48 protein-coding genes and 3 pseudogenes (1 of these 51 cut by a window edge) are annotated in these 56713 nt (G+C 67.1%); 22 read left to right on the forward strand and 29 right to left on the reverse strand.

Annotated features, from left to right (window positions below; genetic code table 11):
- Positions 1-259: 259 nt before the first annotated feature.
- The 3 genes from U5771_RS19550 to U5771_RS19560 all read right to left on the reverse strand — a co-directional run bounded on the left by U5771_RS19550 (position 260) and on the right by U5771_RS19560 (position 4094).
- The gene (locus tag U5771_RS19550; RefSeq protein ID WP_322025505.1) at positions 260-1273 is read right to left on the reverse strand and encodes a hypothetical protein; all 1014 of its coding nucleotides are present in this window, start codon (positions 1271-1273) and stop codon (positions 260-262) included.
- An 82-nt stretch (positions 1274-1355) separates the two neighbouring features.
- Entirely contained in the window at positions 1356-2165 is an 810-nt protein-coding gene (locus tag U5771_RS19555; RefSeq protein ID WP_322025506.1) for a prohibitin family protein, read from the reverse strand.
- 327 nt (positions 2166-2492) lie between these two features.
- Positions 2493-4094, reverse strand: a complete 1602-nt coding sequence (locus U5771_RS19560) for a GMC oxidoreductase (protein WP_322025507.1) — start codon at positions 4092-4094, stop codon at positions 2493-2495.
- A 368-nt stretch (positions 4095-4462) separates the two neighbouring features.
- On the opposite strand from U5771_RS19560, the gene U5771_RS19565 reads away from it, so the two are divergent.
- Together U5771_RS19565 and U5771_RS19570 are read left to right on the forward strand one after the other, a co-directional pair.
- Positions 4463-4723 (forward strand): hypothetical protein, encoded by a 261-nt coding sequence (locus U5771_RS19565; RefSeq protein ID WP_322025508.1) that lies wholly within the window; start codon positions 4463-4465, stop codon positions 4721-4723.
- 863 nt (positions 4724-5586) lie between these two features.
- Positions 5587-5847, forward strand: coding sequence for a hypothetical protein (locus U5771_RS19570; protein WP_322025509.1), 261 nt, complete (start codon positions 5587-5589; stop codon positions 5845-5847).
- A 163-nt stretch (positions 5848-6010) separates the two neighbouring features.
- Here the strand turns inward: U5771_RS19570 and U5771_RS19575 are convergent, their stop codons facing one another.
- Both U5771_RS19575 and U5771_RS19580 read right to left on the reverse strand, forming a co-directional pair.
- A complete protein-coding gene (locus U5771_RS19575) occupies positions 6011-6988 on the reverse strand; it encodes an NAD(P)/FAD-dependent oxidoreductase (RefSeq protein ID WP_322025510.1) in 978 nt (325 codons plus the stop codon).
- Positions 6989-6997: 9 nt separating this feature from the next.
- Complete coding sequence (locus U5771_RS19580) at positions 6998-9352, reverse strand: hypothetical protein (RefSeq protein ID WP_322025511.1); 2355 nt, start codon at positions 9350-9352, stop codon at positions 6998-7000.
- Positions 9353-9633: 281 nt separating this feature from the next.
- Here U5771_RS19580 and U5771_RS19585 point away from each other — a divergent pair, with 281 nt between their 5' ends.
- A complete protein-coding gene (locus U5771_RS19585; RefSeq protein WP_322025512.1) occupies positions 9634-12018 on the forward strand; it encodes a xanthine dehydrogenase family protein molybdopterin-binding subunit in 2385 nt (794 codons plus the stop codon).
- Positions 11946-12404, forward strand: a complete 459-nt coding sequence (locus U5771_RS19590) for a (2Fe-2S)-binding protein (RefSeq protein ID WP_322025513.1) — start codon at positions 11946-11948, stop codon at positions 12402-12404. Before U5771_RS19585 ends, U5771_RS19590 begins: the two co-directional genes overlap by 73 nt.
- Positions 12405-12422: 18 nt before the next feature.
- Here U5771_RS19590 and U5771_RS19595 read toward each other — a convergent pair whose 3' ends face one another.
- Positions 12423-14519 (reverse strand): serine/threonine protein kinase, encoded by a 2097-nt coding sequence (locus tag U5771_RS19595; protein WP_322025514.1) that lies wholly within the window; start codon positions 14517-14519, stop codon positions 12423-12425.
- Between the two features lie 446 nt (positions 14520-14965).
- On the opposite strand from U5771_RS19595, the gene U5771_RS19600 reads away from it, so the two are divergent.
- Positions 14966-15184, forward strand: a complete 219-nt coding sequence (locus U5771_RS19600) for a hypothetical protein (RefSeq protein ID WP_322025515.1) — start codon at positions 14966-14968, stop codon at positions 15182-15184.
- Between the two features lie 30 nt (positions 15185-15214).
- Here U5771_RS19600 and U5771_RS19605 read toward each other — a convergent pair whose 3' ends face one another.
- On the reverse strand, positions 15215-15457 hold the full coding sequence (locus tag U5771_RS19605; RefSeq protein WP_322025516.1) for a hypothetical protein: 243 nt from the start codon (positions 15455-15457) through the stop codon (positions 15215-15217).
- A 42-nt stretch (positions 15458-15499) separates the two neighbouring features.
- Positions 15500-16045, reverse strand: a complete 546-nt coding sequence (locus U5771_RS19610; RefSeq protein WP_322025517.1) for a lecithin retinol acyltransferase family protein — start codon at positions 16043-16045, stop codon at positions 15500-15502.
- Between the two features lie 481 nt (positions 16046-16526).
- On the opposite strand from U5771_RS19610, the gene U5771_RS19615 reads away from it, so the two are divergent.
- Positions 16527-16811 carry a hypothetical protein gene (locus U5771_RS19615; RefSeq protein WP_044846565.1) on the forward strand — a complete coding sequence of 95 codons (285 nt, stop codon included), beginning with the start codon at positions 16527-16529 and terminating at the stop codon, positions 16809-16811.
- 83 nt (positions 16812-16894) lie between these two features.
- Complete coding sequence (locus tag U5771_RS19620) at positions 16895-17665, forward strand: PP2C family protein-serine/threonine phosphatase (protein ID WP_322025518.1); 771 nt, start codon at positions 16895-16897, stop codon at positions 17663-17665.
- Positions 17666-17690: 25 nt separating this feature from the next.
- Here U5771_RS19620 and U5771_RS19625 read toward each other — a convergent pair whose 3' ends face one another.
- The 8 genes from U5771_RS19625 to U5771_RS19660 all read right to left on the reverse strand — a co-directional run bounded on the left by U5771_RS19625 (position 17691) and on the right by U5771_RS19660 (position 29133).
- The gene (locus U5771_RS19625) at positions 17691-19010 is read right to left on the reverse strand and encodes a sigma-54 dependent transcriptional regulator (protein WP_322025519.1); all 1320 of its coding nucleotides are present in this window, start codon (positions 19008-19010) and stop codon (positions 17691-17693) included.
- On the reverse strand, positions 19007-22078 hold the full coding sequence (locus U5771_RS19630; protein WP_322025520.1) for a peptidase domain-containing ABC transporter: 3072 nt from the start codon (positions 22076-22078) through the stop codon (positions 19007-19009). The genes U5771_RS19625 and U5771_RS19630 overlap by 4 nt, the downstream gene beginning before the upstream one ends.
- Before the next feature lie 18 nt (positions 22079-22096).
- Entirely contained in the window at positions 22097-22849 is a 753-nt protein-coding gene (locus U5771_RS19635; RefSeq protein WP_322025601.1) for a peptidylprolyl isomerase, read from the reverse strand.
- A gap of 101 nt (positions 22850-22950) precedes the next feature.
- The gene (locus U5771_RS19640; protein WP_322025521.1) at positions 22951-24360 is read right to left on the reverse strand and encodes an HlyD family efflux transporter periplasmic adaptor subunit; all 1410 of its coding nucleotides are present in this window, start codon (positions 24358-24360) and stop codon (positions 22951-22953) included.
- A complete protein-coding gene (locus U5771_RS19645) occupies positions 24347-26206 on the reverse strand; it encodes an FHA domain-containing protein (protein WP_322025522.1) in 1860 nt (619 codons plus the stop codon). The genes U5771_RS19640 and U5771_RS19645 overlap by 14 nt, the downstream gene beginning before the upstream one ends.
- A 191-nt stretch (positions 26207-26397) precedes the next feature.
- Positions 26398-27825 (reverse strand): efflux transporter outer membrane subunit, encoded by a 1428-nt coding sequence (locus U5771_RS19650; protein ID WP_322025602.1) that lies wholly within the window; start codon positions 27823-27825, stop codon positions 26398-26400.
- 411 nt (positions 27826-28236) lie between these two features.
- Positions 28237-28662 (reverse strand): DUF4399 domain-containing protein, encoded by a 426-nt coding sequence (locus U5771_RS19655; protein WP_322025523.1) that lies wholly within the window; start codon positions 28660-28662, stop codon positions 28237-28239.
- A gap of 42 nt (positions 28663-28704) precedes the next feature.
- Positions 28705-29133, reverse strand: a complete 429-nt coding sequence (locus U5771_RS19660; RefSeq protein WP_322025524.1) for a DUF4399 domain-containing protein — start codon at positions 29131-29133, stop codon at positions 28705-28707.
- 326 nt (positions 29134-29459) lie between these two features.
- Here U5771_RS19660 and U5771_RS35615 point away from each other — a divergent pair.
- Both U5771_RS35615 and U5771_RS35620 read left to right on the forward strand, forming a co-directional pair.
- Positions 29460-30161, forward strand: a pseudogene (locus tag U5771_RS35615) (caspase family protein); the annotation flags it as partial.
- A gap of 30 nt (positions 30162-30191) precedes the next feature.
- Positions 30192-31445, forward strand: a complete 1254-nt coding sequence (locus tag U5771_RS35620; RefSeq protein WP_415859419.1) for a formylglycine-generating enzyme family protein — start codon at positions 30192-30194, stop codon at positions 31443-31445.
- A 188-nt stretch (positions 31446-31633) separates the two neighbouring features.
- Here the strand turns inward: U5771_RS35620 and U5771_RS19670 are convergent, their stop codons facing one another.
- The 4 genes from U5771_RS19670 to U5771_RS19685 form a co-directional block, all read right to left on the reverse strand.
- Positions 31634-32383: an amino acid ABC transporter ATP-binding protein gene (locus tag U5771_RS19670; RefSeq protein WP_322025526.1), complete on the reverse strand. Its 750-nt coding sequence runs from the start codon at positions 32381-32383 to the stop codon at positions 31634-31636.
- Positions 32370-33020 carry an amino acid ABC transporter permease gene (locus tag U5771_RS19675; protein ID WP_322025527.1) on the reverse strand — a complete coding sequence of 217 codons (651 nt, stop codon included), beginning with the start codon at positions 33018-33020 and terminating at the stop codon, positions 32370-32372. The genes U5771_RS19670 and U5771_RS19675 overlap by 14 nt, the downstream gene beginning before the upstream one ends.
- A complete protein-coding gene (locus U5771_RS19680) occupies positions 33017-33703 on the reverse strand; it encodes an amino acid ABC transporter permease (RefSeq protein ID WP_322025528.1) in 687 nt (228 codons plus the stop codon). The genes U5771_RS19675 and U5771_RS19680 overlap by 4 nt, the downstream gene beginning before the upstream one ends.
- 89 nt (positions 33704-33792) lie before the next feature.
- Positions 33793-34599 carry a transporter substrate-binding domain-containing protein gene (locus U5771_RS19685; protein ID WP_322025529.1) on the reverse strand — a complete coding sequence of 269 codons (807 nt, stop codon included), beginning with the start codon at positions 34597-34599 and terminating at the stop codon, positions 33793-33795.
- A gap of 858 nt (positions 34600-35457) precedes the next feature.
- Between U5771_RS19685 and U5771_RS19690 the strand changes: the two genes are divergently transcribed.
- A complete protein-coding gene (locus U5771_RS19690) occupies positions 35458-36861 on the forward strand; it encodes an MBL fold metallo-hydrolase (RefSeq protein ID WP_322025530.1) in 1404 nt (467 codons plus the stop codon).
- Positions 36862-36955: 94 nt separating this feature from the next.
- Here U5771_RS19690 and U5771_RS19695 read toward each other — a convergent pair whose 3' ends face one another.
- The 3 genes from U5771_RS19695 to U5771_RS19705 are packed head-to-tail and all read right to left on the reverse strand — an operon-like array spanning position 36956 to position 39533.
- The gene (locus tag U5771_RS19695) at positions 36956-37996 is read right to left on the reverse strand and encodes a zinc-dependent alcohol dehydrogenase family protein (protein WP_322025531.1); all 1041 of its coding nucleotides are present in this window, start codon (positions 37994-37996) and stop codon (positions 36956-36958) included.
- Complete coding sequence (locus tag U5771_RS19700) at positions 37993-39024, reverse strand: bifunctional enoyl-CoA hydratase/phosphate acetyltransferase (RefSeq protein ID WP_322025532.1); 1032 nt, start codon at positions 39022-39024, stop codon at positions 37993-37995. Before U5771_RS19700 ends, U5771_RS19695 begins: the two co-directional genes overlap by 4 nt.
- Complete coding sequence (locus tag U5771_RS19705; RefSeq protein WP_322025533.1) at positions 39021-39533, reverse strand: hypothetical protein; 513 nt, start codon at positions 39531-39533, stop codon at positions 39021-39023. Before U5771_RS19705 ends, U5771_RS19700 begins: the two co-directional genes overlap by 4 nt.
- 190 nt (positions 39534-39723) lie before the next feature.
- Between U5771_RS19705 and U5771_RS19710 the strand changes: the two genes are divergently transcribed.
- The 4 genes from U5771_RS19710 (at position 39724) to U5771_RS19725 (ending at position 43177) form a co-directional block, all read left to right on the forward strand.
- Positions 39724-40563 (forward strand): universal stress protein, encoded by an 840-nt coding sequence (locus U5771_RS19710; protein WP_322025534.1) that lies wholly within the window; start codon positions 39724-39726, stop codon positions 40561-40563.
- Between the two features lie 8 nt (positions 40564-40571).
- Positions 40572-41771, forward strand: a complete 1200-nt coding sequence (locus tag U5771_RS19715; protein WP_322025535.1) for an acetate/propionate family kinase — start codon at positions 40572-40574, stop codon at positions 41769-41771.
- 69 nt (positions 41772-41840) lie between these two features.
- A complete protein-coding gene (locus U5771_RS19720; RefSeq protein WP_322025536.1) occupies positions 41841-42344 on the forward strand; it encodes a universal stress protein in 504 nt (167 codons plus the stop codon).
- Complete coding sequence (locus U5771_RS19725) at positions 42341-43177, forward strand: universal stress protein (RefSeq protein ID WP_322025537.1); 837 nt, start codon at positions 42341-42343, stop codon at positions 43175-43177. The genes U5771_RS19720 and U5771_RS19725 overlap by 4 nt, the downstream gene beginning before the upstream one ends.
- Positions 43178-43219: 42 nt before the next feature.
- Here U5771_RS19725 and U5771_RS19730 read toward each other — a convergent pair.
- Positions 43220-43390, reverse strand: a pseudogene (locus U5771_RS19730) (universal stress protein); the annotation flags it as partial.
- Positions 43391-43672: 282 nt separating this feature from the next.
- On the opposite strand from U5771_RS19730, the gene fnr reads away from it, so the two are divergent.
- Complete coding sequence (gene fnr / locus U5771_RS19735; protein WP_322025538.1) at positions 43673-44473, forward strand: fumarate/nitrate reduction transcriptional regulator Fnr; 801 nt, start codon at positions 43673-43675, stop codon at positions 44471-44473.
- A gap of 25 nt (positions 44474-44498) precedes the next feature.
- Here fnr and U5771_RS19740 read toward each other — a convergent pair whose 3' ends face one another.
- Positions 44499-45488, reverse strand: a complete 990-nt coding sequence (locus tag U5771_RS19740) for a zinc-dependent alcohol dehydrogenase family protein (RefSeq protein WP_322025539.1) — start codon at positions 45486-45488, stop codon at positions 44499-44501.
- Between the two features lie 507 nt (positions 45489-45995).
- On the opposite strand from U5771_RS19740, the gene U5771_RS19745 reads away from it, so the two are divergent.
- From U5771_RS19745 to U5771_RS19760, 4 genes and pseudogenes are all read left to right on the forward strand, one after another.
- On the forward strand, positions 45996-46211 hold the full coding sequence (locus U5771_RS19745) for a hypothetical protein (protein ID WP_322025540.1): 216 nt from the start codon (positions 45996-45998) through the stop codon (positions 46209-46211).
- 189 nt (positions 46212-46400) lie between these two features.
- Positions 46401-48158: a SulP family inorganic anion transporter gene (locus U5771_RS19750; protein WP_322025541.1), complete on the forward strand. Its 1758-nt coding sequence runs from the start codon at positions 46401-46403 to the stop codon at positions 48156-48158.
- A gap of 61 nt (positions 48159-48219) precedes the next feature.
- Positions 48220-48634, forward strand: a pseudogene (locus U5771_RS19755) (membrane-bound PQQ-dependent dehydrogenase, glucose/quinate/shikimate family); the annotation flags it as partial.
- Positions 48635-48738: 104 nt separating this feature from the next.
- Positions 48739-49860 carry a porin gene (locus U5771_RS19760; RefSeq protein ID WP_322025542.1) on the forward strand — a complete coding sequence of 374 codons (1122 nt, stop codon included), beginning with the start codon at positions 48739-48741 and terminating at the stop codon, positions 49858-49860.
- Between the two features lie 47 nt (positions 49861-49907).
- Here U5771_RS19760 and U5771_RS19765 read toward each other — a convergent pair whose 3' ends face one another.
- Both U5771_RS19765 and U5771_RS19770 read right to left on the reverse strand, forming a co-directional pair.
- Positions 49908-50681, reverse strand: coding sequence for a class I SAM-dependent methyltransferase (locus U5771_RS19765; RefSeq protein ID WP_322025543.1), 774 nt, complete (start codon positions 50679-50681; stop codon positions 49908-49910).
- On the reverse strand, positions 50678-52516 hold the full coding sequence (locus U5771_RS19770; RefSeq protein WP_322025544.1) for a tetratricopeptide repeat protein: 1839 nt from the start codon (positions 52514-52516) through the stop codon (positions 50678-50680). Before U5771_RS19770 ends, U5771_RS19765 begins: the two co-directional genes overlap by 4 nt.
- Positions 52517-52770: 254 nt before the next feature.
- Between U5771_RS19770 and U5771_RS19775 the strand changes: the two genes are divergently transcribed.
- Positions 52771-53229 (forward strand): hypothetical protein, encoded by a 459-nt coding sequence (locus U5771_RS19775; protein ID WP_322025545.1) that lies wholly within the window; start codon positions 52771-52773, stop codon positions 53227-53229.
- 256 nt (positions 53230-53485) lie between these two features.
- Here U5771_RS19775 and U5771_RS19780 read toward each other — a convergent pair whose 3' ends face one another.
- Together U5771_RS19780 and U5771_RS19785 are read right to left on the reverse strand one after the other, a co-directional pair.
- Positions 53486-54484 (reverse strand): ABC transporter substrate-binding protein, encoded by a 999-nt coding sequence (locus tag U5771_RS19780; RefSeq protein ID WP_322025546.1) that lies wholly within the window; start codon positions 54482-54484, stop codon positions 53486-53488.
- A gap of 66 nt (positions 54485-54550) precedes the next feature.
- Positions 54551-54895, reverse strand: coding sequence for a DUF3088 domain-containing protein (locus tag U5771_RS19785; protein WP_322025547.1), 345 nt, complete (start codon positions 54893-54895; stop codon positions 54551-54553).
- A 484-nt stretch (positions 54896-55379) separates the two neighbouring features.
- Between U5771_RS19785 and U5771_RS19790 the strand changes: the two genes are divergently transcribed.
- Both U5771_RS19790 and U5771_RS19795 read left to right on the forward strand, forming a co-directional pair.
- The gene (locus U5771_RS19790; RefSeq protein ID WP_322025548.1) at positions 55380-56564 is read left to right on the forward strand and encodes a porin; all 1185 of its coding nucleotides are present in this window, start codon (positions 55380-55382) and stop codon (positions 56562-56564) included.
- Between the two features lie 75 nt (positions 56565-56639).
- Positions 56640-56713, forward strand: partial view of a hypothetical protein gene (locus U5771_RS19795; RefSeq protein ID WP_322025549.1) — the beginning only. Its footprint extends 223 nt past the window's final position; 74 of the gene's 297 nt are visible here — the first part of the coding sequence; its start codon is at positions 56640-56642; its stop codon lies beyond the right edge, outside the window.

A 56713-nucleotide genomic window follows, 5' to 3' on the forward strand; every position in this document is an offset into this window, starting at 1 on the left:
TTAAAAATGTTGATTATACGTATTATGTCAACTCAAATGGCAACGTAGCGCGCCTGCATTCACAATTCTGACTCCAGCCTCACCAGCGCGAGCACGTTGCGGAACCAACCGTGCTCAAGCGTCTTGTCGCGATTACCAATCGCGGACCGCCGGTTCCTTTGTCCTGTCAATCAAGGTGCATGGATGAAACCACGCCAATCAATCGTGCCGCAGGCTATTGCACAAAAAAATGGAATGGCCTGCGCGTGAGAATAAGCCCCTAGAAATTGCGCGCCAGGCCGACCATGAACATGTCCTGATCCTTGTTGTTGCCGGTTGCGACACGATTGAAGCGCAAGCTCGCCGCCCAATCGTTCGTGACCTGATAGGTCACCTGCGCGCTGAGCAAGGCATTGAGTCTCGTTTTGCTCGAGACCTCGTCCCGATCATGCGAGAGATACGGACCTGCACCTGCCGAAAGCGTCCATTTGCTCTGGATCGGCGCGACGTACCAGAATTGCGCCGCCACACCTCTTCGGCCGGCGACGCCATTGTTGCCTTCGTAGACGAAGCTCGCCGAATAGGCCCACGCATTCCCGAGCGGCCGCTTGACTTCGACCATATACCCTTTTTCGATCGGCACTTGGGGCCGGTTCGTCTGCGACGTCCCCGCCCAGACGCTGACCTGGGTCTTGCCGTCCGACAATGCCGGACCAGGACCGCCGCCAAAATCCGAGCCGATGCCGAAGAGCACCGTGTCGGAATTGAATCCGTCGATCATCTGGACGTGGTTGTACTGCAGCTTGAGGAAGAAGCGGTTGGGAACGAGGTAATACCGCACCGCTGCCGAGGCACGCACGCCCCATCGCTTTTCATTGCGCACCTCGTTGTTGACATGGGTCGTGTCCATGCTGAAATACGGCCCCGCCGACAATTCGAGCGCCAGGCGATTGCCGACGGGCCAACGAAACGAACCCAGGGCGGCGAAGCCGTCACGGTGGTGATCCGAGGGATGCCCCTCGTTCACATACGCGAGGTAGACCGACAGGTAGTCGTTCAGGACGTCGCCGAAGCCGACTTCGTAGGCGCGCCAATGCATGTCGCCCCCCTCGGTCGCGCGTCCGTCGCCATACACCGCATAGACGTTGATCGTTCTTTCCGATGGCTTGGACGCGGTCGGCAAGCTCGATGGACTGTCCTCGGCGTGCGCGTGGCCTGGGCCTGCCAGGATTGCCAGACCGGCGATCGATCCCGTGAGGACGAAGCGCGAATAGATGCGACGGCACTGCCCCATTTGGATAGCTCCTTACCGTGGTAACCGCGATTTCCCGGACAAGTTGATAGCGATCATCGGTGGCCTCGCGCACGATCCCTTGCTATCGATCCGCTTTCAGGACACCGAGGTTGCCCAGCATCGGCAGGACACCGCTGCTCGAGGTCACCTCGGGCAAATGACCATCCCATTTGGCGACTGCCTGCTGCTGAATGATCTCGGGTGTGATCGTCTGCTGAAGCAGTTTTTGTGCTTCTGCCTGCGCGCGTGCTTCGACAATCTTTTGATCGGCAAGGACCTTGGCTTTCTGCAATTCATATTGCGCCTGCTGAGCGCGCTGCTGAGCGACCTGCTTCTGCTCGATTGCCTGCACGAACTGCGTGCTGAAATGGAAATCGGTGATGTTCACGGAGTCGACGACAAGTCGGTATGGCTTGAGCTCGCCCGTGATCTGTGTCTCGATTTCTCCCCGCACGTGATCGCGGTGTGTAATCAAATCTTCGGCGTTGTAATGAGCGGTCACCGCTTTCACGGAATTGCTGATCGCTGGCTTGATTATCTTGTCGATCAGGGCGGCCTCGTTTCCGATGTGCTGGTATACCCACTCTGCATCGGCCGGCAGAATGTGCCAGTTCGTCGCCACCGTCGTTGCTACATCCTGTAGATCGAGACTCGCGGCAGTCTCTGCAGCCTGCGAATTTTGAACCTGGACGTCCATTTTGGCGACCGACTGCGCGAACGGGATTTTCAGATGGAAATCAGGATCCAGCACCCCGGGCGCCACCGCCCCCCATGTCATGAGCACGCCACGCTGTCCAGGACCGACGATCACGAAGCCACCGGTGACGAGCGCCAGGGCGATGACGACCCCGACAGCGATGCCAGTTGCACGTGGGTAAGCAGGAGTAGCCATTTTTGTTATCGCATCAGGTTTTGGAGGCGTTGGTGTGGACGGCTCATGTCGAAGCAATATCTCGCTGTCTTGCGACGAACAATAGGTGTTTGCCTCCTGCAATGCTTGCCCCTTCGCGGAAGCAGAGCCGCCCCACGGTATGCGCAGGTGTCCGGTCCGATCTTGATGCGTTCGGCGCTCGTTTCAAGTTTGACCCGCGCAAGGTCTCGCATCGTCAGAAAAGCGGCGCGGTCCGGCGCCCGCGGCCTGCCGTTGCGTTCCCACGCACTATGCGGATCCCGCGCTTTCCTTGTAACCGCAAGTTCGACCGTCGCCAGTCCGGAACATCTATGCTGAACCCTGGCCAAGCAACACGGCGACATTGCGCTCGGCCAGCGCGGCGATCGTGCGCGACGGATTCAGCCCGAGCGCACGCGGGATCGTCGCACCGTCCATCACGTAGAGCCCGTCGTAACCGAATACTTGTCCGTCAGCATTCACCACGCCATCCGCGCGCGTGAGCCCCATGTTGCAACCACCGAGCGGATGCGGCGTGATCAGCCGGTGGAAGTCGCTCCATGTCGGCGGGACGAAAGGTTCGCCGCCCGTGGCAGCCGACAGGCGGCGGTGCGTGTCGACCATCGCATCGACCACGGCCCGGGATCGGGTGTACGACCAGTCGAGCCGCAACACGCGTCGCCATGGCGCAAACCAGCAGCGACCGAGACGCATGCGCCCGTCCCCCGGATCGATCGCCTGGCCGAACCAGGGCATCATGTTCTCGACCGGGTCATCGCAATCGAAATGGCGCGCGAAGGCTCGCCAGAACGCGCGCATCACCCTGCGGTGCGAGCGCTGCAGATGGCGGCGCACGAAATCATGCGCAAGATTGGGCACACCGCCATCCTCCACGAACAACGACTGACCATTGTCGGCAGTCCCGTCGAGCAGGTCGATCGCGGCGGAAATGGTGACGCCGTGCGACGGCGAGATCTTCCGGTGGCCATAGAAGGCCGGCGTCACGAAGTCGCCGTTGAAGGCCCAGCCCCAGCCGAGCCGCGGCGATAGATCGGGCAGCGTGCGATGCTCGTCGCGGCAGCGGAGCAGCAACTCGGTGCTGCCGATCGATCCGGCGCTGACGATCACCCGGGTCGCCGTGACGGTTCCGGGCATGAAACTGCCCGCGGCGGGATCGATGACGTTGAAATGCACGCGCCATCCCTGGCCGAGGGGCTCGAGCTTTTGCACGACGTGCAGCGCAAGGATGGTTGCGCCATGGCGCTCGGCCACGGCCAGATAGTTGAGATCGAGGGTGTTCTTCGCCGACACCTGGCATCCGATGTCGCAATTGCCGCAGTGTACGCACGTGCCTTGCGATACCCCATGCACGTTGACGTGCCGGACAGAATGCCGGTCGTCGCGCGCACCCGGCAAGGACGGATCGTAGGTCGACGAGAACGACACGGCGAGCGGCAACTTGCGATACCGATCGCCCCAACCGCAGGCGTCGGCCGCGTCGCGCAACAAGCGGGTGCGTTCGCTGATCTGGTTGTCGGGCACCTCCTGGACCGACAGCATCCAACCCACGCGCTGGTAATACGGTTTGAGCGCCTCGTACGTGATCTCCGGCGGCCAGCCATGCGCAAAGGCGTCGGGTTTGGCCTCGACCGAGACGTTGGCGTAGATCAGCGACCCGCCGCCCACGCCTGCGGCCGCCACCACCGACATATTGGAAAAAACCCGCAGGTCGGCCCAGCCATGGAATCGTTGCGGGTTCTGCTGGTTCCAAAGCCACGGGTCAGCCTCGTCGCGCGGATACGTCCCCGGGGTCCAGCGGCGACCACGCTCCAGCACCAGCACCCTCCATCCCGCCTCCGCGAGGCGGCAGGCCGCCACCGCGCCCCCGAAGCCACTCCCGACTACGACGACATCGTATTCAAGCGCGCTCATGACGACGATCTCCTGACGCAGGTGCGCCACGGTTCCGATGCGAAAAACCTGACGAATCGCAGGATCTCCGACGGCATCGCGATGCCGGACGGGGCGAAGTCGCTGTGGCCCGTCAGGCCGCCTTGGTGTTGGATGAAGCGAAACAACTTCCCGGGAAATTGTTTGGACACACCCGACATCGTCGTTCGTCGATCTTGCCCGGCGGACCCGGCGAATTGTCGGAGGCCCGATGAAATACCCTTTGTTTTCAGTGCGTTAAGGGCGCATCGCGCGGGCATGATGCGGGCTGGCACGCCCCATGCGTTTGTAGCTGCGAGCGCAACGAAAAGTGCTCTCTTCCAAACCGCAGCAAACTTAGGAGATTTATCATGTCCGCACTGATGATCAACGACCTGTCCCGCGCCCACGAACTCAGCCGCAAGGAAATGGCTTCCGTCAGCGGTGGTAGCGTGTTCCAGAACTTCGGCGTCAACAACATCGCGACCGGCGGCGGATTCTCGTTCGCGAGCCCCAATACCATCACGGCCCCGGTCACCCAGGTCGATGCGTCGACCCACCTGGATCTCACCAGCGTGACCAATTCGATCAACAACCTCGGCGGCCAGGTTATCGCGAAGCTGGGCCTGTAAGGCTCGCCATGCTTCCTCGCAGTGATGGCAGTGTTCGATAATGTCGTAGCCAGGTTCTCCAGCCCGCCGCGGGGTTGTCCTCGCGGCGTTCAAAGCCCGCCGGGCCGTGTCCCTCGGCGGGCTTGCTTGCATGATCGAAACGCAACCCGCATCAACAGGCAGACTTTCCGACGCCCCGTCGGCAGCACCGCCCACCGCCATCGGCGGCCTGGCTGATCCCGACGCGCTTCCAGCCTCCCTCCCCTGCACGCGAATCCGTTCCACTTCGTCGCGGTTGATGGCGTCACGGCACCCATCGTCGAACTGCGCGGTGGTTGCATCGATGCGTCGTTGGTCATCGGCGCGGTATTCCCGATGCGTCCCGTCGTCCTGCAGGCACGCGGTGAATTCAGTTGTGCGAAGCATGTGACTTCCGATCCCGGCGTCAAGTCTGGTTGCTCCCGCCCGTCGGCGCACCATCGCGTCGGCGTTTGCCGGCGGCAAGCGCGTGTCGCTCAACTGCCGGGTGCCGTGCGCGACCGCAAGCGCGTTGGCGACTTTTTCGCGCAGGCCCACCCACGCCGCTACTGCGGCACATCGATGCCCGCGACGCGAATCGCAAGCGCCATGCGCCATTTCCTGTTGGCTGAGATAAGACAGCCGCCACGGAAATTGTTTGGAAGATCCCAACATCGTCGTTCGTCGAGCTTGCTCGACGGGCGCGGTGAAACATCGTGAACCAGATGGAATCGCGTTTGTTTTCATGAGGTTAAGCACCCTTCACGCGCACATGAGTCGAGGCTGGCACGCCCCATGCATTTGTAGCTGCGAGCGCAACGAAACGTGCTCTCTTCCAAACCGCAGCAAACTCAAGGAGATTTACCATGTCCGCACTGACGATCAACGACCTGTCCCACACCCACGAACTCAGCCGCAAGGAAATGGCTTCCGTCAGCGGTGGCAGCGTGTTCCAGAACGCTGGCATCAACAACATCGCGACCGGCGGCGGATTCTCGTTCGCCAGCCCCAATACCATCACGGCCCCCGTGACCCAGGTCGATGCATCGACCCACCAGGATCTCACCAGCGTGACCAACTCGATCAACAACCTCGGCGGCCAGGTTATCGCGAAGCTGGGCCTGTAAGGCTCGCCATGCTGCCTCGCCGTGATGGCAGTGTTCGATAATGTCGTAGCCAGGTTCTCCAGCCCGCCGCGGGGTTGTCCTCGCGGTGTTTCAAGCCCGCCGGGTTCCGTCTCCTGGCGGGCTTCCTTGCATCTGCAAAAGCGCAGCCGTGATTCATGCCGTATCAACTGCCGAGCGGCTGGCAGTCCGATCGACGGGCTGCGTCGCGCCATCCGATATCCAGCCCCGCGTGCGTGTAACTCTGTGCCAGCACGGCTCGGTTGCGCGCGTAGCTTTGTGCCACCCAGTCGCAGTACAGCGCGGCCAGCGCGCTCGCCCGATCGGGATGACGCGAAACTTCGACGGCCATTGCGCCCGCGCGCAGGCCGGAAGCGATGGCAAAACGCAAGCCGTCTCCTGTCGCGGGGTCGAGATAGCCCGCCGCATCGCCGCACACGAGATAGCCCGGCCCCGCGGTCTGTCGCACGCAGTGCCAGCGCCTGCACTCGCGCCACACCGGTCCGACGGGCACCGTGTCCACCGGCCACGCGATAGCGCCATCGCGCAGCGTCGATAGCGACGTCCAGATCTGAAACGCGGACGTCGCCCTCATCCATAACCAGCCGCCACGCGCGATTTCCCAGTATGTGCCGACGTGTGCCCCGTGCCCACGCGCGTAGCCGCGGCGAAGCCAGAACCGCGAGGAGTCGGTCGCCACGTCGAGCCGAATTGCGCGACGCAACCATCCGTTGATGCCGGTCGCGTCGATCACGATGCTTGCGCCCACCTCGCCGTCGCCGTGCGTGACGCCGATGACCGCTCCGTGTTCGACCAGCGCGGCCAGGCCACCGGCGGGCGCGCGCGAATAGCGAACGCCTGCAGCCAGCGCTTCGGCGCGCAAGCCGTCGTCGAGGCGGCCGCGGATGACCGCACGTCCCCGCTGCGGATCAGCCCGGCCATCGAGCCATGTATGCGGTTGCCGGGCCAGCTTCGGCGCCAGTCGATCGAGCAGCGTGAGCGCGGCGCCGGACATGCATTCCGGCGCCGCGCGCGAATGCCCGCGGCCCAGCATCCACACGTTGCCGCCCGCTCTCGCGGCAGTGATCGCCGCAGCACATCCGGCAGGCCCGTCGCCGACGACGAGCACGTCAAACGCATCCATCGCGTGCCCTCAGTAAAGTGCGAGCGCGTCAGGCCCCGGTGCGCAGCGCAGCACGTGCCCGATCACCCGCGCCTCGGTCGCGTCGCAACGGATCGCCTCCCCATAGCGCACGCGCAATCGTCCCGGCATGTGCTGCGCCGGCGTCGCATCATCCGCGGGAAGCACGAAAAGAAAGCGATAGCGCCCGGCGACGTCCGCCGCGTCCGCCGCGTCCGAATCGTCGGCATTGCAGAGTGCCCGTGCGGATACCAGCCACAGCTTCGTATGCGAAGGCGTTTGCCCGTTGTCGCATGCCGCGACGGCATGGCGCAATGCACTGATCCGCCGGATCAGCTCGGCCGAATCGACATGTTCGAATGCGCCGTACAGCATCTCGCCGTGCAGCGCGTTGGCGACGTAGTCCGAGCGTTCGATGTCCGCGTAATCCACGTTGCCGTCGGGTGTCAGGTACGGGCCGTATTCGCCGTCCCATCCGCGCCGCGTGTTCGACGCGTCGCCGCGCGTGACCAGCGGATGACCCGGATGCATGCCGAGTTCATGGTCGAGCATCGGGATCGCGGTGGGCGCGTCGGTCCGATTGAAGGTTCTGGAGGCATCGGGACTCACGGCGGGCCAGAAACTGTTGGAGGCCGCGCACAGCTTGATATCTTCGGCGAACGGGCTGCCCAACCCGAAGGTTGCGAGGAAGATACCCCGCCGGTTACCCGCGTAGGTGACGTCCCAGCCGGGCGCAAAGACACCCGACGACGCGTCCGACAGGAACGAGGTCATGCGCGGCATCTGCACGTCCCTGTCCCGCCTTCGCGTCGCGCGCGCGGCCAGGCTGAACGCAACCGCCACTGTCCCGTCACGCCGCGAAAATGCCTGCGTGTTGCTGAACGGATCGATGTGATCGGGATTGACCGGGAGACGCTCGGCGCTGAGCGATATCGGCGAGCCGCTCCTGAACTGCGACTTCGGATCGATCCGCCGGTCCGTGAACCAGCGCTGCAGTTCCGCCTGGTCGGCGTACGGATAGAAATCCGGCGCGGCAACGACCGAATAGGCCGGGAGCACGGCGTGTTTCGCCAGCTCGCCGATACGGATCGTCACGACGCCTTCGGCGCAGTGATCCAGAAACAACTGCGCGTGATAGCCGCCTTTGCCGACTTCCCCGAGAAACGCCTGCCGCTCGACGGGATGTGCGCGCATATCCGTGTAGGTGCCGTCCTCACGCGCCTTGTGCCGGATGTTGATGAATTCCGGTGCATTGCGGGGTTCGGGAAATCGCAGCCATGCGGGCGCGAAATGCGGAAAATATTGCTGCCGCACCTCGTCGATGGCGGCCAGCACCAGCTTCCACAGATTCGTGATGATTCGCATCGTCGTGAAGCGCCGGTTGGCGAGCGGCACCAGTCGCCATCGAGCCGGCACGCCGAAGCCGTGCACCCCGAAGTTGGCGGCGTTCACCGGCTCGATCAGCGGTCGCGCGGCCGGTATCAACAGCACGGCTGCGCCCGAACGCTTCAGCGCGACTGCCGGTGCGCTCGCGCCGGCAGGCGGTGCCGCGCCGGTGTCCTGGCAGCAGATCGCATACGGCGCGCCGCCCAGATCGCCCGACGGCGACGGCCGCACGCCCCAGCGTGCCGCCACGGCCCGCTTCAGCTTCTCGCCGACATGGCGGTGACCGTACTGCAACGTCAACCGGAGCCCGGGCAGGCATTCATCGGGAAACAGCTTGCGCACGGGTTCGATGAAGGTGCGCTGCTGGTCGCCCGCTCGCCTGCCCTCGATCAGTGCGAGCGTGCCGGGGCCGGTGACCCGGCGCACGAGAAACGCGCCATAGCGCGCCGGCATCACGCGGACATGCTCGATTCCGTCCGGCGCGTGCGGCACGAAGCTGCGGGTCTGCTCGTCATAGCTCGCGTCGATGTCGCCGTTGCGTGCAATGCCGAGTCGCGAGAACACGCGGTCCGCATGCTGCTGATGTCCGGTACGGCGCGCCGGCCGGTACTGGTAAGCCAGCACCGCGATGTCCAGCGCCTGCCAGTCGGGCGGCAGCGGCGCCAGCGAATCGATGTAGTTCTCGAGCATATCGATGGCTTCGAGACGTACGCCGGCATCCGGCGACGGGCACTCGGACAGTGCAAGCATGTGATAGAGCAGACTGCGCGCGGGGTCGCCGGGCTCGATCGCGCGCGTCGCGGCCGGGCAGAGATCATGAAGGCGGGGATCGTCCCAATCGATCGGCAGCGGCCTGCTCAGTCGACGCGCCGTCTCCTCGGGCGTGCTCGAATCGGACAGGTCGAGACCGTGACGCTTGAACGCTTCTCGCCACGGAGCCGGCAGATCAAGCAGCCACGCGTGAACCTCATCGGCAAGCATCCACGACCTCCGGTTGGCGGTGCGTTCGAAGCCGTCGGCGCGATGCGCTTCGCGTCCCGGAAGCCACGCATCTCCATCCGGCCGCGGCAGGCAGCGTCTTCAGCGCTTGTTTCAAACGAACCTCACATTCAGGTTCTCAGTTGCCGAGATCAGTGACTAATATAGGTGATTGCAGCAGCAATGAAGTGCCGGATTGTGTTTGAAACATTGAATTGTCGAGGCGCGTGGCGTGATTCGCCGGATGCCATGTGACGCGATCAACCCATGTCGGCGGCCACATCATGTTGAAGCGCAGAAACTTCCTGCTGGGCAGTGCGGGCGCGGCGGGCATGCTGGTGGTCGGCTGGGCATGGTGGCGTCCCGACGACCGGCTGGAGATACCCGCGCAGCTGGAGATGTCGCGCGTCGACGTGCCGCTGAACGGCTGGGTGATGATCAGTTCCGCTAACGACGTGACGATCGTCATGAGCAAATCCGAAATGGGCCAGGGGATCCACACCGGCGCGGCCATGCTGCTGGCGGACGAGCTGGATGCGGACTGGTCGCGGGTCCGCATCGTCATGTCCCCGCTCGACACGATCTACAAGGACCGTGAATCCCTGGCCGACGGCCTTCCGTTTCGTGCCGATGATGACAGCCTGCTCGCACGCGGCGCGGCGGCTTTGGTGCGGCATGGCGCACGCTATCTGGGTTCGATGGTCACGGGCGGATCGACGAGCATGGTCGATCTGTGGGGTCCCATGCGCGAGGCGGGCGCCACGGCCCGCATCATGTTGTGCGGCGCCGCGGCGAAGCTCTGGCACGTGCCCGTTGCCGAATGCGAGACGAAAGCCGGCGTCGTGCTGCATCGGTCGGGACGCTCGGCGACGTACGGCGAACTGGTCCAGCTCGCGCAGGACGTGCCGCGCCCGACCCATGTCGATCTGAAGGACCCGAAAGCATTCACGCTGGTCGGGAAGCGGCTGGGTCGCATCGAGGCGCACTCGAAGCTCGACGGCAGCGCGCGCTATGGCATCGACGTGCTGCCGGACAAGCTCCTGTATGCGAGCGTCACGATGTGCCCGACACTCGGCGGAAAGGCGCTGGATTTCGACCAGTCCGGGGTCGCCAGCCTGAAAGGCGTGACCGGCATCTTCAGGATCGAGCCATACAACGGCGGAACGGGAGGCGTTGCCGTCATTGCCGACAATCCCTTCATCGCCATGCGGACGTTATGCCGGTTGCCGGTCACATGGGATCACGGGGCGGCTGCCGGCCTGAATACCGAAGATGTCCGCACGGCGTTGACGCGTGCCCTCGACGGCGATGACGGTCGCCACGTGTTCTACGCCGCCGGCGACGCCGACGCAGCGCTGGGCCGCGCGAAGCCGTTCGTCGCGCAGTACGACGTGCCCTACCTGGCTCACGGGCCGCTGGAACCGATGAATTGCACGGTGCGGGTCGAGGACGACGCGGCAACGATCTGGTGCGGCACGCAGGTGCCGATGGTGGCACGCAAGGCAGTCGCCGCGCTGCTCGGCCTGGACGAAGACAAGGTGGTCGTGAACCAGCAATTGATCGGCGGGGCATTCGGCCGGCGGCTCGAGGTCGACTTCATCACGCAGGCCGCCGCCATCGCGCGCCATGCGAAGGGGCGGCCCGTACAGACGATCTGGTCGCGCCCGCAGGACATGACGCACGACTTCTACCGCCCGGCCTGCGTGGCGAAATACAGCGGCGCCATCGATGCGAGCGGCAGGCTGGTCGCGTGGAAAGGCATCTCGGCGAGCCAGTCGGTCAGCGCGCAGGCGATGCCGCGCACCTTCGGCATGCCGAGCGTCGCGGCGAAATGGCTGCCCGACGCCACCACGGCGGAAGGCGCATTCGACCTGCCCTATGAATGCGAGAACATTCTGGTCCAGCACAATACGGTGGCGCTTCCGGTTCCCGTTGGCTACTGGCGCTCCGTCGGGCACTCGCATCAGGCATTCTTCGTCGAGAGCTTCATCGACGAGATGGCGGTGCTGGCACGGAAAGACCCGATCCAGTTTCGCCTCGACATGCTGAAGCAGCCGGCCCACCAGCGCCATGTGGCCGTGTTGCGGGCGCTCGTCGCGCTATCCGGCTGGCGTGCGCCGCCGGCATGGCGTGACAAGACCGGCGCGCGGCACGCACGCGGCATGGCGATGCACGAATCATTCGGCAGCGTGGTCGCGCAAGTCGCCGAAGTCCGGCAGGAAGGCGACGGCTTTCGCGTGACGCGCGTGGTCTGCGTGATCGACTGCGGGCTGGCCGTGAATCCGAACCTGGTCGAGCAGCAGATGGAAAGCGGCATCATTTTCGGGTTGTCGGCCGCGCTGGAGCAGGCGATCACGATCGAGAACGGGCAAGTCTCGCAGCATTATTTCGACAGCTATCCGCTGGTCAACATGGAGACTTGTCCCGAGATCGTCACGCAAGTCGTGGCCGGCGGAACCGAGCCGCACGGTGTCGGCGAAGCGGGCACGCCGCCGATCGCGGCGGCCGTGGCGAACGCGCTGCATGCGCTCACGGGCGTGCGTCAACGCACCCTGCCGCTCATCAAGCCGAGCCCGCCCGGGCAAGGAGGCGACCGATGGTGTCAGTCCGTATCAACGGGGAAACCGCTCACCTCGACAGCGAGCCCGACACGCCGCTGCTCTGGGTGATTCGGTGCGAACGGAAGCTGACCGGCACGAAGTTCGGCTGTGGCGTCGGGATCTGCGGTGCCTGCACGGTGCTCTTGAACGATCAGGCCGTGCCCGCGTGCCAGCTCCCGGTCGGTACGCTGAACGGCGCGCGCATCACCACCGTCGAAGGGCTGGACGGCGTTGAAGCGCGGGCGCTGAAGAACGCGTGGCTTGCCGTCGACGTCGTGCAATGCGGCTATTGCCAGAGCGCACAGCTGATTGCCGCCACCGCGCTGCTCATGCGCTGCCCTCGCCCCGACGACAACCAGATCGACGAGGCCATGAAGAACATCGCCTGCCGGTGCGGCACGTTTCCCCGCATCCGCCAGGCCATTCACCAGGCGGCGGAAGCGCTGGGCCGCTGACCGGAGCGAATCCGCCGATCAGTTGTCGTTGGCATGCGTCGTGATCTGGATGAAATCGGCTGCGATGCGCCCCGCTCCGTATTTGGCCTCGAACAGCTTCAATTGCCGATCGATTGCCGCGAGATAGGCGGCGCGCGGCTCGGATGGAGGGCGTAGCCCGTCGAACAGCGGCGCGGGCGTGACGAGGAGCACGATCAACTCGGTCCCGAAAGGCTTGCCGATCACCCACTCGCCCATGCTGCCGATCGTGGCGGCGTAATTCGGCGGGGCCTGGTTGTCGCGTTCGCGGCTGCTTGGCACGAGATGCACGACATGCCCGTTCAGCACGTAATAATCAACGTTCACATACGAGTCGTAAGCGGGTGTCGTGATGTCGATGACCAGCGGGTTGCCTTCCGCGAGATGCGCGTCAGGCGCTCGCGTGCGGATCGACGCGGCGTGTGACGAAGCCTGATTCGACCGCCAGTACGGGGCAAGCGCGCTCACGACCTCGCAATCGTGGGCATCGACCGGACGCACGTCGAGATTGGCCGCTTGCCCGCCCGCCAGGCCGCCGAGCGCGGTTCGCACGCGCCCGATGCCGACCCCGGCTTCCGCATAACCGCGCACCTGCAGCACGTGATCCTGCACCGACGCATCCAGCGCCGCACACGGTATGCGCGCCAGCGCCGCCATCACGGCTGCCAGCGAGATCGCCGGTGCCGGCGGCGGCGCGCTGGCAGCAGCGGGCACGGCGTTCGCGACGGCCGCGGGCGCGCTGCCGGCACCGGCGCTCGCCGTCGCGCCGTTCCCTGCGCCGGCAGTCGCGTGCGCGACCGTATCCGCGGCGGGGCGCCCGTCGCCGCTGCGCGTAAGCGCCTGGTAGCCGTACCAGAGCACGGCGACCGCCGCCACCGTGCAAGCGCCCACGGCGACCCCCACGCGTACGCCCGATGCGCGCACGGGGTGCTTGAGCACGCCCATGCCTTCCAGGAACAGGTTGACGCTGGGCGTGCGCGCCGCGCGATCGAACGACAACGCGGCGCTCAAGGTTCGCCATTGCGTGCGATCGAGGCCGGGATGACGCTCGGGCCGCAAGTGGTCGTGACGCGCCTGGCTGGCCGACAGCCGATTGAACGGATGGTGTCCGGTCAGCAATTCGTAGGTGACGCAGGCAAGCGCGTAGACGTCGTCGCGCGGGTCCGGCTCGAGATGCTCGAACATCTCCGGGCTCGCGTAGGCCGGCGTGATGCCGCCAAGGCTCGCCGGGTCGAACACGGTCACGTCGGGATCCTCGTCGCGTCGCTGGAACGCGCGTGCAATCCCGAAGTCGATCACCTTCACTTCGCCCCGGTCGGTGAGGAACACATTGGCGGGCTTGAAATCGCAGTGGACGAAGCCGCGCTCGTGCGCGTAGGCCAGTGCCTGGCCCATGCCGGCGATGATCGGCAACGCGGCATCGAGCGGCATGCCCTTGAAGTCCGGCGCGCGCAGCACCTTGCTGAGCGGCCGGCCTGACAGATACTCCATCGTGAGGTAGACGAGCGGGCCGTCCCGATCGAAGTCGTAGACGGTGACGATGTTGCGATGGGCGAGCGTCTGCGCTTTGCGGGCTTCACGCTGAAGCGCGATCAGCGAGGTGGGCTGGCCGCGAAACTGCACATTGAGCACCTTGATCGCGATATGCGGCTTGCGATCCGACGCCTCCAGCTTGCGCAGGTCGAGCGCCTTGTACACGGTACCCATCCCGCCGACGCCCAGGCATTCCTCCAGCACGAAGCGCCCGTTCAGCGTATCGCCGATGCCTTTCACGCGCTCGCTGTCGACGGACATCGCTTCGCCCGACGGCCCGGGCGGGTTGCCTGGACGCGCCTCCGGCCGAAGCGGACTCTCCTGGATCCGGGTTGCGTCGCCCGCGGATGCCGTTCGGTCACGACACCGTTCGAGGCGCTTCAGCACTTCCGCATAGATATCGTCCGACAGCGGCCGCGTGGTTTGCGTCTGGTCGAGCACTTCGCGCAGCCGCGCGCAATCGACCTGATCGGTCGCCAGCACCCGGTCGATCTCCGAGAAGAACGCGTCCTGCGACAGCGTCCCGCTCTGGAATGTCTGAATCAGCTGCGCAAAGCTCATCATTCGTATGCCGTCTACTCAGCTTCAGCTTGCCGACCCGCTTCGGCGCCTCATGGCGCCGCCAGGGCAAGGACTCTCCATGACGTTCCCATGCAGCGCGACCGGTCGGTGATGCAGCGGACTCCATCGAACACGCGCTCGCCGCCACGTCATCGTCAGACGAATTCGGCTGCGCGCCGCACCAGCCGCGGGCCTTCTGACAGGATGTCTAACAAATCATACTAGTCTGCGGTAACGCCCTGTGCAATCGGTGCCGGAACTAGAATTCACGCAGATCCATTGCGAACCGGCTGCAGGTTTTCGCGGTTCACGCGCGCCCGCGCTGCCGATTCATTTTCCGGGGCGCGCGGTCGTGCGGCGAACCTATACTGGACAGATTCCCGGTACGCCGGCGCATCGCACGATGCTGCATGGCTGCCCTTCTTCCATCCGATTGCGCGGAGCCAACCATGGGCGTGCTCGTCATCAACGATCTTCCCGAAAGCGTCGACCTCGACCGACAGGCAATGGCCGCCATCAGCGGTGGCGCGAGGGTCCGTGCGCATCAGACGATGCTCGCGCCGCAACCTTTCCCCTGTCTGCACACCGACGCCCGCGATGCCGCGTCGACGCGTGCCCCGGCGGCCGCAGCGGCGGCATCCCCGGCGCGTCCGACACTGTTGCGCTGACGGACACACCGCCCGGCCGCGCGTGCACGGTCAGGCCGCCCGTGCCGTCATCGCGGGCCGCCGGTCGGCCGGCGGGAACACCCACCATGAGCCGTCGTCGTGACGAAAGAAGAAGATCGCGATCGTGCCGGCCGGATGCACGGCCTCGACACAGACGAAGCGCCGGCGTTGCGCAGCCATGCGGCTGAAGCGCACGATGCGCGCCGGCACGCGCGCGCTCGGCGCGAGCCACTTGTCGACCTGCATGCGAAGCGATGATTCGGTTCCGTTCATTTGAGCCCCCTGATGACCATGTCGAACGCGTCGGGACGTCGCTCATGCGGCGGCGATGGCGGCTGCCGCGCATCGTCCGCCCGCACGCCGCGCCACGAGCAACGCGCGGCAGACGGCCAGCGCGAACCGGACCGCCGTCCGCGGATGCAGGACGCAGGTGCGAACCTGCTCGCTGTGGCCCGTGCCTTCCAGGCACCACGTGCAGAGGTGCTCGCAGTTGTTCGTCAGCAGGCGGTAGCGGTTTTCGCCGAGACGCGAACGCGCGCGCAGCACCGCGGTGCGCCCCGCATAGGTGGCGCGCGGATGCGGCACGACGCGAACCGCGTGACCGGCCGCGAAGCGTTCGAACGTGACTTCCTCGATCGGGCCGCGATGCAGCGACGTACAAAGCCCCGCGTAGTGGACGACGCGCCCGTCGCCGACGTAGATGCCGTGATGGCTGTAGCCGGCGCGATCGGAAACCAGGTGCGCGCCGAGCGGCAGTGCGTCGACGCCGCCGGGCAGCGAGGCCGCATGCGCGATTGCGTCCGCAGCGCCAGCCGCCGTGCGGGACGCAGCGCTGTTCACTGGTTGAAGGTCGCGTGTCATGACGGGCTCCGTCTGCAGGTTGGCGGCCGCCCGTGTTGCCCAAGGGTCGGCCGGTTGCCAACTAACCTGCATCAAGCGTGCCAAAATCCCGCAGCCCGTCGCGCCAAGGCTCGGCGGGAAACGCCCGGCGAACCGGGTTCCGCACTGTCGCCGCGCGGCCAACCATCCACCGGAGATTTTGTTGGTGCGACAGCACCAGTTGGCGCGCCCGGCAGCCGTTTGCATGTGCCGGAGCACGTGTCGGTTTCGCGGCCACGTTCGTGGGCCCGACTGTTGGCTCGCGTACAACCATTGCAGGACGAGGCCGCGACGCACTAGGATGCAAGCAACGCGTGTCGATGGCGCGTTGCCTTGCCGCGTGCGGCGCCCGGCGGATCGGCGCACGCGGCAAGGCAACGCACGCGGGTCGTGTCACGCATGGCACGAGGTTTGCACGTATCGGGTACCCCGCTCGTCGGCAAGCCCCATTCGGAGACGCATCATGACCACGCTCGCCATTACCGACCTTCACATGCAGCGCGACATCGACCGCAAGACGATGTCGTTCATCCGCGGCGCAGGCGCGCCGTGGGTATTTGGCTGGATCCAGCCTTACACGCCGCCCGCTCCGGCGTTCGGGCCGGTCGTCAACCTCTATCAGACGTACAACACGTTCTACGCGAACCAGGTCCTCAACCAGATTCAGAACATCGACGTCGCGAACTCGGCGCCCGGCGCGAACATCGTGGTCGGGGTCGGCGCGGATGGCAGGAACCGGCTCGTCTAGCGCCGGCTCGAGTCGACCGGCAACCCGGGTTCGCAAGCCCGCTTCGGGATCAACAGTCCCTGGATGAAAAGGAATGGCGCGCCGTGAGCGCAGAACTGCAATGGACTTCGGCGTCACGCACTGACGTGGGCCGGGTTCGCGAGATCAACGAAGACGATTGCCTCGCGTTGCCGCACCGTGGCCTGTGGGCCGTCGCGGACGGCATGGGCGGACATTCGGCCGGCGACCTCGCGAGCCGGATGATCGTGCAAGCGCTGGAACGGCTGGCCGCCCCGGCCACGCTGGCGGACTTCGTCGAGGCAGCGCGGACCGCGCTCGATGCCGTCAACGCGCACTTGCGCGAATCGGCCGTCCAGCGCGGCGTGCGCATGATCGGCAGCACGGTGGCGGTGCTGCTGGCGAGCGGCCGTCAATGCGGCTGGCTGTGGGCCGGAGACAGCCGGATCTACCTGTACCGCGACGCGCACCTGACGCAGCTCACGCTCGACCACAGCCACGTCGTGGAACTGCAGGCGCTGGGCCACCTGAGCGCGCAACAGGCGCGCCATCACCCGTCGCAGCACCTGATCACGCGCGCCGTCGGCGCCGCCGAGCAGCTGCATCTCGACGAACGACGCATCGACGTCTGCGACGGCGACATGTTTCTGTTGTGCAGCGACGGCCTGAGCAACGAGATCGACGAAGCCGACATCTCGGCCGCGCTCGCCTGCGGCGATTGCGCGCGCGCGACGGACGAACTCGTCGCCCTCGCGTTGCGCAAGGGCGGCCGGGACAACGTCACCGCGGTCGTGATCCGCGCGTCCGATCCCGATGCGTCGGACCGGACGCTCGCCAATCCTTCCGTGCAACGCTGACTGATCGAGCGGACGCGCGTGACGCCTACGCGTCCTTGTCGGGTGTCGCGGGTTCCTGATGACGGAACGCTTTCGAACGGATGCCGTGCTTCTTGAGCAGCATCTGCAGGTGCGACCGGTTCATCTCGCAACGGCGCGCCAGTTCGGCCACGGTTCCGCCGGTCTCCTGCAACCCGCGTTCGAGAAACGCGCGCTCCGCCTCGTCGCTCGCCGCACGTTTCGCGTCGCTGAGCGACATCGGCCTGCCCGAGGTGCCGTCATCGGTCGCACGAATGGCGGCCGACACCGCTTTCGGACGGATGTCCTCGGGCAGGTGCTCGATATCCGCGACCTCGCCGGCCAGGCACGACAGGCGGTAGACGAGGTTGCGCAGCTCGCGAATGTTGCCCGGATACGCGTATGTCAGCAGGAAGTCGCGCAGCTTCGGCGTCGTCTTGATGGGCCTGCGCTTCAGTGCCCCTGCCGCCTCGTCGCCGAAGTACGCGAGCAGGAGCGGGATTTCGTCGCGACGCTCGCGCAGGGCGGGCAACGTCAGATGAATGACGCTCAGGCGGTAGAACAGATCCTCGCGAAAGAGCCCCTGCTCGCTCAATTGCCTCAGGTTCTTGTTGGTGGCGGCGACGATGCGCGTATCGACGCTGATCGGCTCATCCGAGCCGACCCGCTGGATCTCGTGCGATTCCAGTACGCGCAGCAGCTTGACCTGGCCCGACAGCGGCAGCTCGCCGATTTCGTCGAGGAAGATCGTTCCGGTGTGCGCGCTCTCGAACTTGCCCTTGCGATCGTTCGACGCGCCGGTGAACGCGCCGCGCCGATGGCCGAACAGCTCGGATTCGAGCAGGTTGTCGGGAATCGCGCCGCAGTTCACCGAGATGTAGGGCCGGTCGGCGCGCGCCCCGTTCGCGTGGATCACTTTCGCCATCAGTTCCTTGCCGGTGCCGCTCTCGCCGTCGATCAGCACCGGCAGATCGGTCGGTGCGGCCTTTTCGGCGATTTCGAGCGCGGCGAGCAGCTTCGGGTTGTCGCCGAAAATGCCCTCGAAGATGAAGCTGCGCTCGATCAGCGCCTGTCGGCGTCGTTGCGCCGCGGGCGCGGGCGCCTCCGGCGTATCGGCGGCGTCGGGCGCCTCCGGCGCGGCCACGGCGGCCTCGACGAAGCGCTCCTTGCGCGACATCTGCATGACTTCGTCGCGCAGCACGTTCGCCTGATTGAGCAGCTTCTCGATGTCGGCACGCTCGAGCTTGGGGGCCCAGCGCAGCATCGAGCGCAGGATCTCGATCTTCTCGAGCAGGCCGGCATACGAGACCGCGGAGTTGCCGAATCCGTGCGGGTCGAAGAGTTTCATGCGGCACCCAGCTGTTTCTGCACGAGCTGGTAATACATGCCCTGGAGGGCGACCAGTTCGTCGTGCGAGCCTTGTTCGACGATCGCGCCTTCGTACAGCACGAGGATCTTGTCGGCACGCATGATGGTGCTGAGCCGGTGCGCGATGATCACCGCCGTGCGCCCTTGCAGGATTTCGTGCATGTTCGCGAGAATGTTGCTCTCCGACTGGGTGTCGAGCGACGACGTCGCCTCGTCGAACACGAGCAGGCGCGGGTCGTGATACAGCGCGCGCGCGATGCAGAGCCGCTGGATCTGGCCGCCCGACAGGCCCACGCCGCGCTCGCCCACCACCTGCTCGTAGCCGAGCGGCAATTTGCTGATGAAGGCGTGCGCGTCGGCCATCCGTGCGACCTCCTCCATGCGGCGCCAGTCAGGGCTCGTGTCGCCGCAGGCGATGTTCTCGGCAATCGATCCGGAAAACACCAGATTGGACTGCATCACATAGCCGATCTGCGCACGGTAGTACGCCTTGTCGATCGCGCTCATGTCGTATCCGTCGACCACGATCTTGCCGTCGGTGGGCGCATAGAAGCCCACCAGCAGCTTCGCCAGCGTGGTTTTCCCCGAACCGCTGCGCCCGACGATGGCCACCATCTCGCCGCGCTTGATCGTGCAGTTGATGTTCTCGAGCACGTAAGGCGTTTCGTTGCCGCCATAGCGGAAGTACACGCCATCGAAGCTGATGTCGCCCTGCAGGTCGGGCAGCAGCACGCGCGAGGCCAGTTCGGACGGCTGCTGCTCGGGCGCGATGTCGAGGACGTCGCCGAGCCGTTCCATCGCCACCGCCGCGTCGTTCATCAGGCTCCACATGCCGACGAGTCCCATCAGCGGCGCCAGCACGCTGCCCATGAACGCATTGAAGGCGATCAGTTGCCCAATGCTGAGTTCATGCGCGAGCACGAGGTTCGCACCGACCCACAGGATCACGATGGTGGTCGCCGCATTCAGCAGCTGGCTGCACAGCGCCACCACGATATTGAATGCCTGCGCACGGTACTGGACGTCGAGCGCCTTCGCATACTTGCGCTCCCACTTCAGCCGTACCGACCGCTCGATGCCCATGCCCTTCACGGTCTCGACGCCGCCGAGCGTCTCCATCAGCAGCGACTTCGCATCGGTGGACGCGGCAAACACCTCGCGCGCATAGCCTTTCAGCTTCGGGGTCGCGAGCGCCGTGAGCGCCATGATCGGAATCACGAACGCGATCAGCACCAGCGTCATCTTCACGTTGTACAGAAACATGATCGAGAAGTAGATGAAGATCATCAGAAGATTGAGCGCGGTGGTCACGGTGGACTCCGTCAGGAACGCCCGGATCGTCTGGTTTTCCTGGAAGCGCGCGAACACGTCGCCGCTCTTGCGGCGAGCGAAGAACGAATAAGGCAGCGACATCGTATGTTTGTAGAACTGCGACATCATCGCGAAGTCGAGGCTGCGCACCATGAAGTTGGAAAGATGCGCACGGATCGTGGTCATCAGCTGGGTAAACACATGCGAAATGACGAGCCCGGCAATCAGCAGGTGCAGCAGGCTGACGTTCTGGTGCACGACCACCCCGTCCAGGATGCTCTGGATGATGAGCGGCGGTATGACGCCCAGCACCTGGATCACGAAGGTCGCGAGGAACAGATGCGCGAGGATCTTCCGGTAAGGGCGCAGATAGCCGATGAAGCGCACCCAGGGCGAGCGTGACTCGGCCGGCGCAGCGGCGGGCCCGCTCGCGGTAAACAGCAGGCAGGTGCCGCTCCAGCCGCGCTCGAACGCCTCGACGCTCAGCTTCCTGAAGCCGAGCGCCGGATCGGCGATCCGCACCCACGACTTCGACACGCCGTACACGACGACGTAGTGGTATCCCTCCCAGTGCACGATGAACGGCAGGTCGAACCCCAGCAGCGCCTCGTACGTGCACTGCACGCCGCGCGTCGCGAAGCCGACCGCCTCGCCGGTGCGAGCGAGACTGTCGAGCGTCGCGCCCTGCGTCGTCACGTTCGCGAGATCGCGCAGCTTGCCGAGCGTCATCGCGACGCCGTAGTGACGGCAGATCATCGCGAGGCACGCCGCCCCGCAATCCATTTCCTCCGCCTGCTCGACCAGCACGAAACGCTTGATCATGCGCTCGCCGAACGCGGCGTCGGCGCCGATATCGATCTGCAGCGGGTGGCGGCGCCGTTCGGCGAGCTTCTTCTGCCGCTTCAGTTCCTGATCGACGAAGCGAATGCGCTCCTCGAGCACCTCGCGCAATTTCGGGTTGCGCTCGAGCATGAAGTGCACGGTCTTTTCCGGGATGACGAGCAGGCGCGTATCGGTCACGGCGGTGACGGTCGCCGCCTGTTCCTGCCGCAACAGGCACGCGCGCTCGCCGAAGATCTCGCCTGCGCCGAGCGTCGCGAGCGGATAGTCGTTGCCGTCCTCGTGGCACGAGACGCTGACCTCGCCCTGGCGCACGACATACAGCCGGAGGTCGCCGCCCGGCCCCTGCCGGACGATCTCCTTGCCGGCCGCCACGCGCTTCACGCCGACGCTCGACACGTATTCCTCGAGTTCGGCGCGCGTCAGCTTGCCGCGCAGGTCGAACAGCCGCGTCACGAAACCGCCGGCCGAGCTGATCGCGACATAGCTCGTCACGAACGACTGCGCGGCGGGATTGTCGCGCACGATCGGCTCGATCGCGCTGCGCGGGATGCACAGCACCTCGGTCCTGGTCGACGCGCGCACCGACACTTCGTGCCAGTAGTCGCGCAGCATCGCCATTTCACCGAACACTTCGCGTTCCTTGCGCACGCCGACGCTGGTTTCCTTGCCGCGCTCGTCCGCGATCAGGCGCACCGACCCGAAGCGCAGCACATACAGGCCCTCGGCCGCTTCACCGCGATTGCAGACGGTGTCGCCGAACGCATAGGTGCGCACCTGCGCATGGGCGGCCATGCGCTCGAGTTCGTCGTGCGAGAAGAGCGACAGCGGCTCCACCGACGCGAGAAACGCCGCGAGCGACGGGGTGCTGGCCGGGGCGGGGGCTTGTGCGTCCATCGATGCGGTTCTCCGTGATCAGCGTGCCTCGATGATGTGTTCCTGCGCGCGCTCGGCGAGCCACTCCTCGCGCAGCAGGCGGCGCACCTCCGACGCAACGTCGGCGTCGAGCGCGGCCGGGTGTTTCGCGGTCACCGAGAAGATTTCGAAGAACGCGCCGTCGGGCGCCGCGAACGGCCCGAGCAGGTCGCCCACGCGCGCGTTGAACACCTTGGCCTCGATATCCGTCTTCAGCGAGCCGCGCAGCACCTTGCCGATCACGCCGCCGCGCTCGCTCGTGTCGGCGATCGAATGCTCGCGCGCCATGTCGCCGAAGCAGCCCGGGTCGTCCTCCAGGAGCGCCATCATCTCGCGCGCCTTGCCTTCGGAATCGAGCACGATGTGGCTGACCTCGATGCTGTCGAACTTCGGCGAATTGAGCTTGAAGTACGCTTCGACGGCCGCATCGCTGCACACCGTGTCGAGCGTCTTTTCCTGGTACAGCGTGTCGGTGATGAATCGCTCGAACTCGTCGAGACTGACGCCGAACACGTCCAGGTAGCGGTTCATGTCCGCGGCGCGGTGCAGGCCGCGCACGCGGCGGAACTGGTCGGCACGCTCCTGGATTTCTTCCGGCGTCACCTGCATGCCCATCTTCCTCGCCGCGATCACCGTCAGCCGGTCGCGAACCTGCTGTTCGACGAGCCCCTCGAACTGCCCGGTGAGCTTCAGCACGCGGATGAAGTCGTCGGTGCCGATCACCTCGTCGTCGATACGCACTATTGCCGTCATCTCGTTCCCCTTGATCCTGTCAGCGGCGAGCGCCGTGATGCGCCGCCGGTGCCTCGTTGCATCGCCGCGTGCCTGCATGCCCCTGCGCCGTGGCGGTCCCGTCAGCCCGCGATCTGCCTGAACGGGTCCAGCGCGAACCCGATCAGGCGGCGCTCGCGCACCACGATTTCCGCCGTGGCCGTCATCCCGTAGCGCAGCGGGTAGGTCGTGCCGGCAATCGTGTACGCGTTGCGCACGAGCGCCACCCGGCCCTCGTAGACGGGTTCCTTCGTCTGCGCCTGCGGCTTCGTCGCCGGCGAGATGTATTCGAGCGTGCCGTCGATCACGCCGTAGCGTTGATACGGAAACGCATTGAACTTGAGCTTCACGGGCAAGCCTTCATGAAGGAAGGCGCGGTCCTGCTCCGCGATCGCGACCTTCACCACCGGCCGCGCATCCGACGGCGCGATGCTGCCGAGCGGTGTGTTGGCGAGGATCTTGTCGCCGGGCTGCGTGGTGGTCACATCGGTGATCACGCCGGAGACGGGCGCCAGCACGAGCAGGAAATTGTCCTTGTCGATGTTCTCGAAGCGGATCCGCGCGGCGGCATCCGCGGCGAGGCGCGCCGTCTGCACCTGCAGGCGCAGCTTCTCTTCGGTGTTCGCGATGTCGCGCACCGTCGCGTCGTACTGGATGCGCAGCCCGGTCAGCGTCTCGCCGCTGCCTTCGAGCTGCGCCTTCGCCTGCGCGAATTCGTGGCTCTGCTGCGCCTCGAGCTGCGTGAGCCGCGCCTGCGCGACGCGGTAGCTGTCCTGGGCCTGCAGGTACGCGCTGCGCTTCTGTTCCGCCTGGCTCTGCGACACGCCGCCGCCGCCCGGCAGCGCGAACAGGCGCGCGTACTTGTCCTGTTCGTCCTTCGCGAGATCGAGGGCGTGGCGGGCGTTGTCGATATTGCTGCGCGCTTCGTCGATCTGTGCACGCTGCGATTGCGCGAGCTTGCTGGTGCCTTCGGCAATGCGGTTCTGGTGCAGGTGCTCTTCGACCTCGATCTGTTGCTTCAGTGCGTCGGCCTTGCGCTCCATCAACTGCTTCTTGTCCGGAAACTGTTTCCATTCGCGCTCGGCGTCGTCGAGCTTGAGGCGCGCATCGAGCGCGTTGGTCGCCGCCTCGATCGCGCCGCGCGCGTTGATCCGGCCGATCACGTCGTTCTTTTCGACCGGCTGACCTTCGGCGATATAGATGTCCACCAGCTCGCCGTCGACCGGCGCGTAAATGCGGCGCACCTCGGACTCCGGCGCGAGCGCGCCCTGCGCCGTCACGATGACATCGGCGCGGCCGACGAACGACCACAGCAGCGCACACACGACGAGCCCGACCATCGCGATGATGGTCGCCTGCGTGAGCCGCCATGGCCGCGCCGTCAGGATCGCGATCCCTTCGGCGCTGTGATCCTCCAGCGCTTCGCCCAGCGAGCGCGGCGGCTCCGGCGGCGCCGCCTGCCGCGCGCGCCTGAGGAGACTATCGAGCTTCACCGCGCCCTCCCGACGAAGCGAGCCGTTCCAGCGTCGCGACATGTGCGGCGAATTGCGGCGTCGCGAAGCGGAACTGCTTGAGGCGCTCCAGTACGGCCGGCCCGTGGCCGGCCCGCGCGTCGCTCTCGAACTGCAGGTACTGCTGCAGATCGGCCCGCACGGCGTCGAGGCCGCCGAGGCGCGGATAGCGCTGCTCGTCATCGGCGAGCAGCGCCGGGAGAGCGTCGAGCCGGTCGTCGTCGAGTGCCGACGCGATCGCGCGCTGCAACCGCTCGAGCGCCGCCACATAGACCGAGTTGTCGCTTTGCAGCCGGCGCAGCTGACTCAGCGCGTCGGCATACAGCACGCCGAACGCGGGAACGTATGACGAAATCCGGTCGAGCAGCCGCTGATGCGCACCCGGGTCATCGTTCCAGCGGCCGGTCAGGGCCTTGATCGGCGCTTCGTCGCGATAGATGCGGATCGGCGCTTCCGACCCGCCGCGACCGGCGACGAACGCCTGCAGCTCGCCGATCCACGCCACTTCGTCGACGAGCGGCCGTGCGTCGGCGTTATGGCGGGCCAGCGTGCGCATGTCCTGCACGACCGCACGGGCACGGTCGAAGGCGCGCCCGTTCATGGCGGCGATCCAGTCCGGTACTTTCGACCGGACGAGTGCCTCGGTACCCAGTGCGCGGAACGCCGGGTCTTCCGGATCGCTCGCGAGACGGCGGTCGGCGAGTTGTGCCGCCTGCGCGGTGTCGCCACGTGCCAGCAGCGCGTGCATCTCGCGCAGCGGCGCGTCCCGGAAGTACAGCGTCGCGAGCAGCAGGACGAGCGCGGCGAGCAGTCCGCCGCTCCACCCGCCGAGCCGGCGCAAATTGACGTGCCCGCTGCCGCCGAACGCCTCGCTCAGCTCCGACAGGAAGACTTCGACCCTGCCGCGCCGGTGGCGCGCGTCATGCGCGGTTTCGGCGGCGCCATGCGCGGCGTGCGGGTTGACCTCGTCGTCCTGCTGGACGGCCGGCACCGTGCAGAAGATGTCGAGGAACGAATGCGCGGTATCGACGAAGGTGGTCCGGTCGGGGTCCGCGGCGGCCGCATTCGCGGCGGCGCCGGGCGACGACGCGGCCGTCACGGTGGAGTCCGGCCCCGGCTCGCGCTGCACGCCGACGCGATAGACGAAGTGGTCGCCGCCGAACGCGAGCATCGCGCCGTCGCCGAGCGGCACCGCATGCTCGTCGAGGCGCCGGCCGTCGACGAACGTGCCGTTCGTGCTGCCGAGGTCTTCCACGAAGACGTCGCCGTCCTGCACGTAGATGTGCGCATGACGCCGCGACAGATAGTTGACCTGGTGCGGATACGCGTTCCGGTAGCAGGCGAACGTGTCGTCGGTCTTGCTCACGAGGAACGGAAAGGCGGTAATGATGACCGGTTGCAGGCCGAGATCGCCGCGCTCCGGCGCCAGCGTGACGACGGCCGGCCGCGCCGGCGGATGCGTCGCGCGCGGCACGAACGCGGCGCGGTACGCCAGCGCGCCGGCGAAGCGCAGTTCGTCGCCGTCGCGCAGCAGGTGCGGCTTGTCGCCGACATCGACACCGTTGACGGCCGTACCGTTCTTGCTGCCGAGATCGGCGACATAGGCCGCGCTGCCTTCGAAGAAGATGCGCGCGTGCCGGCGCGACAGGTCGGCCACCAGCTCGGGCCGCGCGGACGCGAACGGCGTGTTCGTCCGCCCGACGGCGAACAGTGCCTTGTCGATCCGGATCTCGCTCAGCTCCGGATGCGAAACCGGCTTGAGCACGATGTCGAACTGCCGGTCGAGCGCGGCTTGTTTCCCGGCAATCGAAGCGGCGTCTGAAACCATGATTCGGCCAACGATCGACATGCGCCCGCCAATGGGCACGCGGCGCAGGAAACGCGACGCGCGTTCGAACCACCTGTGTGAAGCCGCACCGCCAAGGCACGTGGCGGCACGATCGTGAAAAAAGTTTAGGCGACGGATGGCGGTAGTCAATCGGCTGGCACCGATCGCGCGGCTGCGCAGGGCTGGCGTGTTCATTGCATCGCGTGGCCGGCCGGCTCGCTGCTGGCATTCGAGATTTCGACCGCACGCCAGCCGCCGCCGATCGCCTTGTAGAGCGTGACCGTGTCGCTCAGAATCTGCTGATGATTGGCGAGCAGCGCGAGTTCCGCGGACGCCACCGAGCGTTCCGATTCGAGCACCTCGAGTTGCGAGACGAGCCCTTCCTTGAGCTGCGCCTCGACCTGCGCTGCGACGGTGCGCAAACGCGCGCTCTGCTGCTGAAGCTGCACGCGCTGCTGCTTGTGCGCGTCGAGATCGACGAGTGCATTTTCCACCTCCTTGAACGCGGTGAACACGGTCTGCCGGTACTGCTGCTCGGCGACCTTGGTCTGTGCGTCGGTCGTCTTGATGTGCGCGCGCACGCCCGGGTCGAACATCGGCAGGTTGATGCTCGGCAGGAAGCTGAACGTGAAGGCCTTGAAGAGATCGGACAGCGCGAACGCCGCGGTGCCGCCGCGCCCCGTCAGGCTGATCGACGGCAGTTGCGCCAGCTTCGCCGCGCCCACTTCGTCATACGATTCGAGCACGCGATACTGCGCGGCGACGACATCCGGCCGGCGCGCCAGCAGTTGCGCGGGCAGCCCCATCGGCACGTCCGGCAGCTTGACGCGCTGCCGGAGATGGCCGGCAGGCATCCTGAATTCGCCGGCCGGCACGCCCAGCAGCGTCGCGAGCGCGTTCTCGGCCGTGTCGCGCGATCGGTGCAGTTCGATCAGTTCGTTCGCCAGCCCGTTGATCTCCGCGCTCTGCCGCAGCACTTCGGTCTGCGGCGCGACGCCGTTCGCCAGCATCGACTGATAGATCGCGAGGATCTGCCGGTTCTTGTCGAGCGTGCGCTGTTCCTGCTCGATCTGGTCGTCGAACTGGAGGATCCGGAAATACGTGCTCGACACGTCGGCGACGAGCGTCAGGTAGCCCGCGCGCCAGTCGGCTTCGGTCGCGCGGTATTCGGCCTTCTGCGCCTGCACGCCTTTCTCGACCTTGCCCCAGATGTCGATCTCCCAGTTCACCTGGCTGCCGAGGTTGTAGGACTTCGACAGCGTTTGATGCGTGTTCTTCTCGAAGTCCACGCCCGCGCCGAGGTCGGCGCTCGGCAGCGCGCCCGCCTGGACTTCGCCGACCTGCGCGCCGGCGACGCCGATGCGCGCCGCCAGCACCTTGATATCGACGTTGCCCGCGATGGCCTTGTCGATGAGCGCGTCGAGCGTCGGATCGTCGAAACTCTTCCACCATTCGGCGTTGACCGCGTCCGACGCGGATACCGGCCCGTGCGCGTGCGCCCAGGTGGTCTTGGCCGGCATCTCGGGGCGCTGGTAGACGGGCATCTTCAGGTCCATGCAGCCGGACAGCAACGCCGCGCATGCGCCGGCGGAACCGGCGATGCGGGCCAGCGAACGCATGAGGCCGCGGCAGTTGCGCGTGGCAGTCGGCGACAGGTGGGTGTTCACGATCGACTCCTTGAGAGAGACGCGGCGACGATGCGGGATCGGTGGAATGTGTTGGTGTCGGTGCTGCAGCGTGGCACGCTCGCCTCTCATCTCGCATGGGGCGTGCCAGCCGCTCGCGGGATCGGCGGGAATCCTGCCGGCGCGGCTCGCGAACGCGGGTCCGGGCGACCAGGACGGGGATTGGGGCGCCGCGTGCGCGGCACCCGGATCAATGCTGCGTGATGGGTCTTTGCAGACAGTTCCGGCCCGGGATGTCGGGTACGCACCGACACTCGCGCAACGGGCGGCAGCGTTGCCGTGCGGCGCTTGCCCGCTCACGCGGGCGCGCGTGTGCCGCGCGATCGTCGATCGGCGGGCGCGACGTCACTTCACGTAGATCGTGATTTTCTTCGAGTAGATGGGGGGATTGTGCGGCACGTGGTTGGCGTCGCCCATCAACAGCTGCAGCGTGTGCTTGCCCGGCGGAAGCTCCAGCGTGGTCTCGGTCTCGCCCGCGCCGAAATGCAGGTGATTCCGGTCGGATGGAATCGGCTGGTCCAGCGGCGGCAGGTCGGTATCGACCAGCAGGTGATGGTGGCCCGTGTTCGGAAACTGCACGTGCGACGGCGCGACACCCATGTCGCGCAAGCCGAACCACACCCGGAACGAACGTCCGGCCGGCATCACCTGGCCATCGTTGGGCCAGCCGATGTAGACGACGGCCTTCGGGGGATGCGTGCTGGTCTCCGCGGTCGCCGCCCCCGTCCATAGCAGCGTCACGGCAACGGCGAAGAGGATGAGCTTGTTCATGGCGGCAATTCCCGGTTCGGGCGGCAGGCGTGGCATGGCGCGCTACTTGACCGTGATCGTGATCTTCTTCGAGTACACCGGCGGATCGTGCGGCACGTGGTCGTGGTCGCCCATCAGCAACTGCAGCGTGTGCTTGCCGGGTGGAAGCTCGATGCGCGCCTCGGTCTGACCGGCGCCGTAATGGAGGTGATTCCGGTCCGACGGTATCGGCTGGTCCAGCGGCGGGAGATCGGTATCGATGAGCAGGTGATGATGGCCCACGTTGGGCCGCTCGATGCCTTTCGGGCAGATGCCCATGTTGCGCAGGCCCATGCGCACCCAGAACTTGCCGCCCGTGATCGTTGCACCGTCGGACGGCCAGATGATGTACGCCTCGGCGCCGGGCGGCGAAGGCGTACGCCCGGCGCCGAACGCGATTCTCGGCGCCAGGACGGTGGCGGCCAAAACCAGCAACGTAGCCCTTCTTCGCATCGTGTTGCTCCTCGCGTGGGTGGCGGCGCGCGGCGTCGGACAGTGGAGCGTGTCTAACAGCTTAGGACGTAATCGACAGGAAGACACATAACGATGTCCCAGGGTGACGGGCCGCCGCGATGCGTGCGCATGCATGTCTGTTTTTTGCAGGACCCACGGGTGGATCCGGTGATCGCCGCCAATCGCACGTGCTATCTTGGAATGTGTCCCGGCCGCGCCCGTGCCTGGCGCAAGCACGCATTGCGCTCGCCGCGACCGAACACCCGGCATTGGCTGCGCTCCGCCTTCGGCACCTCGTCCGACGGCGCACCCTGGGGGGGCTGAACATGTGGCGAATACTCCTGCCCGCATGCCTGTTTGCGTCGATCTCGGTGGCATCGAGCACCTGCTCCGGCGAGGACCTGCATGCTTTTCCCGCACCGCCGACAGCGTCCGCACGCGCCGGGTCAGTCGAACCGCATCGCGTCGCACTCGTGATCGGCAACGGCGCCTATCGCGATCATCCGCTCGCCAATCCCGTCCATGACGCCGATGCGATGCGCGACGCGCTGCAGGCGCTCGGCTTCGACGTCATCACGTTGCGCGACGCTACCCGGCAGCAAATGGTCGACGGGCTGGCCGCGTTCGAACGCCACAGCGCGGCCAGCGGTACCGGGCTGGTCTATTTTGCGGGCCACGGCACCAGCGTCGGCGGAACGACATGGCTCGCGCCGGTCGATGCCGACGTCGGCTCTCCGGCCAGCCTGTCGCGAACGGGTATCGACCTGCAAACCGTGCTCGATGCGACGTCGCGGCCACCCGGCGACCGGATTGATCTGATCATTCTGGATTCCTGTCTGATCGCGCCTCCCGGTGCCGGTCACGTGGCGGCCCGCAAGCCGCCGCCGCATACGCTCGTCGCGTACGCGGCAGCGCCCGGCGAAGGCGCGGCCGACGGCGCAACGCATGGGGTCTACACGGCGGCGCTGCTGCAGACGCTCGCGTTGCCGGGGCTCGGTATCGCACAGGTGTTCGACCGTGCGGGCGCGATGGTCGAACGCGCCACCGGCCATCGGCAGATGCCGTGGATCGCGTCCTCCCTGTCCGACGCGGCAGCGACGCTTGCGTTCACCGGGCCGCGTCGCGCAGGAACCGGCGTGGCGCAGGCCGGCGGCGGCACGGCGCAACGATCCGACCGGTTGGCCGACGTCGGCGTCGTGGCGCTCGCTAGCCGGGGCGTGATGCCGAAGGACAGCGCCGAACAGTACGAAATTACGTTCTGGGAGTCGATCAAGGACAGCAAGGAGGCGGGCGACTACGAAGCCTATCTGAAGACCTACCCGAACGGCCGCTTCGCGCAGTTGGCGCAGGCCCGTCTCACACGACTGCGCGCGGCCGCGTCCAGGGCGCCCGCGGCGTCCGCGCCCGCACCGGCGGCAAGCTCCACGCCGGCCCCCGCCCCCGTTCCGGCGCCGGCTCAAACAGCGTCGCCGGCACCGGCGTCGGCGCAGCCTGCGCACACGCCTGGGTTACCGCCGAAAGCAGCGCCGAAAGCCCCGCCGCCGGCTGCCGCGGCGGCCACCTCTGCCCCCCCGCAGAAAGGCGGCGCGACGCCCGCCAATGAAATCCGTGATTGCCCGGCATGCCCCGCCATGCTGGCGGTCAGTCCAGGAACGTTCGCGATGGGCAGCAATTCGGGCGATCCGTCGGAAAAGCCCGCGCATCGCGTGACGCTCGATCATGCCTTCGCGCTGGCGAAGTATGGGGTGACCGTTGCGCAGTGGAACGCGTGCCGCGATGCGGGCGCCTGCCCGCGCCTGCCCAACGACAGCAATACGGTCGCGAACGCGCCGGTGCGCGACCTGAGTTGGGACGATGCGCAACTGTACGTGAAGTGGCTGTCGAAAATAAGCGGCAAGTCTTACCGGCTGCCGACCGAGGCCGAATGGGAGTTCGCGGCCCGTGGCGGTACCGCGACGCGCTTCTGGTGGGGCAACGAAATGCGCCCCGGTAATGCAAACTGCAAGGACTGCGGCCCACCGTGGCGTGCCGAGGCGCCGGACAACGTCGGCTCGTTCGCGGCCAATCCTCTCGGCTTCTACGACATGGGCGGCGGCGTATGGGAATGGGTCAGCGATTGCTGGCACGCGTCGTACCGGAATGCGCCTGCCGACGGCCGCTCGTGGGACGAGCCGAATTGCCAGGTCCGCGTGATCCGCGGCGGCTCGTGGCGGGACGGTGCGGGCTACATGCCCGTCTCGACACGCTTCAAGTACGACAGCAGCGTACGTTACTCGGCAAACGGGTTTCGCGTGGCACGGGACGTGAAGTAGATCGATATCGATCCGACCGGAAGATGGCACGGACGCCATGTGAAGGAGCCTCCCCACACGTCATCGAACACCCGGGCCGCTCACGCCTTCGCGTGCCAGCAGCGCGCAACGTCACGCGCCGGCGCGGCGCACCCGCCGGATTGTCGACGCTCCGGCCGACGATGTCAGCACCCCAGGGGCATGGCGAATCAGCGCGCAACCGCTTCCGTGTTCCGGATGCTGCCCAGGAACCGCGTCAGCTCCACCGTCTGCGGCCGCTCGAAGATCTCGTCGGCCGTCCCGCTCTCCCACACGCGTCCCTGATGCATGAATACGATCCGGTCGCTCACCGCACGCGCGAAGTTCATCTCGTGGGTGACCATGATCAGCGTCATGTCCTCGCGCGCGAGCTGCGCGACGACGCCCAGCACCTCGCCGACGAGCTCGGGATCGAGCGCGGACGTGATTTCGTCGCACAGCAGCACGCTCGGCTTCATCGCGAGCGCCCGCGCGATCGCCACGCGCTGCTGCTGGCCGCCCGACAGCTGTTCCGGAAACGCGTCGAACTTGTCGCCGAGGCCGACGCGCTCGAGCATCAGTTCCGCGATCGCGCGCGCCTGATGGCGATGCGCGTTCTTCACGACCGACTGCGCGAGCATCACGTTCTGCCCGGCGCTCAGATGCGGAAACAGGTTGTATTGCTGGAACACCATGCCGACCTTGAGCCGCAGCGCACGCAGGTCCGCGTGCCGTGCATCGACGCGTTCGCCGTCGATCGAGATCGTGCCCGCGTCGATGCTTTCGAGCCCGTTGAGCGTGCGCAGCAGCGTGCTCTTGCCCGAGCCGCTGCGGCCGATGATCGAGACGACTTGCCCGCGTTCGACGGAGAAATCGATGCCCTTGAGCACATGATGGGTGCCGAAGTTCTTTTCGAGACCACGGGTTTCAACGAGCGGCATGCCATCTCCTTTGCAACGTGCGCGCGTAACGGGTAAGCGGATAACAGAGCGCGAAATAGATCAGCGCGACGAGGCCGTATACGACGAACGGGCGGAACGTCGCGTTCGAGATCGCGATGCCGGCCTTCGTCAGTTCGGTGAAGCCGATGATCGACACCAGCGCCGTATCCTTCACGGCCTGCACGCCGAAGCCGACCGTCGGCGCGATTGCGATGCGCGCGGCCTGCGGCAGGATCACGTGACGCAACTGCTCGACGTAGCTCATGGCGAGGCTCGCCGACGCCTCCCACTGCCCTTTCGGCACCGCCTCGACGCAGCCGCGCCAGATTTCCGCGAGATACGCGCTGGTGAAGAACGTGAGCCCCGCCGTGGCCGCGACCCACGGCGGCACGTCGAGCCCGACGAGCGGCAGGCCGAAGAACACGATGAACAGCTGCATCAGCAACGGGGTGCCCTGGAATATCTCGATGTACAGCTTCGCGCCGCCGCGCAGCACCCGCGAGCTCGACACGCGCATCACCAGCAACCCGAGGCCGACGAGGCCGCCGGACAGGAACGACACGATCGACAGCACGATCGTCCAGCGCGCGGCCAGCAGCAGGTTCGCGAGAATCTGCCCGAACGTGAAATCGGTCATCGCGCACCTCGCAGGCGACGGGAGAACAGGCGGCGCCCGATCGAGCCGAGCGTGGCACGCAGCAGCAGCGCCATCGCCAGATACGCGAGCGTGATGACGAAATACGTCTCGAATGCGCGGAAGTTGCGCGACTGGATGTAGCCTGCCGCGTAGGTCAGATCGGCCACCGAGATCTGCGACACGACCGCCGAACCGAGCATCGTGATCACGATCTGGCTCGAGAGCGCCGGAAACACCTTGGCGAGCGCCTGCGGCAGCACGACGTGGCGCAGCATCTGCGCGCGCGACATCGCGAGCGCGGACGCCGCCTCCAGATGCCCGTTCGGGACGGCGGCAACGCCCGCGCACACGATCTCGACCGAGTACGCGCCGAGATTGAGCGTCATCGCGAGGAGCGCGGCCGTGTATTCGTCGATGTGCACGCCGAGCGCCGGCAAGCCGAAAAAGATGAAGAACAGCTGGACGACGAAGGGCGTGTTTCGAATCGCCTCGACGTACGCGCCGATCAGCGGGCGCAGCCGCACAGCCGCGGGCGCGTCGGCGCTGTAAGCGGCCGCGCCGAGCACGCCGAGCGCCACGCCGAGTACGGTCGCGACCGCGGTCAGCGCGAGCGTGATCGCCGCGCCGCTCGCGAACACGCCCGCGTATTCGGCGAGCTCGCCGAATTGAAGCTGGTAGCTCATGACAAGTGGGTAGGTTCAGGTTCGGACAACGACACCCGCCGCGCCGGCGCTGCCGGCCGCGGCGGTGTATCAGGCGGCACTGCGATCCGTCACAGTCCGGCCGGCAACGGCTGGCCGAGCCACTTCCTCGACATCGCGCCCAGCGTGCCGTCCTGCTTCGCATGGACGATCGCGTCGTCGATCTTCGCGAGCAGACGCGGTTCGTTCTTGTTGACGCCGACGAAGCACGGCGAATTCTTGATCACGAACTTGACCTCGGGCCGGCGCGGCGGATTCTTCGCGAGAATCGCCGCCGCGACGATGTTGCCGGCGGCGATCAACTGCACCTGCCCCGACAGGAACGCCTGGATCGTCGCGTTGTTGTCCTCGAAGCGCTTGATCGTCGCGTTCGGTGCGAGCTGCGACAGCGCAATCTCCTCGAGCGCGCCGCGGGTGGCGCCGACCGTCTTGCCGGTCAGGTCGGCGGGCGCGCTCACCTTCACGTCGGCCGGCCCGAACACGCCCTGGAAATACGGCGCGTACGCGCTCGAGAAGTCGATGACCTTCTCGCGCTCCGGCGTCTTGCCGAGCGACGAGATCACCATGTCGACCTTGTTGGTCGTCAGGTACGGAATCCGGTTCGCGCTGTTCACGGGCACCAGCTTCAGCTTCACGCCGAGCGATCTGGCGAGCAGTTCGGCCATGTCGATGTCGTAGCCCTGCGGCTGCATGTCCGTGCCGACCGAGCCGAAGGGCGGATAGTCTTCAGGCACCGCGACGCGCAGCGCGCCGTTTTTCGCGATGGTGTCGAGGGCGTCGGCCTGCGCCGGCGCGGCGGCGAACAGCGCCATCACGGGGGCTGCGATCAGTGCAGCCAGCCAGGTGCGTCGAGGAAACGGTCGAGTCGTCGGGCTCACGGTGAATCTTCCTTGTCTGGTATGTCGTCGGGCAACGCGCAACCGTTGCGCGGCCAGGGCAACTCCAGCAAAAACCGGGCCATTGCCGTGGAATGCTTGCTGCATCGGCACCGGACGGAAATTCAGGCGAATCGCATTCCTCATTTCGGTGCATGAGCCGGCGCCGGCTGGCGGGGTTGCCCATCCGCGGCGCGCGCCGGCGCACCAAATTACCTGACTGGTTCACCCCGCGAATCGGCGGACGGCGTATCGGGCGCACGCCGGTTCCGGTGCATCGATCCGGGACGCGCGGAATGCAGAAATCAAGACAATCGAAACGAAGCCCGAAGTCGCGCGATACACGGCATCACGCACGTCGTGCAAGTTGCTCGCTTTGCGGTGTCAGAGCCGAGCCCGTATGCATGGATTCGAACAGGTCCAGTCCAAATTTGCATTCTGTTCGTGATCGGATCAAGCCGATGATTCCGTCGGTCACGCTCACGCAGAACGTGCTCGAGCAGGGTGACGACTGAAACCGCGCACGACGACGGAGACGGCATCCGCCCGACGCGGGCCGCCGCCCGCCGGGCCGGGTTCATCCCGAAAGATGCGCGATGCCGATATGCATCGCGATGCATCGCGCATGCGGCATGCGCGAATAACGGGGTCACGACACCGCACGCGCGCACGGGATCACGCACGGAATCACTATCCCGCCGCCTTCGCGGCCCGGGGGCGATCGTCGTCAAACCGCCCGCCGGCCGGGAATCTCGCCCGGCCCTCAAGCGAATCCCGCAATTCCTGATTTCGGTCAACCACCGCACGCACGCCAGGGATGTAATCGACTTATTGCTCCGTCGACTCCCGGTGAGGCACCCCATGAAACTGACTTTTCTCGGTGCGACCGAAACGGTGACCGGCTCGAAGTACCTGGTCGAGCACGGCGGCCGGCGCATCCTGGTCGATTGCGGCCTGTTCCAGGGTACGAAGAACCTGCGGCTGCGCAACTGGCGCCCGCTGCCGCTCGCGCCCGACACGCTGGACGCGGTCGTGCTCACGCACGCGCATGTCGATCACACCGGCTACCTGCCGGTGCTGGTGCGCGACGGGTATCGCGGGCCGGTGTACTGCACGGCGGCCACGGCCGAACTCTGCGACATCATGCTGCGCGACAGCGCGCGGCTGCAGGAGGAGGAAGCCGACTTCGCGAACCGGCACGGTTATTCGAAGCATCATCCGGCGCAACCGCTCTACACGCTCGACGACGCGCAGCGCGCACTGCGCCTGCTGCAGCCCGTCACCTTCGACGAATGCACCGCGCTCGGCGGCGGCGTGGCGTTCCGCCTGCTGCCGGCCGGGCACATCCTCGGCGCGGCGAGCGTCGTGATGCACTGGGATCACAAGGTGCTCGCGTTCTCCGGCGACCTCGGCCGCTATCACGACCCGATCCTGCAGCCGCCGCGGCCGCCCGCGCATGCGGACTACCTGGTGGTCGAATCGACGTACGGCGACCGGCTGCATCCGGCGTCGGATCCCGAGAGCGAACTGGCCGCGCTGTTCGACACGACCTTCGCGCGCGGCGGGGTCGTCGTGATGCCCTGTTTCACCGTCGGCCGCGCGCAGGAAATCCTGCACTACATCGCGCGGCTGAAGGCGTCCGGCCGCATGGCGCGCGTCCCCGTGTTCCTCGACAGCCCGATGGCGACGGACGTGACCGAGATCTACCGCCACCATATCCTCGAACACCGGCTGACCGCGTCCGAAGCGAACGCGCTCGGCCACGCGGCGACGATGATCCGGTCGGTCGAGCAGTCGAAGGCGATTGCCGAACACCATGGCCCGATGGTCATCGTCGCCGGCAGCGGGATGGCGACGGGCGGACGCGTGCTGCATCACCTGAGCCGCTACGCGCCCGATGCGCGCAATACGATCGCGCTGGTCGGCTACCAGGCCGCCGGCACGCGTGGCGCGGCACTCGCCGCGCACGAGCCGACGCTGAAGATTCACGGCGAATACGGCCGCGTGCGTGCACAGGTCGAGTCGATCACGACACTCTCGGCCCATGCGGACTACGAAGAGATTCTCAGGTGGCTCGGCACGATGCAGGGCGCTCCCGTGCGGACGTTCATCACCCATGGTGAACCCGCTGCCGCGGACGCCTTGCGCCGGCGGATCTCGGAGCGCCTGCACTGGCCGTGCGAGGTGCCGACTTACGCGCAGTGCGTCGATCTGGACGAGGTCGAATCACGCGGCACGCAGGAACCCGCCGCGCTGTCGTCCTGACCGACGGCGATGCCGGCGATGCCGACCGATGATTGCCGGACGCGCGTGACGGGAAGCGGACGCCCACCGGTTCCCGTCAAGCGCCGCCCGGCAATCAGCCGACTTCGATGATGACCTTCAACGCATGGGTTTGCGCGGCGCGTCCGAACGTGTCGTACGCCCGCTCGACGTCGTCGAGCGAGAATCGATGCGTGATCAGGCGCGTCGGATCGAGGCGCCCGGCGCGCACGGTCTTCAGCAGCATCGGCGTGCTGACCGTGTCGACGAGCCGCGTCGTGATCGAGATATTGCGATCCCACAGCTTCTCGAGGTGCAGGTCGGCCTTGACGCCATGCACGCCGACGTTTGCGACCACGCCGCCGGGCGCCACGAGCGCCGTGCACATCTCGAACGTCGCCGGAATGCCGACCGCTTCGATCGCACAATCCACGCCGACGCCATCGGTCAGCTTCATGACTTCCGCAACCGGGTCGCCGGTGCGGCCGTCGAAGCAGTCGGTCGCGCCGAAGCGGCGTGCGATCTCGAGCCGGTTGCTGTCCGGATCGATCATGATGATCCGCGCCGGCGAGTAGAACTGCGCGGTCAGCAACGCCGCCAGCCCGATCGGCCCCGAGCCGACGATCGCGACCGAGCAGCCCGGCTGCACCTTGCCGTTCAGCACGCCGCATTCGAATCCGGTCGGCAGGATGTCGGACAGCATCACGAGCGCGTCCTCGTCCGCGCCGGCCGGAATCCGGTACAGGCTGGTCGGCGCATGCGGGATGCGCACGAACTCGGCCTGCGTGCCGTCGATCCGGTTGCCGAGAATCCAGCCGCCGGTCGTGCAATGCGAATACAGCCCGCGGCGGCAGTACTCGCAGCGGCCGCACGACGAGATGCACGAAATCAGCACGCGATCGCCCGGCTTCAGCGAGTCGACCGCGGCGCCGACCTGCTCGACGATGCCCACGCCTTCATGGCCGAGAATGCGGCCCGGCTCGCACGTCGGCACGTCGCCCTTGAGGATGTGCAGATCGGTGCCGCAGATCGTCGTGCGCGTGACGCGGACGATCGCGTCGGTGGGCGACTGCAGTTCCGGCATGGGCCGCTGTTCGAGCGCCTTGCGCCCGGGTCCGTGGTAAACGAGTGCCTTCATCGGGGTTCCTCCATCGAAAGGGGGGCCTGTTCATGCACCGGGGCGGCCGCCTGCCGGACTTGCGCCAGCAGCACCGCGAGCGCGCAGGAGGCGACCCGGACGGCCACGCCGTCGGCGCGGCTCGTCAGCACGATCGGCACGCGCGCGCCCACGACGACGCCCGCGTTCGCGGCACCGCCCAGGTATTCGAGCTGCTTCGCGAGCATGTTGCCCGCTTCGATATCGGGCACGACCAGGATGTCGGCGCGGCCGGCAACCGGCGAGTCGATCCCCTTGTCGCGTGCGGCCCGCTGCGATATCGCGTTGTCGAAGGCGAGCGGGCCGTCGACGACCGCTCCCGTGATCTGCCCGCGCTCGGCCATCTTCGCCAGGGCCGCCGCGTCGAGCGTCGAACGCATCGCCGGATTGACGGTCTCGACCGCGCACAGCACGGCCACGCGCGGGCAGGCAACGCCGAGCGCATGCGCGACGTCGATCGCGTTCTGCGTGATGGCCGCCTTGCGCGCAAGATCCGGTGCGATGTTGACGGCCGCGTCGGTCAGGATGAACGGCCGCGGATACACCGGCGACTCGATCAGGAAACAGTGAGACATGCGCTTGTCCGTGCGCAGGCCCGATTCCGCGGCGACGACCGCGCCCATCAGCTCGTCCGTATGCAGGCTGCCCTTCATCAGCGCGCCGGCGCGGCCCGACGCCGCGAGTTCGACCGCACGGGCCGCCGCCGCATGGCTGTGCGGCACGTCGTCGATCGTCCACTTCGCCAGATCGACGCCCGCCTCGTCCGCCGCGCGCAACACCTTCGCGCGCGGCGCGACGATCAGCGGCTCGATCGCTGCGCCCAGCGGCGAAGCGTCGATCGCGGCAAGCGCGACGAGGCTGGCCGTGTCGCACGGATGGACGACGGCGACCGCAAGCGGCGGCGCATCGCACGCACGCGCGATCAGTTCGGACAGGGCGCCGTCCGCTCGCGGCAGCATGCCGGGCAGGCACGTGCCGCCGGACCTATCCGGGTGCCGGGCGCCGTTCATGTCTCGAGCACACGGGCCGGCACGCCGGCCGCACCCTCGCTCCCGCGCGCCCATGCCGTCATCCCGTCGGCCCGCGGCATGCCGGCCTCGTTGACCACTGCCAGTCGTCCCGGATCGGGCAACCCGGCGGTGTGATCGCGCGACAGCGCGCCTGCGCCGCATTCGCGCAATCCGTCACGCCACGCAGCGGCGCTCTCGTATTGCGCACGCATGCTCAGCGCGGCGGCATCCTGCCAGATCGCGACGCTCGCGATCGCGTAGTCGCTCGTCACCTGCCGGGTCGCCTCGCCGAAGGCCGTCCAGTCTTGCGTTTCCGCAAGCGCCCGCTGCAAGTCCCGAACCGCGGCGCGGTCCCGCTCGATGCGCCGCCCTGCCAGCGCATGCCAGTCGTGCTGCCAGTCGTGCCGCGATTCGTGCTGCGATTCGCGATTCAGCGCGACCATGCGCAACGCGAGATCGCAGCCCGCGCGGCAAACGTCATTCGGTGTCGTCAAAGCGTATCGGCTCATCGGCTTCCCTCCTTCGATCCGGTCGACGGGTTGGCATCCCGCCTCGTGCCACCTGCCCGGGATCGGCATCGTGGCCGCTTCACTGTGCGGGCATCGCGCGCGGCTGCCGTTGATCTGAGTCAAGCGCGCGGAAAGCCCGCTCCGTAGACTGGATCGCACTGGCGGATCACCCGTCGATGGAGCGACTCCGATGAGCTACAAGAGCATGGTCGTGCACCTCGATACGAGCGTCCGCGCGCATGCGCGCCTCGAGTTCGCGTTGCGCGTCGCGCGGCGCTTCGGTGCGCATCTGACCGGCTTGTTCGCGGTCTACACGCCGGAACCGCATTCGTTCTACGTGATGGCCGGGTCCGCCGATTACTTCCGTGAGCAACGCGAACGGCGCGACGAACGGCTTGCCGCGCTGGAACGCCTGTTCCATGCGGAAACGGCTCGCGCGAAAGTGCCGGCCGCGTGGGTTCGCGCGGACGAACGCGCCAATGCAGCCGTGCCGCGCGCCGCGCGCCTCGCCGACCTCGTGATCGCCGGCCAGACCGACCCCGACGATCCCGAGACCTATATCGACGACCAGTTTCCCGAGAACCTCGTGTTGTCCGCCGGTCGCCCGGTGCTGTTCGTGCCGCACACGGGAGAATTCCCGTCGGTCGGCGAACGGGTGTTCGTCGCGTGGGATGCCAGCCGGGAAGCAGCCCGCGCCGCGCACGATGCGCTTCCCTTTCTCGAACATGCGAAGCGCACGACGATCGCCGCCGTGGTCGACGGCGATTCGGAAGCGGCGACCACGCGCATTCCGGCCGCCGATGCCGCGCTGATGCTGGCGCGCCATGCACGCGACGTGAACGTGCTCGATATCGAGGCCGGCGCCGGCCCGGCGGTCGGCGACACGTTGCTGTCGCGCGCGTACGAAACGGGTTCCGACCTGCTCGTGATGGGCGCGTACGGCCATCCGCGCTGGCGCGAGCTGGTGATGGGCGGCGCCACCCGCACGGTGCTGGCGTCGATGACGCTGCCCGTGCTGATGTCGCACTGAGCCGGCCGATGCGTACGCTCGCGCTGCTCGTCGTCAATGCCGGATCGTCGAGCGTGAAGTTCGCGATCTTTGCGTACCCGCCGCACGGCGATCCCGCGCGGCGGCCGCTGCACGAGGGCGAAGCGGTCGCGGCCGGCAACAGCGTGTCGATCCGCTTCGATGCCGATCCGGGCCGTGTGCTGCCGCTGGATGCCGGCGATCCCTACCGCGCCGTGCTCGCACGGATCGCGGCGTGGATACGCATGCAACTGCCGCATATCGCGCTGGGCGCCGTTGCGCATCGCGTCGTGCATGGCGGCGCACGCTACGTCGAGCCGGCGGTCGTCGACGACGACGTGCTGGACGCGCTTCGCACGCTCACGCCGCTGGCGCCGCTGCATCAGCCGCACAGCCTCGATGCGATCGAAGTGCTGCGCGACGCATTTCCCGACGTCCCGCAGATCGCCGTGTTCGACACGGCGTTTCACCGCATGCTGCCACGCGCCGAGCAACTGCTGCCGTTGCCGCATGCGTGGTTCGACCAGGGCGTGCGCCGCTACGGATTCCATGGCCTGTCGTACGAATACCTGACCGTCGCGCTCGCCGAGTCGTTCGGCGCCCGCGCGCACGGCCGTGTCGTTGCCGCCCATCTCGGCAGCGGCGCGAGCCTGTGCGCGATGCGCGACTGCCGCAGCGTCGCGACGACGATGGGCTTCTCCGCGCTCGACGGACTGATGATGAGCACCCGCTGCGGCGCACTCGATCCCGGCGTCGTCCTGCACCTGCTCGAGATCGGCGAGCTGTCCGGCGATGCACTGGGACACATGCTGTATCACGAGTCGGGGCTCAAGGGCGTATCGGGGGCGTCCGGCGATCCGCGCGTACTGCTCGCGCGCGAAGCGGCCGGCGACGCGCAGGCCCGCGATGCGCTGATGCTGTACGTCCATCGCATCGTGCGCGAGACCGGCGCGCTGACCGCGCTGCTCGGCGGCCTCGACATGCTGGTGTTCACGGCCGGCATCGGCGAACACTCGGCGGAACTGCGCGAGCGGATCTGCACATCGCTCGGCTGGCTCGGCATCGCACTCGATGCGCGTGCGAATGCCGCCCATGCGCATGTCGTGTCGTCTCCGTCGAGCGCGGTCACGGTGGTCGTCGAGCCGACCAACGAAGCATGGATCGCGGCGCGTGCCGCCGTGCGCGTGCTGCACGGCAACCGGGACGCTTGATCCAGATCAGCGCGACCGGCGCACACGCGCCGATGATGATTCCATCGACATCGGTTCAGGGGAAACGTCATGTACTCGAACATTCTGGTTGCGCTCGACGGCAGCGATACGTCGTCCCGCGCACTCGACGCCGCGCTGACGCTCGCGTCGGAGACCGGTGCGCGTCTGACCCCGGTCTACGTCGTCGATTTCCTGGTGCCGGCCTACGACCCTTACGGATACGATCCGTCGATTCTCGTCGACGCATTCCGCGAGGAAGGGCTGCGCGTGACCGAGGATGCGGCACGGCGCATGAAAGCGCGCGACGTGGCCGGCACGCCGCAGATCTCCAATGTCGCGCCGGCGGGCGAGGACGTCGCCCAACGGATCGTGGGCTTCGCCGGCGAGATCGGCGCCGACCTGATCGTGATCGGCACGCACGGCCGGCGCGGTTTTCGCCGCCTCGTCCTCGGCAGCGTGGCCGAACGTGTGCTGCGCCATGCCACGTGCCCGGTCCTGATGATCCCGGCGAGCGGCGCATCGAAGGCGCCCGCCGAGCCCCCTGCCGCATCGACCGAAAAGGAGCCGTCATGAGCTACAAGACCCTGCTCGTCCATCTCGACGACAGCAAGCGCTGCGCGACGCGCGTCGATCTCGCGCTCGAGCTCGCGGGACGCTGGAACGCCCATCTGATTGGCCTCTACGTGGTCTGCCAGGACCTGTTCGAACCGTTGCGGCGTCCCGACGAACCGCTGAAGCTGGCCGTCTACGAACGCCTGTGCGAAGAGCGGCGCAAGGAAGCCGAGGAACGATTCCTCGCGGCCGCCGAGCGCGCGGGGCGCAACAACGTCGAGTGGCAGGCGCCGGCCGGCGACGCGACCGCTGCCGCGGTCCTGCATGCGCGCCACGCCGATCTGCTGGTGCTCGGCCAGGAGGACCCCGACGACCGCATGACCTACGTGGCCCGTCATTTCGTTGCGGATGTGGTGATGGGCAGCGGCCGGCCGGCGCTCGTCGTGCCCTATGCGGGCGACGTGCGAACGCTCGGCGAGAACGTGCTGATCGGCTGGGACGGCGGGCGCGAGGCCGCCCGCGCGATGGCCGACGCGCTGCCGCTGCTCGCGCGCGCGCGCTTCGTCAACGTCGAGACGGTCGCGCGCGGACAACCCGATCCTGACAAGACGCCGGCGGGCGTCGACGTCGCCGCGTATCTCGAACGGCACGGCATTCGCGCGTCGTTCTCGACCACGCCGCGCGAACTGTCGGTGAGCGTGGGCGCGACGCTGCTGAACCGGGTGACCGACCTGCACGCCGATCTGCTCGTGATGGGCCTGTACAGTCATGCCCGCATGCACGAACGCGTACTCGGCGGCGCCACGCGCACGATCCTCGAGACGATGACGGTGCCGGTGCTGCTGTCCCACTGAGCAGGCCGAGTCGGGGCAGCCCGAGCGGCTGCCCTTGTTCCGTCACGACACGGGCGCACACGCGCCCGACCCTTCCCGCACGACCGGCACCGGCCGGTCCGCGGTGCGCACCAACGATTCGGCGCCGCTGCCGAACACCGCGCGCCGAGCACCGCGACGGCCCTGCGTGCCCGTCACGATCAGGCCCCCATCGTGACAAGTTGCCGCACCCCTGTAGGAAATCTCCTACAAGACTTCCCTCTCCCCTACCGCAACTTCAATTCCGGCTGATTTTCTTGACGTCGCGCAACCTCCATACTGCAGATCAGGAAAAACGAGCAAACGTGCCTCCCGGAGCACAGGCAGCATCATCGTCGAGACCGGCGCAGCGGTCGCCCGGCGCGTCCGGCGGGGCTTTCCCGACAGGAAGGCGGCAGAGACCAAGGCCGCCGGTACAACGGTCAGCGCGACGCCGCCCGACGGCGAGCCGCCGCTGGCCCCGAACTGGAGCCGATCATGCAGAGCAGTGCCGAAGCCTCGACGACCATGTCGCTACACCCGTTAAACCCATTAAACCCGTTAAGCACGTTCATCCCGCTGCATCCCGTCGAACCGGCGGACCAGCCCAAGCGCGCCGCGTCCCGCTGTTCGACGTGCGCATTGCGTACCGTCTGCATGCCGTCCGATCTTTCGCCCGCCGATTTCGCGCGCGTCGACGCGATGATCTGCACGACGCGCCACGTCAAGCGCGGCGAAACGCTGTTTCGCGCGGGCGACGCATTCACCAGCATCTATGCCGTGAGAACCGGGTCGTTCAAGACCATCGTGATGCATCGCGACGGCGACGAGCAGATCACCGGCTTCCAGATCGTCGGCGAATCGCTCGGGCTCGACGGCGTGTACTCCGGGCACCACAACGGCGACGCGATCGCGCTCGAGGACAGCACGGTCTGCATCATCCCGTTCGGCCAGCTCGAGCAGATGTGCCGCGAAGTGCGGCCGATGCAGCATCACGTGTACCAGATGATGGGCGGCGAGATCGTGCGCGAATCGTCCCAGATGCTGCTGCTCGGCACGATGAGCGCCGAACAGCGCGTGGCCGCGTTCCTGCTGAATCTTTCCGCGCGCTTCAAGGCGCGTGGTTACTCGGCGGCGGAATTCGTGCTGCGGATGACGCGCGACGAGATCGGCGAATATCTCGGGATGAAGCTCGAAACGGTCAGCCGCATGCTGTCGAAGTTCCAGCACAAGGGGCTCGTCGCGACGCAAGGCAAGCAGATCCGGATCGTCGATTCGGAAGGTCTGCGGCAAATCTGACCGCGCCGCGGCTCCGTCGGGCAGATCAGCCGCGCATGCTCAGCACGGCGGCGCCCGATACGCGCCCGCCGCGCAGGTCGTCGAGCGCGCGGTTCGCATCGGTCAGCGCATAGCGCACGGCCTCGACCCGCAGCGGCATCGCAGCGGCGATCCGCATGAATTCGACCGCATCCGCGCGCGTCAGGTTGGCCACCGACACGATGCGGCGCTCGCCCCACAGCGACGCGTACGGAAAGCCCGGGATGTCGCTCATGTGAATGCCGCCGCACACGACGATCCCGCCTTTGTCGACCGCGCGCAGCGCGGCCGGCACCAGTGCGCCCACCGGCGCGAAAATCAGCGCGGCATCGAGCGGCTCCGGCGGCGCTTCGTCGCTGCCGCCGGCCCATGCGGCACCCAGCGACAGTGCCAGTTGCTGCGCCACGGTATCGCCGGGCTTCGTCAACGCAAACACCTTGCGTCCTTCGGCATGCGCGACCTGCGCGACGAGATGGGCCGCCGCGCCGAAGCCGTAGATGCCGATGCGGCGCGCATCGCCCGCCATGCGCAAGGTTCGATAACCGATCAGGCCGGCGCACAGCAGCGGCGCGGCTTCCAGATCGGCATAGCGCTGCGGCAGATGCACGCAATACCGATGGTCGGCGACGGTGCACTCGGCATAGCCGCCGTCGATCGTGTAGCCGGTGAATCCCGGGCTGTCGCACAGGTTTTCGCGGCCGGACGTGCAATACGCGCAATGCCCGCACGTCGAGCCCAGCCACGGCACGCCCACCCGGTCGCCGACGGCAAAGCCCGTCACGCCTTCGCCCGCCTGGCGCACCGTTCCGACGATCTCGTGCCCCGGAATCAGCGGCAGCTTCGGGTGCGCGAGCTCGCCGTCGACGACGTGGAGATCGGTCCGGCATACGCCGCACGCGTGCACGTCGATCAGTAGCTGGCCCGCCGCAGGCACCGGATCCGGCATGCGCGCTGCGCGCAAATGCGGTGTGGTGCCGTCAAACATCATCGCAAGCATGCTCGCCTCCCCGCGCGATCGTCTTCGCGCGCTGCGCATTCCAAGGCTAGTCGTCAGGCAGCGCGTGCGTTTGGCCCGATGACACGCGCTTGACGTGGGTCAACGGCCGCGGGACGGTTGCTGACACGATGAAGTGGCGTGACGCCGCCCGTGCGGCGCTTCCGCGCATGCCGACCTGGCGGACCTGGCCGATCTGGCCGATCTCACATTGCTCGCGGACGAAAGGATGAGCGACGGCCGCGGCCCGGGCTGTTCACGTATCGCGACGCCGTCGCGGCGATCAGGCGCGCGATCGGATACGGGTATACACGCAGTCGGGAACGCGCGCCGGCCCGCTGCAATGCGCCGTCGACGCCACGCGCCGTGTAGGAATCCGCCGACGGCATCTGCCCGATTCCTACCGCAGCTTCGGTGGAGGCTGATTGAATCGCCCCATGACGACAACGATACTGCAAGCACCGAGCACGGTTGCCCGACAACCCGATCGGAGGCACAAGGAGAAACGTCATGTCACACGCCACCTACCGCAATGACCCGGACAGCCTGTCCGACGCAGACGCATTCGACACGCTGGCACTCGTCGCACTCGCTCGCGACGCCGGCATGCTCGTGACACTCGACGGACAAATCGGGCGCGAGCGCTACGAAAGCGTGACGGGATCGATCGCCACGCTCGCCCGCTTCGCGAAGGCGCTGCAGCTGTCGGTACCCAAGGTTGCGTGAAGTGGAACGCGGCCGTGTCGTGACGCGGCGCCGGAATCCCGTGCGACGGCCTCCCCCGGACATTTGATGCCGTGGTTACGTTCGTACCGCCGTCTCGTGCGGCCGTCGCCCCCGACCACATCCCGATGATCGCGTGCTTGCCGGGCCGAACTCCGCCTTTTGCCTGGATCGCGCCCGGATGAAATCGCGATGAACCTGCCGCCTTCCGGACGGCTCGCACGCATGCTGCCGGGCGTCGCGCTGCTCGCGACCTACCGGCGTGCGTGGCTGTCGCGCGACCTGTACGCGGGGATCGCGCTTTCCGCCGTGCTGGTGCCGGTCGGGCTGAGCTACGCGCAGGCGGCCGGGCTGCCCGCGATCACGGGACTCTATGCGTCGATCGCCGCGTTGCTCGCCTATGCGCTGCTCGGCCCGAGCCGGATCCTCGTCCTCGGTCCGGATTCCGCACTGGCCGCGCTGATTGCGGGCGCCATCGCCCCGCTCGCCGCCCATGATCCGCAACGCGCGATCGCGCTGTCCGGCGCGCTGGCACTGTCGGCCGGAACGATCTGCATCCTGCTCGGTGCGCTCGGCCTCGGCTTCGTCACCGATCTGCTGTCGCGCCCGATCCAGTACGGTTACCTGAACGGCATTGCCATCGCGCTCGCGGTCGGGCGGCTGCCCGAGCTGTTCGGCATGCCGCTATCGGGCGGCGACGTGTTTTCCAGCGTGCCGCGCATCGCGCATGCCCTCGTCGACGGCCGTTTTTCCATCGCCGCCGGCCTGCTCGGCGCCGGCGTGCTGGCGACCATCTTCCTGATCAAACGCGTGGTGCCGCGCTGGCCCGGTGTATTGATCGCCGTGCTGGCGGCCACGCTCGTCGCTCGCCTGCCGCCCTTGCACGGCGTCGCGACGGTCGGCGCGTTGCCGGCCGGCATGCCTGCCCCGCGCCTGCCGGTCGTCTCGCTTGCCGACGTGCGCGCACTCGCGTCCGGCGCGCTCGCCGTGGCGCTGGTGTCGTTCGCCGACATCAGCATGCTGTCGCGCGCGCTTTCCGCACGGGCGGGCGATACGCCGGACCGCAACCAGGAACTGGTCGCACTGGGCGCGGCCAATCTGCTGGCCGGCGTGACGCAGGGCTGCGCGGTCAGCAGCAGCGCGTCCCGCACGCCGGTCGCGATCGCCGCGGGCGCGCAAAGCCAGGTCACGAATCTCGTCGCGGCCGCGTGCATCGCCATACTGCTCGTCGCCGCGCCGGCGCTGCTGACCTTCGTCCCGCGCACCGCACTGGCCGCTGTGGTGATCTACGCGGCGTTCGGCATCGCCGACGTCCGCAGCGTCGTGCGGCTGTACCGGATGCGCCGCGGAGAATGCCTGATTTCGGTGCTGTGCTTTGCCGGCGTGATCGGCATCGGCGTCATACCCGGCATCCTGCTCGCCAGCGCGCTGTCGCTGCTGTCGTTCGTCTGGCGGGCCTGGCACCCGTACGACACGGTGCTGGGCCGGCTGACGGGCGTGCGCGGTTATCACGACATCGCACGGCATCCGGACGCGGTGCAAATGCCCGGGCTCGTGCTGTTCCGCTGGGATGCCCCGCTGTTCTATGCGAACGTCGAGATCTTCTGCGAGCATCTGTACGCCGAGATCGCGCGATCGGCGGGCCCGGTCACGCGCGTCGTGATCGCCGCCGAGCCCGTCACCGACATCGACGTCAGCGCCGCGGATCGACTCGTGGCGCTGCACGAGGCGCTCGGGGAACGCGGCATCGCGATGAATTTCGCGGAGATGAAGGGGCCGGTGAAGGATCGCCTGCGCGCCTACGGCCTGTTCGACGTGTTCGGCGCAGCCAGCTTCTTTCCGACCGTGACCGATGCCGTTGCCCATCACGTTCGGCGGCCGGAGCGACATGCGCGAGCCTGCAAAAGAAAGCGTGCCGCGCGCCGGCGCGTCTCGCACAAGACGAGGTAGACGGACGGGGCACGCATCGATGCGGCAGTCGCCGCATCGCGACGCCTGCCGGTTCAGATCGTTCTTCCCGCCGCCCGGCATCCCGTGCCAGAAGCCGCCGTTCGGCAGTCTCACCGCGGTCGACCTGAAAGCGCGCAGCATCGCATGGCAAGTCCCGCTCGGTACCGTGAAGGACACGCGCCTCTACGGCGTGCGGATGCACATGCCGTCACCGATCGGCATGCCCACCATCGGCGGCTCGCCGACGACCGGCGGCGGCCTCGTGTTCTTCGCCGCGACGCAGGACGACTCCCTGCGCGCGTTCGGCAGCTCGACGGGCAAGGAACCGTGGAAGGCGCGTTTGCCGGTGGGAAGCCGGGGCACGCCGATGAGCTATACAATCGACGGCAAGCAATACATCGTCATCTCGGCGGGCAGCGGGCGGCGGGCGCCAGTCGCCTGATCGAGGCGACTACGTGGTGGCTTACGCGTTGCCCGACAGCAAGCAAGCGCCGGAATCGACCGGATCGCGTTCGGGATGCTGCGGCGCAGGTTGCCGCACCATCCCGCATTCAGTGCGTCACCCCACTGCCGAGGCCGCATGCCGCCGTTGCCCATGAGTCATTCCTTTCCCGCCTCCCGCCCCCGATGCCACGACGCCACGTCGGCAAACGGCCGATCACGCCGGCCGGCGGCCGGCAGGCGTCTCGCACTGCACATCGGTGCGGCTGCCGCGGCCATCGCCGCGCACGCGTCCGCGGCCCATGCGCAAGGCAGCGTGACGCTGTACGGTGCGATCGACACGAGCATCGAGATCACCAATCCCGGCGCCGGTTACGTCGCCCGGATGGATTCCGGCGCGTATCGCGGCACGCGGATCGGCGTGCGCGGCGCCGAGGATATCGGCAACGGCGTGAAGATCCTGTTCGAGCTCGAGAACGGCTTCGGCTCGACGGACGGCACCCTGGCCGTCTCCAACACGCTGTTCAACCGCCAGGCCTGGATCGGCGTGAGCTCACGCTATGGCACGGTGCGGGTCGGCCGTCAGTATTCGCCGATCTACATCCCGTTCAAGGGGCAGCTCGATGCGTTCGGCGCCGGCACGATCGCGTCGGGGCTGGACAACCTGTCGAAGATCACGCCGTACGAAAGCAATGCGATCACGTACCTTTCCCCCGAGGTGCATGGCTTTTCCACCACGATCATGGCGTCGTTGCGCGCCGCGACGGACGGCGACGGCAACGGGCTGGCAGGCCACATCGAGACCTTCGCCTGGCATGACGGCCCGTTCCGCATCTCGTACGCGCACCAGCAAACCCACGGCAGCGGCGCGCTGCGCGCCAACCTCGGCGGCGTGTCCTATGCATTCGGCCCGGTGACCGGCTTCCTGTCGTATTTCAACGGCGACGGCGGAACGCCCCGGTACCACAACGATGGCGTGTCGGCGTCGGCGCGCTATGCGGTGAGCGCGCGTTTGCGCACGTCGCTGGGTTATACGTGGCTGCGCGACCGGTCGGGCGGCGACAACGACGCCGACCAGTTCAGCGCGGCGTGCGAATACGATGTGTCGAAGCGGGTGCTGGTCTATGCGAGCGCCGCCTGGCTTCACAACCGCGGCCAGGCCGCCTACACGCTGAAAGGCGTGAACGTGACCGGCCTCGCGCCTTCGTGGCCGGGTGCGTCGGTGCGCGGCATCCAGTTCGGGATGATCGATCGTTTCTAGAACGAGCGCGCCCGCCGCCGATGCCGCGGTCTGCACGGCGCGCCCTTTCACTCAAGGAATTTCGCAAGCCACGCCGGCGCCGCCGCACGATCGAACGCCACGTGCAACGACGGACTGAACGATCCGAACTCCAGCCCGTGCTGCGTCGCCAGCAATGTCAGCGCCTGGCTCGTATAGAACGAAATATGCCCGTTGCGCGGCACGCAGTACCACCATTGCTCGATCCCGTGCTCGAGAATCTCCGGCGTGATCAGCGACGTCTGAAACAGCAGTGCGCCCGCGGGTGCCCTGTACCGGATGATGTCGGCGAACAGGCTTTGCGGATCCGGATGATGCTCGAACACCTCGAACGACAGGATCGAATCGAACTGCCCCTGCGGCGCGACGGGATGGCTGAACGGGTCATACGAAGTCACATCCGCGAACCCGCGCTCGGACAGCTTCTTTTCCAGCAGCCCGAGCCCCGAGCCGAAATCGAGAATGCGGGTCTCCCGCATCGACGGAAAGCTCGTGCAGATCAGGTCGGCGTGCTGCCGCGGACGATGCTCGAGATACTCCGGATCGTGGCGCGCGTAGTCGTCGTTGTACACGTGACGCGCGAAATCGTCGTGCGTCCAGTGGTCGAAGGCCGGCGTGCACGTGAATCCGCATTGCCGGCACGCGTAGTAGTAGATCGGCACGCCGACGAACGGATCGACCTTTTTCCCGGCGATCATGTCGGCGCCGCAGCGCGAGAAATCGACCACGCCGCAGATGTCCGCGTCGGCACCGCACACCTTGCAGGCAATCGTCGTCGGATGGTTGGTCAGGTTTTCAATCATGTTGCCGCCCCCTGGTTAGCTTCAAGCGCACGCGCCACCCGCTCGATCACGTCGTCCCAGCGCCCCGGCTCCGTCTGCCGGAACAGCGTCGCCGACGGATACCACGGCGAATCGTCCCGATCTGCGAACCAGCGCCAGCAGCCGTCGAATCGCGACAGGATCCACACCGGCTTGTTCAGCGCCCCGGCCACGTGCGCAACCGACGTATCGACGGTAATCACGAGATCGAGCAGCGAGATGATCGCCGCCGTGTCGGCGAAGTCCTGCACCTGCGCCATCGGATCGACGGGCCGGATCGACGGCGGGATCGTCTCGATCTGCCCGCGGGTCGTTTCGCCCTTCTGCAGGCTGACGAAGCGCACGCCCGGCACCCGCAGCAACGGCAGGAACGCGCTCGCCGACAGCGACCGGCGCCGATCGGTCGCATGCGCGCTCGCCTGGCCGGGGCGCGGATCGCCGGCCCACACCAGCCCGACCCGGAAGCCGTCGGCCGGCACGCGGCTGCGCCAGTGCTCGACGCACTGCGCCGGCACGCGCAGATACGGAACCGTCGCGGGAATCGTGTCGACGGTCGTCCCGCACCGCAACGGCAGGCTCATGATCGGACACGCGTAATCGTGCGGCGGCAGTGCGGCCGCATCGCCGAGCGCCACGCATCGATCGACGCCGTCGACCGTCGCGACGAGGCGGGTCAGCGCGGGCGGGCATACGACGGTCAGCGTCGCCAGCCCGCGCTGCCTGAGCAGCGGCAGATAGCGCGCGAACTGCACGACGTCGCCGAGCCCCTGCTCCGGCCACACGACGAGCGACTTCCCGTCGAGCGCCTCGCCCTGCCAGCGCGGCGCCGGCAGCTCCGGCGCGACGTGATCCGCCGCATCGGCGCCCCAATGCGGCGACGACCGGTAGCGCGCCTCGTAAAGCCGCCAGCCCGCTTCGTATTGCCCCATCGCGAGCAGCACGAGGCTCAGGTTGAACCTCGTCGGCACGCGGCCGGGATCGACCGTCAACGCGCGTCTCAGACAGTCCGCGGCCTCGCTCAGGCGGCCCGCGTCATGCAGCAGGCGGCCGAGGTTGTTCCAGGCGTCGGCGCAGGCCGGATCGTCGGCGAGCACGCGGCGATAGCACGCCTCGGCGTCGCCGTAGCGCTGCTGCGCGAACAGCACGTTGCCGAGATTGCCGCGCGCGTCGCGGTAGTCCGGGCTCAGCGACAACGCACGCCGGAAGCAGTCTTCGGCCTCCGGCAGCCGGTCGACGCGATGCAGCAGCGCGCCGAGGTTGTTCAGCGTCGTGGCGACATTCGGCGCGCGCGCCAGCGATTCGCGGTAATGCCGCTCCGCTTCCTGCCAGCGCCCGGCCTCCTGTAGCACCACCGCGAGCTCCGCATGCGCCTCGGCATCGTCGGGCCGCGATGCGATCGCATCGCGAAACACACGCTCCGCTTCGTCGCGACGGCCCGCAAGCCGCAGCAGCATGCCGAGCCGGCGAAGCACCGGCGCATGCGCGGGATTCAAGGCGAGGACGCGACGGTAGCAAGCCTGGGCTTCTTCGGCGCGTCGAAGGTCGTCAAGCAGCATCCCGAGATTGCACCACGCGTCCACGTAATCGGGACGCAGTTCGGCGGCGCGTCGATACGCATGCTCCGCGTCGGCGGTCGCACCTTCCGCTTCAAGGACGATGCCGAGATTGTTCAGCGCTTCCGGATGACCGGCGTGCAGCGCCAGCGCCGCGCGATAGTGGCGCGCGGCATCGGCACTTCGCCCCGCATGATGCGCGGCGACACCGGCGGCGAATTCCACGTGCGCCGCGTCGATGTCCGGAAGGTTGGGTTCGCTCATGGTCGAATTGATTGGCAATGCTCGGCGACTGCACGGGCTCCGTCGGGTCGAAACCGGATCGTATTTTCGGGCCGGAGCGGTGTGCCGTCGAGCCCCTGTCGCCTGCCGACCGGCGCCATTCCTGCCGCCCGACGCGCGAGGCCGGCACCGCGCGCCGCGCACCGAACGCGCGCCTCCCGACTTTTACCACGGCGCGATCGCCCCGTGCCGCGCACGATACCCGGTTTCGGTCGAACATTTGTTAAATAGCTTGAATGGCCGACAACCGGACGACAATTTGCCTTAACATCCGGCCACACGATCGACCATGGCCTTCCAGAAGGACCGCGGTCGCCATTTTCAACGGCGCGAAAACGGGCGCGGCTTTCATTATTCGAACGGACGGACCGACCATGTTCCAATCACCGGGAGATTCCTTCGTCGGCGGCTCGCTGCTCGGCCTGTGCGTCGAGGTGCCGCTTGCCGTGCTCGTGTCGTTGATGATGCATGGCGTCGACTGGAACGGGCCGCGCATCGCGATGCTCGTCGCGACGCCGGTGCTGATCGCCTGCACCGTGCTGCTGACCCGCCCGGTGGCATTCAGCACGGTATGGAAGCACAAGCGCTCGCCGTTCGAGCTGGACGACAATGTGCGCGCCTCGATCTACGGCCGGCTGACCGGCATCGCGCTCGGCCTGGTGTTCGGCATCATGGTCGCCACGACGTTCTCCTGACCACGACGTTGTCCTGATCCGGTCCGCGCGACCGGATTCGCGCCGGGCGCGTCCGCTTCGTTGCCCTTCGTTGCCCTTCGTTGCCTTCACCCGCCAGTCATGGCATGGGCCGCCGGTGTCCGCCAACCGCGCATCCGCACGCTCGACGACCTACTGTTCGCCGCGCCGCACCGCAGTGCCGGACCTGCGATCTCCCGTCACGGCGCATCCGCCCTTTCCGTGCGTCGTCTTCAGGTGCTTGAGCACCCGTCACGCGTCACGCCGACGCCACCAGCGCGTTGAACGACGTATCCCAGAACGGCGCGACATTGGCCGGACCATCCAGCACGCCGACGCGGGCGAACACGTCCGCGACCTGTTGATGCTGCGCAACCACGTCGGGCGTGACCGGCAGCAGTGCGTAGTCGTCGCTGCGCTGCGCGAACATCGCCGCGAGATCGGCAACCGGCACGCGCGTCTCGCCGTTCTGCACGCGCGCATAGGCATCGAAATGGCCGTTCGCCCAGGCGTATGCACGCCGGAACCGCAGCAGCAGATCGCCGGTCGCCGCGCGCCGGCGCGGGTCGTCCAGCGTGCGCGGGTTCGCATAGATCGGGAAATTGCCGGACAGATAGCCCTTGCCCGTCTTCAGCACACGCGCACCGTAACGGTTGCGCGCGAGCTGGCCGTTGTAGCCGTAGATCGCCCACGCGTCGAGGTCGCCGCGGTCGTACGCCGACAGCCCGTCGGTCGGCGACAGGTTGATCGGATGGATGTCGTCGAAACCGAGGCCGGCCTCCGCCAGTTGCCGGTACAGGAAATAGTGCGACGTCGTCGCGCGCACATACCCGACGCGCTTGCCCTTCAGGTCCGCGATGTCGCGGATCGGCGTGTCCTTGCGCGCCAGCGTGACCTGGTTGTTCATATCTTCCCGGGTCCGCGAGATGAACCGGACGCTGGCCTTCTGGCGCGCGGCGAACACCGCGGGAATCTCGCTGCCCGAGCCGATGTCGAGCGCATCCGCGTTCAGCGCCTCGATGTGCAGCACGCCGTTGTTGAGCTCGCGCCACTCGATCCGGTACGGCGTGTCGCCGAGGCCGGCCGCTTGCAGCAGCGCGCGCCAGCCGCCCTTGTAGGTCGCGACGCGCAGCGTGGTGCCGGCAAGATCGGCGTTGACGGTCGGTGCGGCAAGCGCGACCCGCGCGACCACGGGGGTCGCCGCGAGCGCGGCGCCGGCGAGCAGCAGGCGGCGGCGTGCCGCCGAAGTTGACGCCATCGGATGCTCCTGTCGATTGAACGCTGAGGGAAAAAGGAAACCGCCGTGCGCGACGGTCGACGCGCGTCAATGCAGCGCCGGGAAACCGTGGCGCTCGGCCAGCAGGTCGAGGATGCGGCGCGGGTCGGTGACGAAGCGCACCACGCCGAGCGTGTGCGCATCGTCCGGCGCCGGTTGCGCGCGACCGAGCACGAGCACCGGCAAGCCCTGATGCGCGTCGTCGAGCACGTCGATCACCGCGTGCCGCGGCCGCTCGAAACCGACCTGGCGCACGTCGAGGCGGGCGGCCCGATCGGGCGCGCTCGCGAGCAGCCCTTCGATCGCCAGTCCGTGCGGACAGACGAAGTGTCGGCCCGGATACGTCGGATCGGCAAAACCCGGTTCCAGCAGAAACAGCACATCACGACTCATTTCACACGGCTCCCCTAGGCGTGGTTCCACCGGGCTGCACGCACGCAGCGTGCACCGCGCCCGGCGCTGGCCGGCTCACGGCCGGATGCCCGACTCTACAGCGTCGCATCGCGCGGCCCTACCAACGTTTTGCGGAATCGATATGCAGGCGTGCCTAGCGCATCGGCCGTGCGTCTCACAGAGCCGCGTTGCATAAAAGCATCGTCAGCCGGACGCACTTCGTTGCGGTATCCAACGATTTCATCGATCGATATGTCCACGACCGCCCATCGTCGCCGCACCGTGTTTGCCATCGAGGCCGATGCGTTCGCCGCAGCATGCGTGCCGGACGCGATCGCGGCGCGCGCGTCGGGCATGCATCGGCACGCATTGCAATTCGGTCGCACTGCGAATTGCAAACCACGGATCGGCCGTTCGTCGCGCGGCCCGGACTCAATAGCATCGTGATCCTCGCAGACGGTCCCATAAAAAACAGAGGATATTCATGATCAAGCAATCGGTAGTCCTGGGTTTGGTTTCGATCGGTTCCATCGGCGCGCATGCGCAGAGTTCCGTCACGCTGTACGGCGTCGTCGACGCCGGCTTCGCCTATACGAACAACCAGGGCGGCGCGAGCAACATCCAGCAGACGAGCGGCAAGCTGAGCGGCAGCCGCTGGGGCCTGAAAGGCAGCGAGGATCTCGGCGGCGGCCTGGCGGCCGTGTTCACGCTCGAAAGCGGCTTCCGGCCGAGCGACGGCGGGCTCGGCCAGGGCGGCCGCCTGTTCGGCCGCTCCGCGTACGTGGGCCTGAGCAAGGCCGACCTCGGCACGCTGACGTTCGGCCGCCAGTACGAGCCGATCACCGATCTCGTCGCGCAGTACTCGGGGTCCGGCTTCTGGTCGCCGGCGACCCATATCGGCGACAACGACAACATGAACCAGAGCTTCCGGATCAACAACGCGGTGAAGTTCCGCAGTGCGACGATCGCCGGCTTCACGGCCGACGTGCTGTACGCGTTCAGCAACCAGGCGAACGGCGGCGCGGGCACCGGCTTCTCGAACAACAACGCGTGGGGCGTGTCGGCGAATTACGTGAACGGCCCGCTGTCGGCGGGCGCCGGCTACGTGCGGCTCAACCACCCGAACGCGACGTCGAACACGAGCGGCGCGGTCGGCGGCGCGACCACGACGACCGGCAACGACTACAGCGGCGCGTTCTTCTACGGGCTGAACGGCGGCGTGCGCAAGCAGCAGATCGGCGTCGCGGGCGCGAACTACACGCTCGGCCGCGCGACGCTCGGGTTCGCGTGGAGCCACACGCAGCTCGACTATGTCGACGGCTCGTCGCGCAAGTTCAACAACTACGACGTGAACGGACGCTACCAGATCACGCCGGCGGCGACGCTGATCGGCGTCTACACGTTCACCGACGGACGCGCGAGCGGCTTGCCGGGCACCGGCGGCCAGACGCTGAAGCCGCGCTGGCACCAGTTCACGCTCGGGTTCGACTATGCGTTGTCGAAACGCACCGACATTTACCTGTCCGGCATCTACCAGCTGGCCGCGGGCGATGCGAGCACCGCGACGTCGGGCGGCTATCGCAAGATCGCGGCGATCTCGAACATCGGCAGCGCATCGTCGACCAATCGCCAGCTCGCGTTCGTCAGCGGGCTGCGCGTGAAGTTTTGAGCGTTCGCGCAGCGGGCGCGGCGCGATAAGCAAAGCGGGAATCGTTGTTCGCAGCGTCGCGACCGGTTGCCGGGAATGTCCGTTTTTCCGGATGCTGCCGCGCCCGCGCGCGGCACGGCTTCGATCATGACCGGCTTCCTTTCCCGTCC

It is taken from the genome of Burkholderia sp. BCC1977, from assembly GCF_905339595.1.
Lineage (GTDB): Bacteria > Pseudomonadota > Gammaproteobacteria > Burkholderiales > Burkholderiaceae > Burkholderia.

Coding starts and splice junctions, on each gene's coding strand:
- U5771_RS19670 (WP_322025526.1), bottom strand. CDS start 32,383: ATGCCGCTCGTTGAAACCCGTGGTCTCGAAAAGAACTTCGGCACCCAT.
- U5771_RS19590 (WP_322025513.1), top strand. CDS start 11,946: ATGGTGTCAGTCCGTATCAACGGGGAAACCGCTCACCTCGACAGCGAG.
- U5771_RS19605 (WP_322025516.1), bottom strand. CDS start 15,457: ATGAACGGAACCGAATCATCGCTTCGCATGCAGGTCGACAAGTGGCTC.
- U5771_RS19725 (WP_322025537.1), top strand. CDS start 42,341: ATGAGCTACAAGACCCTGCTCGTCCATCTCGACGACAGCAAGCGCTGC.
- U5771_RS19775 (WP_322025545.1), top strand. CDS start 52,771: ATGGCCGACAACCGGACGACAATTTGCCTTAACATCCGGCCACACGAT.
- U5771_RS19615 (WP_044846565.1), top strand. CDS start 16,527: ATGACCACGCTCGCCATTACCGACCTTCACATGCAGCGCGACATCGAC.
- U5771_RS19760 (WP_322025542.1), top strand. CDS start 48,739: ATGCCGCCGTTGCCCATGAGTCATTCCTTTCCCGCCTCCCGCCCCCGA.
- U5771_RS19710 (WP_322025534.1), top strand. CDS start 39,724: ATGAGCTACAAGAGCATGGTCGTGCACCTCGATACGAGCGTCCGCGCG.
- U5771_RS19750 (WP_322025541.1), top strand. CDS start 46,401: ATGAACCTGCCGCCTTCCGGACGGCTCGCACGCATGCTGCCGGGCGTC.
- U5771_RS19565 (WP_322025508.1), top strand. CDS start 4,463: ATGTCCGCACTGATGATCAACGACCTGTCCCGCGCCCACGAACTCAGC.
- U5771_RS19635 (WP_322025601.1), bottom strand. CDS start 22,849: ATGACGGCAATAGTGCGTATCGACGACGAGGTGATCGGCACCGACGAC.
- U5771_RS19765 (WP_322025543.1), bottom strand. CDS start 50,681: ATGATTGAAAACCTGACCAACCATCCGACGACGATTGCCTGCAAGGTG.
- U5771_RS19675 (WP_322025527.1), bottom strand. CDS start 33,020: ATGACCGATTTCACGTTCGGGCAGATTCTCGCGAACCTGCTGCTGGCC.
- U5771_RS19550 (WP_322025505.1), bottom strand. CDS start 1,273: ATGGGGCAGTGCCGTCGCATCTATTCGCGCTTCGTCCTCACGGGATCG.
- U5771_RS19560 (WP_322025507.1), bottom strand. CDS start 4,094: ATGAGCGCGCTTGAATACGATGTCGTCGTAGTCGGGAGTGGCTTCGGG.
- U5771_RS19780 (WP_322025546.1), bottom strand. CDS start 54,484: ATGGCGTCAACTTCGGCGGCACGCCGCCGCCTGCTGCTCGCCGGCGCC.
- U5771_RS19655 (WP_322025523.1), bottom strand. CDS start 28,662: ATGAACAAGCTCATCCTCTTCGCCGTTGCCGTGACGCTGCTATGGACG.
- U5771_RS19580 (WP_322025511.1), bottom strand. CDS start 9,352: ATGCTTGCCGATGAGGTTCACGCGTGGCTGCTTGATCTGCCGGCTCCG.
- U5771_RS19595 (WP_322025514.1), bottom strand. CDS start 14,519: ATGATGAGCTTTGCGCAGCTGATTCAGACATTCCAGAGCGGGACGCTG.
- U5771_RS19785 (WP_322025547.1), bottom strand. CDS start 54,895: ATGAGTCGTGATGTGCTGTTTCTGCTGGAACCGGGTTTTGCCGATCCG.
- U5771_RS35620 (WP_415859419.1), top strand. CDS start 30,192: ATGCCGTGGATCGCGTCCTCCCTGTCCGACGCGGCAGCGACGCTTGCG.
- U5771_RS19645 (WP_322025522.1), bottom strand. CDS start 26,206: ATGGTTTCAGACGCCGCTTCGATTGCCGGGAAACAAGCCGCGCTCGAC.
- fnr (WP_322025538.1), top strand. CDS start 43,673: ATGCAGAGCAGTGCCGAAGCCTCGACGACCATGTCGCTACACCCGTTA.
- U5771_RS19740 (WP_322025539.1), bottom strand. CDS start 45,488: ATGCTTGCGATGATGTTTGACGGCACCACACCGCATTTGCGCGCAGCG.
- U5771_RS19660 (WP_322025524.1), bottom strand. CDS start 29,133: ATGCGAAGAAGGGCTACGTTGCTGGTTTTGGCCGCCACCGTCCTGGCG.
- U5771_RS19720 (WP_322025536.1), top strand. CDS start 41,841: ATGTACTCGAACATTCTGGTTGCGCTCGACGGCAGCGATACGTCGTCC.
- U5771_RS19745 (WP_322025540.1), top strand. CDS start 45,996: ATGTCACACGCCACCTACCGCAATGACCCGGACAGCCTGTCCGACGCA.
- U5771_RS19770 (WP_322025544.1), bottom strand. CDS start 52,516: ATGAGCGAACCCAACCTTCCGGACATCGACGCGGCGCACGTGGAATTC.
- U5771_RS19705 (WP_322025533.1), bottom strand. CDS start 39,533: ATGAGCCGATACGCTTTGACGACACCGAATGACGTTTGCCGCGCGGGC.
- U5771_RS19555 (WP_322025506.1), bottom strand. CDS start 2,165: ATGGCTACTCCTGCTTACCCACGTGCAACTGGCATCGCTGTCGGGGTC.
- U5771_RS19570 (WP_322025509.1), top strand. CDS start 5,587: ATGTCCGCACTGACGATCAACGACCTGTCCCACACCCACGAACTCAGC.
- U5771_RS19630 (WP_322025520.1), bottom strand. CDS start 22,078: ATGGACGCACAAGCCCCCGCCCCGGCCAGCACCCCGTCGCTCGCGGCG.
- U5771_RS19680 (WP_322025528.1), bottom strand. CDS start 33,703: ATGAGCTACCAGCTTCAATTCGGCGAGCTCGCCGAATACGCGGGCGTG.
- U5771_RS19790 (WP_322025548.1), top strand. CDS start 55,380: ATGATCAAGCAATCGGTAGTCCTGGGTTTGGTTTCGATCGGTTCCATC.
- U5771_RS19690 (WP_322025530.1), top strand. CDS start 35,458: ATGAAACTGACTTTTCTCGGTGCGACCGAAACGGTGACCGGCTCGAAG.
- U5771_RS19600 (WP_322025515.1), top strand. CDS start 14,966: ATGGGCGTGCTCGTCATCAACGATCTTCCCGAAAGCGTCGACCTCGAC.
- U5771_RS19715 (WP_322025535.1), top strand. CDS start 40,572: ATGCGTACGCTCGCGCTGCTCGTCGTCAATGCCGGATCGTCGAGCGTG.
- U5771_RS19575 (WP_322025510.1), bottom strand. CDS start 6,988: ATGGATGCGTTTGACGTGCTCGTCGTCGGCGACGGGCCTGCCGGATGT.
- U5771_RS19625 (WP_322025519.1), bottom strand. CDS start 19,010: ATGAAACTCTTCGACCCGCACGGATTCGGCAACTCCGCGGTCTCGTAT.
- U5771_RS19700 (WP_322025532.1), bottom strand. CDS start 39,024: ATGAACGGCGCCCGGCACCCGGATAGGTCCGGCGGCACGTGCCTGCCC.
- U5771_RS19610 (WP_322025517.1), bottom strand. CDS start 16,045: ATGACACGCGACCTTCAACCAGTGAACAGCGCTGCGTCCCGCACGGCG.
- U5771_RS19650 (WP_322025602.1), bottom strand. CDS start 27,825: ATGCGTTCGCTGGCCCGCATCGCCGGTTCCGCCGGCGCATGCGCGGCG.
- U5771_RS19585 (WP_322025512.1), top strand. CDS start 9,634: ATGTTGAAGCGCAGAAACTTCCTGCTGGGCAGTGCGGGCGCGGCGGGC.
- U5771_RS19695 (WP_322025531.1), bottom strand. CDS start 37,996: ATGAAGGCACTCGTTTACCACGGACCCGGGCGCAAGGCGCTCGAACAG.